This window comes from Shewanella xiamenensis (assembly GCF_014647135.1).
GTDB lineage: Bacteria > Pseudomonadota > Gammaproteobacteria > Enterobacterales > Shewanellaceae > Shewanella > Shewanella xiamenensis.
In genome coordinates, this window is the sequence record NZ_BMOP01000008.1 from 115,343 (window position 1) to 173,013 (window position 57,671).

52 protein-coding genes (2 of these 52 running past the window's edge) are annotated in these 57,671 nt (G+C 48.2%); 29 read left to right on the plus strand and 23 right to left on the minus strand.

The features are described 5' to 3' along the window. Nucleotides 1-917, plus strand: the 3' portion of a protein-coding gene (locus IEY09_RS09600) for a glutamate-5-semialdehyde dehydrogenase (RefSeq protein ID WP_188870853.1). Its footprint begins 331 nt before the window's first position; the window shows 917 of its 1,248 coding nt (coding positions 332-1,248); the start codon falls outside the window, past its left edge; its stop codon occupies nt 915-917. 102 nt (nt 918-1,019) lie between these two features. Here IEY09_RS09600 and IEY09_RS09605 read toward each other — a convergent pair whose 3' ends face one another. Further along, a complete protein-coding gene (locus IEY09_RS09605) occupies nt 1,020-1,445 on the minus strand; it encodes an SH3 domain-containing protein (protein ID WP_188870854.1) in 426 nt (141 codons plus the stop codon). Nucleotides 1,446-1,795: 350 nt separating this feature from the next. Beyond that, nucleotides 1,796-3,340 carry a DUF3612 domain-containing protein gene (locus tag IEY09_RS09610; RefSeq protein WP_047535537.1) on the minus strand — a complete coding sequence of 515 codons (1,545 nt, stop codon included), beginning with the start codon at nt 3,338-3,340 and terminating at the stop codon, nt 1,796-1,798. A gap of 183 nt (nt 3,341-3,523) precedes the next feature. On the opposite strand from IEY09_RS09610, the gene IEY09_RS09615 reads away from it, so the two are divergent. Together IEY09_RS09615 and IEY09_RS09620 are read left to right on the plus strand one after the other, a co-directional pair. Then, nucleotides 3,524-4,087 carry an aldolase/citrate lyase/malate synthase family protein gene (locus tag IEY09_RS09615; RefSeq protein WP_037423939.1) on the plus strand — a complete coding sequence of 188 codons (564 nt, stop codon included), beginning with the start codon at nt 3,524-3,526 and terminating at the stop codon, nt 4,085-4,087. A 244-nt stretch (nt 4,088-4,331) separates the two neighbouring features. Beyond that, complete coding sequence (locus tag IEY09_RS09620; protein WP_188870855.1) at nt 4,332-5,282, plus strand: YeiH family protein; 951 nt, start codon at nt 4,332-4,334, stop codon at nt 5,280-5,282. Nucleotides 5,283-5,331: 49 nt separating this feature from the next. Here IEY09_RS09620 and IEY09_RS09625 read toward each other — a convergent pair whose 3' ends face one another. Next, nucleotides 5,332-5,478, minus strand: a complete 147-nt coding sequence (locus IEY09_RS09625) for a hypothetical protein (protein ID WP_086024028.1) — start codon at nt 5,476-5,478, stop codon at nt 5,332-5,334. 112 nt (nt 5,479-5,590) lie between these two features. Beyond that, nucleotides 5,591-6,136: a helix-turn-helix transcriptional regulator gene (locus IEY09_RS09630; RefSeq protein WP_037428372.1), complete on the minus strand. Its 546-nt coding sequence runs from the start codon at nt 6,134-6,136 to the stop codon at nt 5,591-5,593. 144 nt (nt 6,137-6,280) lie between these two features. Between IEY09_RS09630 and IEY09_RS09635 the strand changes: the two genes are divergently transcribed. Genes IEY09_RS09635 through IEY09_RS09650 form a run of 4 tightly spaced genes read left to right on the plus strand, consistent with a single transcriptional unit; the run spans nt 6,281 to nt 11,865 of the window. Continuing rightward, complete coding sequence (locus IEY09_RS09635; protein ID WP_188870856.1) at nt 6,281-7,483, plus strand: metal transporter; 1,203 nt, start codon at nt 6,281-6,283, stop codon at nt 7,481-7,483. Continuing rightward, a complete protein-coding gene (locus tag IEY09_RS09640; RefSeq protein WP_188870857.1) occupies nt 7,480-8,508 on the plus strand; it encodes an efflux RND transporter periplasmic adaptor subunit in 1,029 nt (342 codons plus the stop codon). The genes IEY09_RS09635 and IEY09_RS09640 overlap by 4 nt, the downstream gene beginning before the upstream one ends. A 1-nt stretch (nt 8,509) precedes the next feature. Continuing rightward, nucleotides 8,510-11,563, plus strand: a complete 3,054-nt coding sequence (locus IEY09_RS09645; protein ID WP_172588281.1) for an efflux RND transporter permease subunit — start codon at nt 8,510-8,512, stop codon at nt 11,561-11,563. After that, nucleotides 11,560-11,865: a DUF3240 family protein gene (locus IEY09_RS09650; RefSeq protein WP_099457210.1), complete on the plus strand. Its 306-nt coding sequence runs from the start codon at nt 11,560-11,562 to the stop codon at nt 11,863-11,865. Before IEY09_RS09645 ends, IEY09_RS09650 begins: the two co-directional genes overlap by 4 nt. Nucleotides 11,866-11,907: 42 nt before the next feature. Here the strand turns inward: IEY09_RS09650 and IEY09_RS09655 are convergent, their stop codons facing one another. From IEY09_RS09655 to IEY09_RS09690, 8 genes are all read right to left on the minus strand, one after another. Then, nucleotides 11,908-12,543: a paraquat-inducible protein A gene (locus IEY09_RS09655; RefSeq protein ID WP_188870858.1), complete on the minus strand. Its 636-nt coding sequence runs from the start codon at nt 12,541-12,543 to the stop codon at nt 11,908-11,910. Between the two features lie 104 nt (nt 12,544-12,647). Next, entirely contained in the window at nt 12,648-13,838 is a 1,191-nt protein-coding gene (locus IEY09_RS09660; RefSeq protein WP_037428357.1) for a cyclic di-GMP phosphodiesterase, read from the minus strand. A gap of 217 nt (nt 13,839-14,055) precedes the next feature. Continuing rightward, nucleotides 14,056-14,298 carry a hypothetical protein gene (locus IEY09_RS09665; RefSeq protein ID WP_055647188.1) on the minus strand — a complete coding sequence of 81 codons (243 nt, stop codon included), beginning with the start codon at nt 14,296-14,298 and terminating at the stop codon, nt 14,056-14,058. A 7-nt stretch (nt 14,299-14,305) separates the two neighbouring features. Next, nucleotides 14,306-15,043: a DNA-binding protein gene (locus IEY09_RS09670; protein WP_037428353.1), complete on the minus strand. Its 738-nt coding sequence runs from the start codon at nt 15,041-15,043 to the stop codon at nt 14,306-14,308. 15 nt (nt 15,044-15,058) lie between these two features. Continuing rightward, nucleotides 15,059-15,601, minus strand: coding sequence for a hypothetical protein (locus IEY09_RS09675; protein ID WP_037428350.1), 543 nt, complete (start codon nt 15,599-15,601; stop codon nt 15,059-15,061). Beyond that, the gene (locus IEY09_RS09680) at nt 15,598-16,281 is read right to left on the minus strand and encodes an energy-coupling factor transporter transmembrane component T (protein WP_069453932.1); all 684 of its coding nucleotides are present in this window, start codon (nt 16,279-16,281) and stop codon (nt 15,598-15,600) included. The genes IEY09_RS09675 and IEY09_RS09680 overlap by 4 nt, the downstream gene beginning before the upstream one ends. Next, nucleotides 16,271-17,635: an ATP-binding cassette domain-containing protein gene (locus IEY09_RS09685; RefSeq protein WP_188870859.1), complete on the minus strand. Its 1,365-nt coding sequence runs from the start codon at nt 17,633-17,635 to the stop codon at nt 16,271-16,273. Before IEY09_RS09685 ends, IEY09_RS09680 begins: the two co-directional genes overlap by 11 nt. A gap of 1 nt (nt 17,636) precedes the next feature. Next, nucleotides 17,637-19,856, minus strand: a complete 2,220-nt coding sequence (locus tag IEY09_RS09690; RefSeq protein ID WP_188870860.1) for a TonB-dependent receptor plug domain-containing protein — start codon at nt 19,854-19,856, stop codon at nt 17,637-17,639. A gap of 419 nt (nt 19,857-20,275) precedes the next feature. Here IEY09_RS09690 and IEY09_RS09695 point away from each other — a divergent pair, with 419 nt between their 5' ends. Then, entirely contained in the window at nt 20,276-21,634 is a 1,359-nt protein-coding gene (locus IEY09_RS09695) for an isochorismate synthase (protein WP_188870861.1), read from the plus strand. 24 nt (nt 21,635-21,658) lie between these two features. Here the strand turns inward: IEY09_RS09695 and IEY09_RS09700 are convergent, their stop codons facing one another. Further along, nucleotides 21,659-22,384: a transporter substrate-binding domain-containing protein gene (locus IEY09_RS09700; RefSeq protein WP_055648180.1), complete on the minus strand. Its 726-nt coding sequence runs from the start codon at nt 22,382-22,384 to the stop codon at nt 21,659-21,661. Between the two features lie 228 nt (nt 22,385-22,612). Here IEY09_RS09700 and IEY09_RS09705 point away from each other — a divergent pair, with 228 nt between their 5' ends. Then, nucleotides 22,613-23,272: a 7-cyano-7-deazaguanine/7-aminomethyl-7-deazaguanine transporter gene (locus tag IEY09_RS09705; RefSeq protein ID WP_037423985.1), complete on the plus strand. Its 660-nt coding sequence runs from the start codon at nt 22,613-22,615 to the stop codon at nt 23,270-23,272. Nucleotides 23,273-23,370: 98 nt separating this feature from the next. Then, entirely contained in the window at nt 23,371-23,838 is a 468-nt protein-coding gene (locus IEY09_RS09710) for a GNAT family N-acetyltransferase (protein WP_037423988.1), read from the plus strand. A 256-nt stretch (nt 23,839-24,094) separates the two neighbouring features. Here IEY09_RS09710 and IEY09_RS09715 read toward each other — a convergent pair whose 3' ends face one another. Both IEY09_RS09715 and IEY09_RS09720 read right to left on the minus strand, forming a co-directional pair. Next, nucleotides 24,095-26,224: a sensor histidine kinase gene (locus IEY09_RS09715; protein WP_144346367.1), complete on the minus strand. Its 2,130-nt coding sequence runs from the start codon at nt 26,222-26,224 to the stop codon at nt 24,095-24,097. Further along, nucleotides 26,225-27,607, minus strand: a complete 1,383-nt coding sequence (locus IEY09_RS09720) for a sigma-54-dependent transcriptional regulator (protein WP_037423995.1) — start codon at nt 27,605-27,607, stop codon at nt 26,225-26,227. A gap of 284 nt (nt 27,608-27,891) precedes the next feature. Here IEY09_RS09720 and IEY09_RS09725 point away from each other — a divergent pair, with 284 nt between their 5' ends. The 8 genes from IEY09_RS09725 (at nt 27,892) to mutM (ending at nt 34,914) form a co-directional block, all read left to right on the plus strand. Next, the gene (locus IEY09_RS09725; protein WP_037423998.1) at nt 27,892-28,716 is read left to right on the plus strand and encodes an ABC transporter substrate-binding protein; all 825 of its coding nucleotides are present in this window, start codon (nt 27,892-27,894) and stop codon (nt 28,714-28,716) included. After that, nucleotides 28,713-29,420 (plus strand): ABC transporter permease, encoded by a 708-nt coding sequence (locus IEY09_RS09730; protein ID WP_037428336.1) that lies wholly within the window; start codon nt 28,713-28,715, stop codon nt 29,418-29,420. The genes IEY09_RS09725 and IEY09_RS09730 overlap by 4 nt, the downstream gene beginning before the upstream one ends. A gap of 3 nt (nt 29,421-29,423) precedes the next feature. Further along, entirely contained in the window at nt 29,424-30,131 is a 708-nt protein-coding gene (locus IEY09_RS09735; protein ID WP_037428334.1) for an energy-coupling factor ABC transporter ATP-binding protein, read from the plus strand. After that, nucleotides 30,115-30,708: a molybdenum cofactor guanylyltransferase MobA gene (gene mobA / locus IEY09_RS09740; RefSeq protein WP_188870862.1), complete on the plus strand. Its 594-nt coding sequence runs from the start codon at nt 30,115-30,117 to the stop codon at nt 30,706-30,708. The genes IEY09_RS09735 and mobA overlap by 17 nt, the downstream gene beginning before the upstream one ends. 29 nt (nt 30,709-30,737) lie before the next feature. Continuing rightward, nucleotides 30,738-32,537 carry a bifunctional molybdopterin-guanine dinucleotide biosynthesis adaptor protein MobB/molybdopterin molybdotransferase MoeA gene (locus IEY09_RS09745; RefSeq protein WP_188870863.1) on the plus strand — a complete coding sequence of 600 codons (1,800 nt, stop codon included), beginning with the start codon at nt 30,738-30,740 and terminating at the stop codon, nt 32,535-32,537. A 16-nt stretch (nt 32,538-32,553) separates the two neighbouring features. Next, nucleotides 32,554-33,537 carry a GTP 3',8-cyclase MoaA gene (moaA, locus tag IEY09_RS09750; protein ID WP_099457200.1) on the plus strand — a complete coding sequence of 328 codons (984 nt, stop codon included), beginning with the start codon at nt 32,554-32,556 and terminating at the stop codon, nt 33,535-33,537. 81 nt (nt 33,538-33,618) lie between these two features. Continuing rightward, nucleotides 33,619-34,074 (plus strand): hypothetical protein, encoded by a 456-nt coding sequence (locus tag IEY09_RS09755; protein ID WP_188870864.1) that lies wholly within the window; start codon nt 33,619-33,621, stop codon nt 34,072-34,074. A 24-nt stretch (nt 34,075-34,098) separates the two neighbouring features. Further along, nucleotides 34,099-34,914, plus strand: coding sequence for a bifunctional DNA-formamidopyrimidine glycosylase/DNA-(apurinic or apyrimidinic site) lyase (gene mutM / locus IEY09_RS09760; RefSeq protein ID WP_188870865.1), 816 nt, complete (start codon nt 34,099-34,101; stop codon nt 34,912-34,914). 64 nt (nt 34,915-34,978) lie between these two features. On the opposite strand, the gene IEY09_RS09765 is transcribed toward mutM, so the two are convergent. Both IEY09_RS09765 and coaD read right to left on the minus strand, forming a co-directional pair. Next, the gene (locus tag IEY09_RS09765; RefSeq protein WP_188870866.1) at nt 34,979-36,451 is read right to left on the minus strand and encodes a capsule assembly Wzi family protein; all 1,473 of its coding nucleotides are present in this window, start codon (nt 36,449-36,451) and stop codon (nt 34,979-34,981) included. 66 nt (nt 36,452-36,517) lie between these two features. Further along, nucleotides 36,518-37,009, minus strand: coding sequence for a pantetheine-phosphate adenylyltransferase (coaD, locus tag IEY09_RS09770; RefSeq protein WP_037428322.1), 492 nt, complete (start codon nt 37,007-37,009; stop codon nt 36,518-36,520). Nucleotides 37,010-37,285: 276 nt separating this feature from the next. Between coaD and IEY09_RS09775 the strand changes: the two genes are divergently transcribed. Both IEY09_RS09775 and IEY09_RS09780 read left to right on the plus strand, forming a co-directional pair. Beyond that, complete coding sequence (locus tag IEY09_RS09775; RefSeq protein WP_188870868.1) at nt 37,286-38,356, plus strand: glycosyltransferase; 1,071 nt, start codon at nt 37,286-37,288, stop codon at nt 38,354-38,356. Between the two features lie 317 nt (nt 38,357-38,673). Further along, nucleotides 38,674-39,846, plus strand: a complete 1,173-nt coding sequence (locus IEY09_RS09780; RefSeq protein WP_188870870.1) for a glycosyltransferase family 4 protein — start codon at nt 38,674-38,676, stop codon at nt 39,844-39,846. Nucleotides 39,847-39,881: 35 nt separating this feature from the next. On the opposite strand, the gene IEY09_RS09785 is transcribed toward IEY09_RS09780, so the two are convergent. From IEY09_RS09785 to IEY09_RS09795, 3 genes are read right to left on the minus strand one after another with little or no spacing between them, the layout of a single operon-like run. Continuing rightward, nucleotides 39,882-40,958 carry a CDP-glycerol glycerophosphotransferase family protein gene (locus IEY09_RS09785; protein ID WP_188870872.1) on the minus strand — a complete coding sequence of 359 codons (1,077 nt, stop codon included), beginning with the start codon at nt 40,956-40,958 and terminating at the stop codon, nt 39,882-39,884. A gap of 19 nt (nt 40,959-40,977) precedes the next feature. Further along, nucleotides 40,978-42,063, minus strand: coding sequence for a glycosyltransferase (locus tag IEY09_RS09790; protein ID WP_144346350.1), 1,086 nt, complete (start codon nt 42,061-42,063; stop codon nt 40,978-40,980). Between the two features lie 52 nt (nt 42,064-42,115). After that, nucleotides 42,116-43,159 (minus strand): glycosyltransferase family 9 protein, encoded by a 1,044-nt coding sequence (locus IEY09_RS09795; RefSeq protein WP_144375929.1) that lies wholly within the window; start codon nt 43,157-43,159, stop codon nt 42,116-42,118. An 88-nt stretch (nt 43,160-43,247) separates the two neighbouring features. Between IEY09_RS09795 and IEY09_RS09800 the strand changes: the two genes are divergently transcribed. Continuing rightward, nucleotides 43,248-44,000 carry a 3-deoxy-D-manno-octulosonic acid kinase gene (locus IEY09_RS09800; protein WP_188870874.1) on the plus strand — a complete coding sequence of 251 codons (753 nt, stop codon included), beginning with the start codon at nt 43,248-43,250 and terminating at the stop codon, nt 43,998-44,000. Nucleotides 44,001-44,013: 13 nt separating this feature from the next. Here the strand turns inward: IEY09_RS09800 and waaA are convergent, their stop codons facing one another. After that, nucleotides 44,014-45,288 carry a lipid IV(A) 3-deoxy-D-manno-octulosonic acid transferase gene (gene waaA, locus IEY09_RS09805; protein WP_188870875.1) on the minus strand — a complete coding sequence of 425 codons (1,275 nt, stop codon included), beginning with the start codon at nt 45,286-45,288 and terminating at the stop codon, nt 44,014-44,016. Nucleotides 45,289-45,533: 245 nt separating this feature from the next. Here waaA and IEY09_RS09810 point away from each other — a divergent pair, with 245 nt between their 5' ends. The 5 genes from IEY09_RS09810 to glpG all read left to right on the plus strand — a co-directional run bounded on the left by IEY09_RS09810 (nt 45,534) and on the right by glpG (nt 49,914). Next, on the plus strand, nt 45,534-46,181 hold the full coding sequence (locus tag IEY09_RS09810; RefSeq protein ID WP_037424052.1) for a TetR/AcrR family transcriptional regulator: 648 nt from the start codon (nt 45,534-45,536) through the stop codon (nt 46,179-46,181). Between the two features lie 259 nt (nt 46,182-46,440). Further along, a complete protein-coding gene (locus IEY09_RS09815; RefSeq protein WP_188870877.1) occupies nt 46,441-47,634 on the plus strand; it encodes a glycine C-acetyltransferase in 1,194 nt (397 codons plus the stop codon). Between the two features lie 11 nt (nt 47,635-47,645). After that, nucleotides 47,646-48,671: an L-threonine 3-dehydrogenase gene (gene tdh, locus IEY09_RS09820; protein ID WP_086902510.1), complete on the plus strand. Its 1,026-nt coding sequence runs from the start codon at nt 47,646-47,648 to the stop codon at nt 48,669-48,671. Between the two features lie 98 nt (nt 48,672-48,769). Continuing rightward, nucleotides 48,770-49,075 carry a thiosulfate sulfurtransferase GlpE gene (glpE, locus tag IEY09_RS09825; RefSeq protein ID WP_188870879.1) on the plus strand — a complete coding sequence of 102 codons (306 nt, stop codon included), beginning with the start codon at nt 48,770-48,772 and terminating at the stop codon, nt 49,073-49,075. Beyond that, a complete protein-coding gene (gene glpG, locus IEY09_RS09830; protein WP_188870881.1) occupies nt 49,072-49,914 on the plus strand; it encodes a rhomboid family intramembrane serine protease GlpG in 843 nt (280 codons plus the stop codon). The genes glpE and glpG overlap by 4 nt, the downstream gene beginning before the upstream one ends. Before the next feature lie 77 nt (nt 49,915-49,991). Here the strand turns inward: glpG and elbB are convergent, their stop codons facing one another. Beyond that, entirely contained in the window at nt 49,992-50,648 is a 657-nt protein-coding gene (gene elbB / locus IEY09_RS09835; RefSeq protein ID WP_188870883.1) for an isoprenoid biosynthesis glyoxalase ElbB, read from the minus strand. A 385-nt stretch (nt 50,649-51,033) separates the two neighbouring features. On the opposite strand from elbB, the gene polA reads away from it, so the two are divergent. Next, the gene (gene polA, locus IEY09_RS09840; protein WP_188870885.1) at nt 51,034-53,802 is read left to right on the plus strand and encodes a DNA polymerase I; all 2,769 of its coding nucleotides are present in this window, start codon (nt 51,034-51,036) and stop codon (nt 53,800-53,802) included. A gap of 1,054 nt (nt 53,803-54,856) precedes the next feature. Here the strand turns inward: polA and yihA are convergent. After that, nucleotides 54,857-55,516, minus strand: coding sequence for a ribosome biogenesis GTP-binding protein YihA/YsxC (yihA, locus tag IEY09_RS09845; protein WP_188870887.1), 660 nt, complete (start codon nt 55,514-55,516; stop codon nt 54,857-54,859). 169 nt (nt 55,517-55,685) lie between these two features. On the opposite strand from yihA, the gene IEY09_RS09850 reads away from it, so the two are divergent. Together IEY09_RS09850 and IEY09_RS09855 are read left to right on the plus strand one after the other, a co-directional pair. Further along, nucleotides 55,686-56,309 carry a c-type cytochrome gene (locus IEY09_RS09850; RefSeq protein WP_037424071.1) on the plus strand — a complete coding sequence of 208 codons (624 nt, stop codon included), beginning with the start codon at nt 55,686-55,688 and terminating at the stop codon, nt 56,307-56,309. 826 nt (nt 56,310-57,135) lie between these two features. Further along, nucleotides 57,136-57,671, plus strand: partial view of a class I SAM-dependent methyltransferase gene (locus IEY09_RS09855; RefSeq protein ID WP_188870903.1) — the 5' portion only. The gene runs 103 nt beyond the window's last position; only the first 536 of its 639 coding nucleotides appear in the window; the start codon lies at nt 57,136-57,138; its stop codon lies beyond the right edge, outside the window.

Here is a 57,671-nt window from a genome sequence, read left to right on the forward strand (position 1 = left end):
GTGTGCCACTCGGCGTGGTGTGTATGATTTATGAGGCGCGCCCAAATGTCACCGCCGATGCTGGCGCATTGTGCTTTAAATCCGGCAATGCGGTGATCCTGCGTGGCGGTAAGGAAGCACTCCACACCAGCCAAGTGATCGCCAGCATTTTACAGGCGGTACTGACCGCCTATGGTTTGCCTAAAGCACTTATCAGCGTAATCCCCGATCCTGACCGCGCCCTAATGCTCGAACTGATGCAGCAGCGGGAATTTATCGATGTGATCATCCCTCGCGGTGGCGAAGGACTGATTAATTACGTCACTGAAAACAGTAGCATTCCGGTTATTCAGCACTTTAAAGGCGTGTGCCATTTATATGTGGATAAAGACGCCAATCAAGATATCGCCTTGGATTTGCTGCTCAATGGCAAAACCCAACGCACAGGAGTGTGCAACGCCCTCGAGGGCTTGTTAGTGCATAAGGATATCGCGCCGCGATTCTTGCCCCGCGTCGCCAAAGCACTGGCCGAGCATCAAGTAAAAATCAATGCATGCCCTCCGGCCGCCGCGTATTTCGACGCTTGCACTTATATGGCAGAAGAGGATTTTGGCCAAGAATATTTGGACTTAGAAATCGCCATTCGCCAAGTCGATAGTTTTGAGGTCGCCACCCAACATATTGCTAAGTTTGGCAGCCACCATACCGAGGTGATTTGCACCGACAATGAACTCACCGCCGCCCGCTTTCAACGCGCAGTGGATGCCTCGGTCGTTATGGTGAATGCCTCATCACGTTTTTCCGATGGCAGTGAACTCGGCCTCGGCGCCGAAATCGGCATCGCCACCACTAAGCTACATGCCTACGGCCCCATGGGACTCGAAGCCCTAACCACTGAAAAATACCTGGTTTCAGGCACTGGACAGATTAGAGCTTAGCGATTATTTAGACGATGTGATTAACTAAATAATAAAGCCCCAAGGTATTCTCCCTTGGGGCTTTGTTTAAGTGCTCATCATTGAAATAGAGCTTCATACTTCTTATACGGCTTTCAAATGTTTCGAAAATACCCAAGCGAGTTTGTCTTGATATAGAAAGGCCTTCCAATCACCGCTTGCAGCCAGCACACTAATGCGCTCACCTTTTGAGAGTACACCCAGTAACTCCCCATTTTTCTTAGGTTTGTTGCGGATATTGAGCTTATCAATAGTCACTTCATATAGCTGTCCATTCTCCAGAACAGGATAGCTCGCAATGTCCGCGTTTGGCGATTGCAAATGGCTTTTCTCTTGTGACACCACGGTGCGAGTGCTAGCACTTGTATTTGCCGATCCGATACGACAAGTTTTGTTCCAAGAAATGCAAGAGTTGCCACACGGTTGACCCTTTTTGCAATTTTTGGCGTTGGCAATGGATATTGGATGCCCCAGAACAAAAACTAACAGTAATATCCATAACCTATTCACATTTAACTCCTTTAATTTCTTGCCTCAAAATAATTACCGCTAGATTGCTTTAAGCATAGATTTACCGCCCGATACCGCAGGATACGAATCCCCTCGGAGTTGCCGCAGGGCGAATAGGCAAATTGCGTGAGTTCGGTCATGGATGACCGACTAGCTTTCGCAGGTGCAGGGACGCATCCTTCGGAAGCGATAGCAAATTTGCCAATGAGCACAAGGAACTTTCAACTCCGTTGGGGGCGGCAAGGGAGATCCAAGAGGGAATTGCTGTTGATCCCCTCTTGGTCGGGTGTGGGTTGAAAACCCACGACCTTGATTCACCTCGGCCGTAAGGCCGCAAAACTCAACGTAAATCAAATAGTGATTTGCTCAGCCCCATCACACTGATATTTCCCCGCTTGATAACAGCTGGGTTGCCGTGGGCAGACGGCGCCGCGGGAGCAGATAAGCCGGGCATCATTTTTAATACCGCGTTCAATCCAGTTTATATTCAATATCTTAGCCACGCTGACGAGATCGCTTTTAATATGCTTGGGAATCGCGACTGAGCCGCCGCCAGAAACACAGGCGGCTTTTAAATCATGGGCGATAGAGAGTGCATCTTTGCCTTGGGCTTCAATGGCCGGATTCAAATCGATACCGGCACAGAGCACATGGGGGTTGCCCGCCGAGTCTTCGACCTTAATCGACTCGCAGCAGTAAATCCGTGGTTCATTGCCCACATTTAAAATCGAAATTTGCGCCGATGTTCCAACTGAAGGCTCGCTGATCATTCTAAACACCGCCCAGTGCTGGCAAGGGTCTTCCACCAGCCGCATATTGCCCCAAGGCAGGGGAATGCCATTACCACGGTAAACGGCTTTGAGTTTGCCCGGCGCATAGGCATCAAAATAATGCCAATGGGGATAAGGCGATACCACAGTCATGCGCCGCATGGCGACCGAGGCCGACACTTGCAGCTGTTTATGCACCTCAATTTCGTAACCGTGACGGTCGAGTAATTGTCGATACGGCACCTTAGGGCATAACAAGGCTCCGGCAAAGAAGCTGGATTCGAAGTCGCGCCACGCATGCAAAATATCCTGCGCGTTCAGGGTATTAGACTGCATGGTCACTTCTTCATCCATCTCCAATTTACGGCCAGAAATCATTACACTCTTAAGCCCATCTTTGTTGTGCAATACGCAATGACCGATATGGGCGGCGAGATCGTACTTCAGCCGACTGGGGCGATTTTTAAGGACTTTATTGATGTAAATTGTGCTGGGCGGCTCGAAGAAAGAGGTCACTAACTGATGGGAGCTTACGCCACGCTCGTCGATCACTTCCTGGGGAGTACTATCTATCCATTTGATTTTTAAGCCTACGCCCTTGGCAATATCCAGCATCTCCTCGAGGGATAAGGGCATACGTTTTAACCCAACCTCTTCGGCGGCACGTTCAAGATCGGGGAAATGGTTTTGATGGTGCTCCTGATGGGCGCGGATTAATAAATGGGCGAATTGCCGACCTGAGATCCCAGTCTGGGATAGCATTTCAGGAATCGCTATTTGCAAAATATCATTTGAAAACAAAAAGCTGGGTTCGAGCGCCATGCCGCTAATCCCACCACGGCGGCCTTTGTCCGGCGTGATGGCACTTTCCTCGGGCACATCGTCTAAAAACCAGTCAACGTCCTTTTGAAAAACCGTGGCAATCACGGCCAACATTTCGGCACTCGGTACGCGTTTTCCGCGTTCGATCATCGACAAATATGACACAGAGGGCGCACTACCCGCATCGACGCGGATGCAACGTGCCGATAAATCTTCCATGGTTAAATTGTTACGTTTCCGTAGGTTACGTATTTTTGTCCCAAGGAAGTGTGATTTTCTCATCAAGCTCTGGTCATTGCGCATTTTGTAAAATTCACATTGTAAAATTTTTATTGTGAAATTGTAGTCAAAAAAAGACTAGACTACAAATTAAGCAATCGAGGAAGGGTTATCCACCTAGCACTGCTTAACGATTAACGCTGTTGGACAAGCTAAAGTGAAATCAAGGCCCTAATTTTTAAATTGGAAAGTGTAGAGGAACTAGCGATGAATATGTCAATTATCAAGAGCAACCAGATCCAATCGAATCTTAACAGCTTCATCGCAGAAGAAGTGCTTGCCGTCGCCCAAGTGAACGTGGCCGAACATGAAAAACTTGCCCAAGCGAAGCAATTCCTCGACCGTCATTTCCCGCTGGATGCGGGTTCGCACCAAGATGTGATCAGCTATGTGGTTTATTACCAACACCTGCTGGCATTTTTTGCCGACGGCAGCCACAGCGGATTACGCCAAACCAAGCAGTTTGTTGCCTTCAACGGCACTAAAGATGCACCAAGCGCCATAGTGTTACAGGACCAAGGCTGCCATGTAGAGTTATGTTTCGACCGCACTGGCATGATAGGCGCGCGGGATTTAGCGAATTTGGAAGATGTGCAAATCGAAACCCCAATGGCACAAGCAACTGAGCCAAAGGACACTCGCAACGCCACATCTCGCCACTGGTTAAGCCTGTTACATGCGGGAATGCCAAGCGCCAACGATATTCAAGACAAGTTGTTTACCGCTAAAGACGGTGGTGATTACAGCCTGCAAAGCATCGTTAATCTTTAATTTAATCCTACAGTTGGAGGAGATGAAACCATAGGTGAATCTCCTCAGCTTTCCTTTATGATCATTCCATCGGCCCAATAGTCAGTAAAACTGACTCTCAAAATAAATTAAATTGATTTTATTGAAGATTAATTCCATCGCTATAATACCCGCTTTTATCAGCGTCTCAGTTCTAACCTCGTTGCCATATAAAACCGCGCTCCAGTAGTTAGAACCAAACACTCAGTCGCAAACCTAAGGCGTTATGAATTTTTCATCGATAGTCTCGCAACTTAAGCAACCTCATCGCCTTATGTTTATCTGCGCTGCGCTACTGTGTCTTGCGCCTTTTATCTCATCCCCCATGGCACTTGTGCTCGGTTTTACCTTGGCCAGCCTAGGTTGGGTGCCAAACGACTGGAATATCGCCGCCCTCACCAAAAAATTACTGTCCTATTCGATTATCGGCTTAGGCTTTGGCATTAACTTCAACGCCGCGATTGAGGCCAGCAGCCACAATCTCGGGCTGATTGTTGGCTCGATTATTTTTACGCTGATCTTGGGCTTTATGGTAACTCGCGCTTTAAAGTTTGACCCGATCACAGGGCACTTAATCGCCTCAGGCACCGCTATTTGTGGCGGTAGCGCGATTGCTGCCGTATCGCCCGCCATTAATGCCAAACCAGACCAAACCGCTACCGCATTAGCCTGTGTATTTGTACTCAACTCGGTGGCTTTGTTTTTATTCCCCGCCCTCGGGCATTTGCTCAATATGAGCCAATACGATTTTGGCGTGTGGAGTGCCATCGCGATTCATGACACTTCTTCAGTCGTCGGCGCGGCCTCTGCCTACGGTGATGAAGCACTTAAAACCGCCACAACCATTAAACTGGCGCGCGCACTGTGGATTATCCCTATCGCCCTTGTCAGTGCGCTGATCTTTGGCGGCGATAAACGTAAGCTTAACCTACCGTATTTTATCGGATTTTACTGTTTAGCCATCGCAATCGCCCATTGGTTACCGCAGTTTCAGCCGCTCTACGACAGGCTGTTTATGGTGTCGAAACGTACCTTGGTTCTGTGTCTGTTCTTGATTGGTGCGGGGATTACGGTGCAAAAAATGCGGGCAAGCGGCCCTAAGCCTTTGCTGCTGGGCGTGATCCTGTGGACGGCAATTGGGGTAACGTCTTTAGGTTATATTCTGTATTTTCAATAGATTGGATTTGAGTCTAACGACTCTGATTGACGCGCTAACGCGGGAAGCTCTATTCAGCGTTGGGTTTAATCCGCCAAGCCAACCCCAGTACGCCTAAAAAGGCGGAAAACTCAATCAGCGAGCGGAGTAACCCTGTGGTTTGCGTGGATGCAACCAAGGCAATCAGGGAAAACACGATAATCAGCCAGTTTTTCAATTGCATCTTCCTGCAAACTTAGGGGATGCTCATTATTGTTTAGAACTAAAAAGCCAGCCAATATCGATTTTCAATAACAAATAGCTATAAAAACTAAGCCTGAGAGTTTAGCTTAAGCGGCTTTATGGGCGCTATCGGACTCGTTTGCCGCCAGTTCTTGGTTATGTTCTTGAATAAAATCCTCCATAAACCAAGCACAAAAGGTGTGGCGACCATCTACGTCGGCCTTGCCATAAATGGTCGACGCCTGTTGGCGAACGGTTTTCTCTTTTGTCTGCCTCACTTCGGCAATTTCTTTAAAACTCAGCCCCTTAAGCAATAAAAACGCGACTTGCTGCTCGCTCTTGGTAAAACCCCAAGTATCAAACTGGTTTGATACGGCTTGGCTGTATTCCTGTCTGGCGGAGCGCATTTGGGTCGACATATTGTCGATTTTCTTATCGGCGTACTCGAGGCGTTTTGCTAAGGCTTTAACCTCGCGCGAGCGGCGCATTAAATCGTAACTTAGATAGATGGCACCGACGGCGGTGAGCACTAAGAGTATGGCTTCCTGCACTAAGTGCCATTGCGGAATGCCTAATTGAATGTCGGAACTAATGTCAAAAAGCTTAAAGCACATGATGAGTGCCAGCAGACCAATAATGACAATATCCTTCATCTAAAACTCCTAAATAAAAGTAAAATCAATCAATTACTTTATGGGACATATGTACCATAGGCGGATTTATGATACAGGTCCCCGACGACTTTCACCCGTCAATCCCTACACTGACAGCATTGTTTAATACCACAGAATCATCTCATGTCTGTCAGTTCGTCTTGTATCAAGTTATGTCTGTTGACCAGCTTAGTCGGCTGTAGTTTCCTGTGTCTTGCGGCGGAAGCCGAACTTTCCCAAGCCCTTTCGAGCAGCCAAGCTAGGTTGACTCATCTCACTTCGTCGAATACCCAAGCGGCAAATTTATCCAGCTCGACCTGGCTCACTGGCCTGCCGAGCATTAGCTTAAGTCACCTCGGGAGTTTGGATAATAGTAACAGCTACGAGCAGGAACTCTCAGTCAATTTGCCATTTAAATCGCCCGCGCTACACAGCAGCGATAAGCAAATAAAACAACTCGCCGAGCAAATTCATCAACAACAAACAGCGCTGCAAGGCTTGTATCTCTCGGGATTATTGAGGCAGAGCTTGTGGGAATACCGCCAGAGCGAAGTCAAACTGTCGCAGCTTGAGCGCAAACAGCAGTTGCTCGATAAACTCCATCGCCAGCAAAAACAACTGACCGATGCGGGGGAACTGCCACTGGCCAACACTCTGCTACTGGAGCGGGAAAGTGTCGATATCGCCTTAAGCCGCGCCGACATTCTGCAGCAACAAGCCCAATCTTTAGCCCTGTATCAACAGCTGACGGGTCAAGACCGAATGCCGAGCGCGATAGAAGAAACTGACCGCCCGCTTGGCAAGGGCGCCGATACCTTAGCCCAACATCCCCTATGGCAATTGCTAAAGCTGCAACAACAGCAACACCTGCTGCTGATCCAAACTCAGCAAGCGGGTGAGCGCGATCCTTGGACCGTCTCACTCACTGCAAAAAATACCGCGGATGCTGGCGTGGATGATCAGCAGTTAGGCATAGCCGTGTCAGTGCCCTTAACCTTGGGCTCGGCGCTGTCCCAGAGCGATTTATCCCAATGGCAACAAGCGAATACCGAGCAAAGTCTCAATCTTGACCGCAGCGCCCTTGAGCTTAAAAACCAGTGGGATCAATTAGTCCGCCAGCAAACTAACCTCGTCGAGCAACAGCGCCTACTCACCCAAGCGCTCGCCCTCAGTCGCACCATTACCGAGGAACTCGCCAAGGTAAAAGATCAAGATCAGGTGAGTTATGAAGTCTGGCTGCGCCGCTATATGGAGGCGCTCGACACCGAATCCCGCTTGGCGCTCAACCGCGTCAGCTTGCAACAACTGCATTCTCAACAACTCCAAGCCTTAGGAATTTCATTATGATGGCCAAGTACGGCGCATGCCTTCTCTGTTTATCCGCGAGTGTTGTAGGTTCGGCGCAGGCCGAAAGCTTAGCCATTAGCGCCTTAGGCAATCTCGACCTCAGTTACACCCAACCCCAAAGAGTCGCCAGTTATGAGGGCAGCCCACTGCCGGCGCAGGTTGAAATCCTCCCCGGCAATGATTACTGGATCAGCACGCCCGAGAATATCCAGCAGGTGCACTTTCTCGTCGGCCAAGGCCAGCGCGTCAGTAAAGGCCAAGCGATAGTTAAACTCACAGGGCCAGAAGTGTTCCACTACCTCGCCCAAGTCGAGGCCGCGGCTACCCTGTATCAACTCGCCAAGAGTCGTTATGAGCGCAACAAACCTTTGCTCGCCAATGGCAGCATAAGCGCCGAAAAATGGCGTGAGATCAGTCAGGACTATTTCACGACTCACCTCGAATACGAGCATATGCAGCACTTTATGGAGCGCGTCCACAGCACGGATGCGGCAACTGACTCCTTAGTGGTCGCCGCGCCCGTTGACGGTATCGTTAAACTCAATGCCATCAGCGGCCCTTATATGGCGGGGGATCAGCTATTTTCACTGGTGCCCAATAACAGCATCCGCGTCAAAGTCAATGTACCGACGGGCCAGTCCCACTCCCTGTCGGCCATCAATATTAATCAATGCCATATCGCGGTTGAGTCACTGTCGGCGATTGCCGAAGGCGCCTTTGTCACGGCTTGGTCATCGGCGGTGCCACAGGAATGTAACCTATTGTTAGGTCAGCAAATGACTGTGGTTCCCGAGTATCAAAAAGCCGTGTATTTGCTCCCCAAAAATAGTGTGTTTAGTTGGGAGCAAGACAGCCAAGTGTTCACTCTGTCCGATAACCAGCTCAATGCGCTAACGGTCGATATCTTAGGCTCAACCCCGGAGCAATATATTGTCGCCAGCGATCAAGACTTGAGTCAGCTGCAAGTTCTATCCCAGTCGGTTGCCGCGGTGAAAGGCATCATGCTCGGTTTAGGAGGCGAATAAGATGCTCACCTCTGTGATCCGTTTTTCGCTCACTCAGCGACTTTTTGTGCTGATTGTGGCGCTGATCCTCATGTTGGCTGGCGCACGAGCTTGGTTTGCCATTCCCTTGGATGCCTTTCCGGATATTTCCCCAACCCAAGTGAAGATCATCCTCAAGGCTCCCGGCATGACGCCGGAGGAAATCGAGGCCCAGATTACCGTCCCGATTGAAACCGAGCTGCTCGGCATTCCGCAGCAATCGATTCTACGCTCGACCACTAAGTATGCCATTAGCGATATCACCCTCGATTTTGAAGAAGGCACGGATATCTATTGGGCGCGCCAACAGGTGAGCGAGCGCCTCTCCGCGGTCTGGGACAGTTTTCCCGAAGGTGTGAGTGGCGGTGTGGCGCCCATGAGCACGCCGCTCAGTGAAATCTTTATGTTTTCACTCGAAAACCCCAATCTTTCCCTACTGGAGCGACGTCAATTACTCGAGTGGGAAATTCGGCCGCTGCTGCGCACAGTGCCGGGTGTTGCCGATGTGAATATCCTCGGCGGTTATGCCAAGAGTTTTAGCATCAGCCCCAATCCTGCGGCGATGGCGGCTGCGGGTGTGAGCTTTGCCGCGCTACAACAGGCAATTGTGGAGAATAATCACAACGAAGGTGCCGGTAAGCTCACCATAGGTACAGACACCATCATAGTGCGCTCCGAGGGACGCATCGATGATATCGACGAGCTTAAACTGCTAGTGATCAAAGCCGATAATGCCAAAGTCTATCGCTTGCAGGATCTCGCCGATATCCAGATAGGCCACCTTGCACGCTACGGCGCCGTCACTAAGGATGGCAACGAAACCGCCGAAGCTTTAATCATTGCCCTCAAGGACGCCAATACGGCACAAGTGGTTAACAACATTAAGGAAAAACTGGCGCAAATCAGCCTGACTCTCCCCGAAGGCAGCCAGATAAACACCTTTTACGACCGCGCTAACCTGATCAATACCGCTATTGAGACTATCTCCAATGCGCTATTCGAGGCCGTAGTGCTGGTCATCGTATTGCTGGCGCTGTTTTTAGGTAATGTGCGCGCCGCGTTAGTGGTGTCCCTGTCGCTACCGCTAGCCGCACTGTTCACCTTTTTGATGATGGATTACTTCAATCTCTCCGCTAACTTGATGAGTCTTGGAGGCCTCGTTATCGCTATCGGCATGTTGGTGGACTCCTCCGTGGTCGTGGTTGAAAACATGGTGAATTTAATCGCCACTAAACAGCGTTTGCCGCGTTTACACTTGATCTTTCGCGCCACCAAAGACGTCGCCATTCCCGTAGTATCGGGCACTGTTATCGTCATCATAGTGTTCTCGCCACTGCTCACCCTCAGTGGTTTAGAAGGCAAACTCTTTACCCCAGTCGCCATCACCATAGTGTTTGCCATGCTGTCGGCGCTGGTGTTATCGCTGACCGTGATCCCCGTGATTGCCTCGTATCTCGTTAACGAAAAGGCCGCGAAAGAACCTAAGGCCATCGAAAAGCTCAAGCATCTTTACCTTGGAAGCCTAAAAGCCTGCTTTGGTTGGCAAAAACCTTTTATGCTCACCGCCTTTAGCTTGCTGATCGTCAGTCTGGGCCTATTTAGTCTGGTGGGGAAAACCTTTATGCCGACCTTAGATGAGGGCGACATCATTCTCCAGTTAGAGAAATCCCCTTCGATTTCCCTCGACGCCTCCATCGCTATCGATAAACAGATCCAGCAAACACTGCTAAGCCAAATCCCCGAAATCAAACAGATGGTGGCACGCACTGGTGCCGATGAGATTGGTTTAGATCCCATGGGATTGAACGAAACCGATGTGTTTTTAGAACTGGCCCCACGCAGCGAATGGCGTTTTGCCACTAAAGAGCAGCTTATCGATGCCATCCGCACTGTGCTGCTTAAATATCCCGGCGTGAACTTTAACTTTACGCAACCGATACAGATGCGTGTCTCCGAAATGCTCACAGGCAGTATCGGGGATGTCGCGATTAAAGTATTCGGTAATGATATCGAGACCTTAGGCAAACTCACCGGAGAGATAGAGCAACTGGTCACCGCCACTCAGGGCAGCGTCGACGTTAAGATGGCAATGATTGAAGGCAGCCCCTTTATCAATCTCACCTTAGATAACGAGCTCGCCCGTGGGTTTGGGATGAGCACTATGGAGTTTGCCCGTTACCTCAAGAGCCAACTCGAAGGCGTAGTCGTCACCGAGGTGCTGCAAGGGAAGAAGCGCACGCCTGTGCTTATCGCCAATAATCAGGCGCAGATCAGCAATATCAACGAACTGCAAAATCAGCTATTGGTAATGCCAGATCATTCCCTGAAACGCCTAAGTGACGTGGCGGTATTGAGTTATAAACAGGGCCCAATCCTGATCGAGCGGGAACAGGGAAATCGCTTTTCGGTAATCACCACCAACGTTCAAGGGCGGGATATTGTGGGCTTTGTGGAAGAGCTTAACAGCAAAATCGCCAAGGAAATCAAACTACCCAGCGGCTATAGCGTCAGCTTCGGTGGCGAGTTTGAAAACCAGCAGCGCGCCACCAGCAATTTGTTGCTGGTGATCCCCATAGCTATCGCACTGATCACTTTGATTTTATTCACCACCTTCGGCTCGCTAGCAAAATCGGGATTAATCCTCGCTAACGTCCCGTTCGCTATGATGGGCGGTATCGTCAGCTTGTATCTCTCGGGGGAGTACCTCTCGGTGCCCGCTTCAGTAGGTTTTATCGCCCTGCTCGGTGTCGCGGTGCTTAACGGCGTAGTGATGGTCAGTTATTACGAACAAACCAAATACTTATTTGGCAGCCTCAGGGAGCGAGTCGAACAGGGTGCCGCGCGGCGACTCAGACCCATTCTGATGACGGCCACCACCGCCATGTTTGGTTTGATCCCCTTAGTGTTCGCCTCGGGCCCTGGTGCTGAAATCCAAAAACCCTTGGCCATTGTGGTGATCGGTGGCTTGCTCACATCGACCATTACGACCCTGTATTTACTGCCCATGTTGTATTTTTGGCTGGAGAAACGCCGATGAGCACCGAACAACTGCTAGTCCTGATCGCCCAAAACGATATCAAGGACGATATAGTCGACACTCTGATTGAGTTGGAGTTTTTATCCGGCTTTAGCTTGGGCAATATTTGCGGATTTAGCCGAGAGCACAGCCATTTCAATATCAAGGAACAGGTGGAAGGTTATCGGGAGTTTTGTAAGTTTGAGATTATGCACCCTGCAAGCCAGCAAAGCGCCCTGCTTGAAGCACTAGCAAAGGTCTGTAAACACAACCGTTGCCGTTATTGGATTATGCCCATCTATCAAAACGGCACGCTTTCCTAACGATAAAGGGCATACGGAACCTGCTGTATGCCCTTTGATTGACTACAGAATCGGTGTTGGACGACGCACTAAGTAACCACTGACGATGGAGAGGACGCAATAGGCGGTAAAGAAGTAAAATCCGCTCTCAAACTCCGCCTTGGTCTTAAGCATTTCACCCATACCACCCGAGGCATTACCCGCCAAAAAGGTAATGATCAGAGCCACCACAAACACATCGGCCATCGACCATTTCGCCAGCGCAGACACTAGATGATGAATACGCCACTGCAGCGCAATCGAACTCACGGTTTGTTGTACCAACATTAAGCTGAGTTTTACCGCAGGGATAATGATACTAAACAGCATCACCAGTCCTGCAACTAAGCCATTGCCAGTATTATATAATTCGGTGACTGTGCTCCAAATACTACGGGTTTGCTGCAATACTTGGACCTCACCTTTAAGGTTATTTAGCCCCAACAGGCCACTAACCATATTCAACATGCCGCGGGCACTGTCGCGCCCCGAGTCTTCATCGAAACTTTGGGCAACCTGCTCAATCCCCTGTTCGGCTAATTTGGCCTTATTTATGCTGCCGTTAAGGCTCAAAATGGGCTGAGTTACGCCGGGAATTAACAACGCCAAAGACAGCAGAATAACGAGAATGGGAAGGAGAGATTGACGAACACTGTTCATAACTGAGCCCAAAGCAAACTTTCACCCAGTGTAAGGCTTTTGGCGCAGCGGGGGCAATGAATGGCACTTAAGATCTTGGTAGATATCAAGTGCAACTTGGGCAATCAATAAAAGGGTGATGGATCTATATCTAAGGAGCTTGGCGATACGCCTCGCTCAATGTGAAGGTCTGATTTAAGAAGGTCTACCATGGCGACTTCAGTGTAACGCTTTGCTTTTAGAGAATAAAAACACTTCACAATTGGATGTAATGCATCTCTATCCTTGGAGGTCCAAACAATACCAACTCGACCATCGGACAATTCGACTAAAGAGCCTACAGGATATACACCGATACAACGAATAAACTCATAAACCAGCTCTTGATCTAAGTGAAATGGCGTCAAGCTCAGTAAGATCTTAAAGGCGGCCGCAGGACTCATGGCCTCTTTGTAGCAACGCGTCGCGGTTAAGGCATCAAATATATCGACAATACAACTCATCCGACCGTGGCGAGGTATCTCATCTCCCTTTAATCCCCTTGGATAGCCCCGCCCATCTAATTTTTCATGGTGCATTAGGCAGATATCTTTGCTTATCTGCGACAAACCTTTGGTTTCATTCATTATTTCAAGTGCATATACTTGATGCAACTTCATATGCTCGAATTCTTCAGGCGTGAGCTTGCCCGGTTTATGCAGGACTTTATTGTCAACCTTAATCTTGCCAATATCATGCAAAATGCCGCCCACCGCCATTTCTCTTAACATAGCGCGGTCGAGTTTAAGGTATTTACCGAAAGTAACGAGCAGGAAGGCGACATTCACTGAGTGCTCTAACAGATAAGCATCTTTAGTGCGCAGTGCTGACATACACTTTAGGGCGTCTTCATCCAACAACACTGACTCGATCATGCTGTCAGCAAGTGCTTCAAAAGGAGCGACTTCAATCGCTTTACCCTCGAATGTTTCTGAGAGTACTTTGCGAATGAGATCCTTCGCTTCGGTCAAAATGACCTTCGCCTGCGCTTGTTGCTTCTCACGGGTCAGTAGGGATTTTTTAACTTCTGATAGGCTATCGTTGCTGGCTTTACGTTTAAAACCACAATGTTCAGCCGAACGCTCCGTATCGACCCAAACATATTTGATGCCACTCTTTGATAATTTTAGAATCGAGTCCTTGTGCTTGATTTGTCCAGCATTTGCAATTGCCAACCGGCCCTGATCATTTCTGTCAATTGCTGTGACAAACATTCCCAGCGTCAATTTCGACACTGGCAATTTGATTAGGTCAACCGATTCTGCCGACTCACTCATACTAGCAACCCCAAGGCATAGAGAATATTACTGCTATCGACTACGTAACATGCCGCACTATTGGGCGCACGATGCCGTTATTTACTTCCTGGAAGTATAGGACAGTATAACGCGCATTCTATGCTGAGGAAGATAAAAGCACCATATGCTTTGATGATTAGCATCAAAGAACAAGACAAAAACCCAGTAGAATCCTATGCCATTGCTCAAGAGCGAGCTAATCGTCTAATAATATAGCATTTTTTAATATTACACATTCGAAGCTTGCCACCATCCAACGGCGATATTGGCAGTTATAGCAGGAATGAAGATCATCATCTATCTGCTCATCTTCATCATCTGGAGCAAAATGAGTGCACAACCGCGCCGCCCGCCTTGCTTCTGAATATTGCTGTAAACCCGCCCGAAAAATCCAACGTTCAGTCTCATATTCAAACAGCTTGAGTAACTTTTGATCCATTCCCACCTCAATAGTCCTGCAAGGCTTGCTTGCCAGCATTACGCCACAGCTCACCGTCCTTCGCGACTAATAAAACAAATTGATGTTCAAGATAGACAGCTTTTACTTTGCCTTTGAGTTGGACTTTTTCGTCTGCGGCCAAGCGGTATTTATCGGTACTCATCACCGCATCCAAGCCGGTTTGTTCGAGGATATCCGCCACAGGTAGCTCAAGGGAAACCTCTTCAAGTTGACCGAGTTTGATTTGGCCCTTCACTCGCCCATCATTGCCCATTAACCGCAATCCAAGCCCAGCCAAAGCACCAATCACACCTTGACCAGTACCACCGTGTTCAGTCAGATGAATCTGTAACTGCTCAGCAAGCTGATAGGCGGCCGCTTTGGTAATGACTTCACACTTGGCTCTGAGCCCAAAGTCTATCAGCGCGTTCACATCATAGTCCGAATCGACATCCAAAATTGCAATCCCAGGATCTGCCTTAGGTGCAGATTCAGCCACCAGATGCGCGACCGCCAGACGATAGATCTCGGCCTGTGATAACGGCGACTGCAACGCAAAACACATGGCGCTATTGTGAGAGGTGTAAGGAATATCAGGATGCACAAATAATTGGTGCCGCGTCACAAAGGAAGCCTTGCCACCCGAGTTTTGCGCGAGCAAATGTGCAATTTCCTCAGCTATCTCGCCTGTGCCTTTAGTGCCAATGTCGTCGGTATCATCGATACAAATAAGCCAATTTTTCATCGGTATTCCTAGCAGTTAAAACTTGTCACGGTGGAGGAGGTCATGGGCCTTAAGCCTATGCAGCACGGGAGGCACCAGCAGGGCACCTAAGGTGGCAAAAAATCCACCCTTAAGCACGCTAGCACCCCATTGGATCAGTACAACATCGAGCGCCATGCCCGCCAGCGCATTGGTCAGAGCCACTTTGACCGCCCAGGCCATACAGCCAACAATGCCTAAAATCACGCAGCGCCAGTGCAGGCTTAAGGTGAGAGGTAGCAACAAGGCCACCAGATCCATCGCAATAGCAGGTAAGATAAACTTCAATAAAATCATTGGGCCGCCCTTACCAACACCGAGCGCCATCGCGACTAGCCCTGCAACACCACCACAGGCAATCATGCTACCAAAACGCCCAAGTACGCCGTAGCAAATCAAATAGAAGAAACTCATCAAAAACATGCTATGGCCAGAAATCCCGAGCTTAAGCCTTAACATACTCGTCAATGCCACCAGCAAAGTGGCGCAAAAACCAATAAACAGCGAGTCCTGCAAACTCAGAGGAAGTTTTTTCTTCATTTTTTGTCTCTCGGTGAGTGCCAATGGGTGACACGCGTACTCTTGCCAAAGTGACGACTCTGGGCCGCAACCGCCATCTGGCGAGATAATTTAAGTAATTGGATTAATACAGGAAACAGCACGCAATACACTAGCTCAGGCCAATTTTTAGGATTTCGCAGCGCCTTAGGGGTAATACGCGCGCCTCGCAGACATTGGATCTGATAAATCTCGCGCACTTCATCCGCCATATAGGGCAGCAAACTCAAAGATGCGGCCACCACAAAGGCCCATTTGCTCGGCAAAAATGCACTTAATACTTCGCCAATGCGCTCGGGCGCCGCTGTGATACACAACCACCAGCCGGGGATAGTCGCTAAAATAATGCGTCCCACCACCACGGCGCCTTGGGCGAGGTGATCAACGCCATAGAGCAATAAATAAAGACTTAAAGTAATCGTCAGTTGAATCACACCGAGTTTAACCACGCCCATAATACTGCCCCGGCGCGCTAAGCCATGGAGCACTAGCAAGCCATTCACGGCCGCCAGCGGCAGCAATAAATCGGCGGGCAATACAAAAGCGCAGGCGGAAAGTACGCAGACGAAAAACAGCGACAGCGCGCATAGCGTAGTTTCTTGCTTCTCGCGACTCCAACGCCGGCGGGCACGTAGTCGCCATCGACGACAACTAACCCACATAGCGCTCCTCCATCAGAGTGTCTTCCGTCAACAACCCATTGTGTAAACTGAGTTGCCGAGACACGGCACTATGCACGACTACTCTGTGACTACTCATTAGAATGGCGCAACCCTGCGCACTGAGGCGCTTGAGCAGATACCATACTTTGCGATAGTACTCTTTATCCATGCCCGCGAGTGGATCATCAAGTAGCAACACCTTAGGCTGCAAGCAGGCTAATGATGCCAAGGCAATAAGATGCTGTTGACCGTAGGACAACTTATGAGGCGACTGTTCGGCCAGCGCACTCAATTCGAGATCGAGCAGCATTTGCTCGGCACGCTCTTTAGGCAGTTCGAAACGATTCAAACTAAACTGCATCTCGGCCAGCACGCTGGTTTCAAACAGTTGTCGACTCGGCCTTTGCAGCAATAACCCTAACTCGGCGCCATATACACCGAGTTTAGGCTTACGGCCCAACACCTTGAGCGGCAAGCGCAACTTTAGGTGCAGCATGCCCGCGATGGATTTTAATAGGCTAGTTTTACCCGCACCATTATCCCCGACTAAGGTCACTATCTCGCCGGCGTGCAATTCAAACCCTTGTGGACAGCTAAACAAGGGCTGACAACCATCGAAGCAGAAATCAAACGCCTCGGCGCTCACCTGTACTTTGCCTAAGTGATGTGTACTTCCCCAAGCTCTCACTGGCGCTTCCTGCACGGTGGCATCGCTGACGGTATATATCCCCTCGGATAAACGGCCTGCCTCTAATTGCCAATAGTGCTGGATAATCTCGGCAAAGGCCGCCGCATTATGCTCCACTAACACCAATGCCATGCCTTCGGCAATTAGATTGCGTAATACCGCTAACAGCTCACTCACACCATGGTCATCGAGCTGCGCCCATGGCTCATCGAGCAAGAGTAAATGCGGCTCACACACCAACTGTGCGGCAATCATCAAACGGTATTTTTGACCGAGAGAAAGGGTGCTGACTGGGGTGTCGAGCCGTAAAAACAGCCCGACGCGTCGCAGCGCTAACTGCACTTTAGGTAACATATTCTCGGCTGGGATGCCGAGATTCTCTAAGGCGAAGGCGACTTCGGCCCCAACAGTCTGCCGCAGTAACTGAGTTTGCGGATCTTGCATCACTAAGCCAGTAACCAACTCGGGGTGACGCCAAATATCGCCCTCATGCGGGCGATTCTGCACGCCCGCCAGTAGATTTAATAGACTCGATTTACCCGAGCCCGTGGGCCCACTCACACAATGGCATTGGCCTGCGCCAATCGAGAGCTTAAGCTCCTGTAAAACCGGGGCTAGCTGGCTGCCATAGTTAAAGCTGACACCGTCGAGCTCGAGTAATTTCATCTTAAATCTGCCAGTTCACACCCACGAAGAACTGACGGCCAGCCTGAGGCAAGGCTTCACTCTGGTAGTAGTTCTCATCCAATAGGTTAGTGGCACGCAGATACACGTCTAACTTATCGGTGATCAGCGGCTGCACTAAGTTGATATCCACTAAGGTGTAGTTATCCAGCGACTGCTGTTGATACTGGTTCTGACCGTTCACTTTCACCTGAGTCGCATAAACCTGATCGAGGATACGTTCCACATTGAGGTGGACTTGTGTCTCGAATGGGAATTCGTAGCTCATTTGCCAGCGCAGCTGGTGACGAGGACGGTATTGCAGTGCATCTAAGGTATCGTCGCCTTCCATTTCTTTCGAGTCTAGGAAGCTGTAAGAGAAGCTCAGATCTAAATGCTCAATCGCATGATTGTTAATCTGGAAATCAACCCCTTTGAACTCATAGCGTCCCATATTTTGGTAGAAACCCGCAGTATCTTTGGCGATATAGTTCTTCGCATCGGTGTAAAAACCATAGAGCGAGAAGTCGGTACTGGCGGGTAAGTTTTGCTCTAAACCCAACTCAACATGCTTAGACTCTTCTGCTTCTAAATCACGGTTACCCGATGATTGCGAGTACAAGTTCACCATGGAAGGGAAACGGACTTTACGTGCCACACTTAGGCTTAAACGTGAATCGGGTACCACTTGCCAGTAGCTTGACGCCATTGCCGAGTAGTTATCATCCGTGCCATCAGAGGCATCGAGTGAATGGAAAGCTCCACCTAAGGTAACGCCGTAGTTGTGCTCAGATTGATACTGATATTCGGCCGCCGCAGTATATAACCATGCAGAATCATTTAGGTTTTCAGCGCCGCCAGAACCGCCACCGCTACCATTGCCACCGCCGGAACCTGTTCCGCCGCCACTACCAGTGCCACCGCCAGAACCTGTTCCGCCACCACTACCAGTGCCACCGCCAGAGCCTGTTCCGCCGCCGCTGCCAGTACCACCGCCGGAACCTGTTCCGCCGCCGCTGCCAGTGCCACCGCCAGAACCTGTTCCGCCACCGCTACCAGAGCCGCTGCCGGAACCTGAACCAGTGCCCGAGTTATTCCCCGTACCACTACCAGTATTGCTGGAGTATGTGTCCACTACAGACTTCCAGCTCTGCTCTTCAGCAATCACAGAGGTGGTTAACAGCCCGGCCTTATGAAAATCAGTGATCAGCTGTAAATTGACCCCTTGAACCACGGAGCGACCGTCTTGAGTTTGCGTTAATGCCAAATAAGTTTCATCGGCATAAGCGGCTTCTAAGGTATCGCTTTGATTGTGATAGCCAAAACCACGCAGGGTAAAAGTATCGTCGAACTGATGGGCTAAGCCGAGCTGGAAGGTATGTGAATCGTAATCGTCGGTGCGCTCATACTTAAGTTTGCCACTGCCAGTTCCATCACGGGCAGGTTTGCCCCATTCGCCATTACGCAGTGCCGCGTTGGCAATCAGTTGGGTCTTATCCGATAACCAGTAACTACCTTGGGCATAAACGTTGGTGACTTCTTTATCTGAGTTGGCACGCAGTTCACCGTCTTGATATTTGGTCGGCTCGAAATCGTTCGACATCGGGAAACCATCGGTCTGTTGACGGCTAACACTCACTAATCCCTGCCAGTCATCACCCGAACCTGCGGCGCTGATGTCGCCATTAAAGGTATTGTCTTTACCCGCTTCTACACGTCCAGACAAGGCGGGCGCTGTGCTGCCTTGCTTAGTAATAATATTGATCACCCCGCCGGCACCGCTTGGGCCGTACAGCACTGAAGTCGGGCCAACCGACACTTCAACCGAGGCAATTTGGCTAGTTGGGATCACGCTCGGATCGAACTGCCCATCATCGGCACTGCTCATAGGTACGCCGTTGACCAGTAAAGTGACATGGCGAGTCTTAAAACCACGTATATCAACCCTAGGGGTGCCATCACCACCCACACGGATATAAACCCCGGGCACATTCTTCAGCACTTGGTCTAATGTCTGCGCACCCAAAGCACGGATTTCGGCCTCATTGATGCTCCAATGAGTGGTCGCCAATTGCTCCGCATCGGCGCCTTCGCCATGGACTACAATCACTTCATTCACATTTAGCAGGGGATCGCGGGCGATTTCATCGGCGTGAGCAGTTAAACTGAGCCCAATCGCTAACGCTAAGGACGACACTCTAAAAATCGTTTGTCTGGTAATCATATTATTGTTGTCATACAGGAAATTTAAGATGTGCCCCCTATTGTGGTCTTAGATAATTCCGTCTCAACCAAAAAAAAATTAAAAACCAACCCAGATCGACTAATTACGGCAAATGGAACACACCTTTAGTCACAAAGAGACAAAATGTCCAACACTGGCAACGGTATCGACAAAAAGACCCATCTTGGTCACATTTTTTTGCGTCTTAAAATGAGACTATGGTAAAAGTCACACACTCATGGCTTGCTTCTTGACACTGACGGCCTCGGCCTTTAATTTGAGCGAAAGATTCTTATTTACACGCTCTAATCAACTTGGTGTAAATGACTTTAAAAAGAATGCATTAACCTAGTTCATATTCACCGCTGAGAACCGGAACTTCAGCCACTACCTTCATTCCGTTATCTTTGGAGTTTTACTTGCCTGCTCATGCCCTGTCTGAAGACCTTAAGTCTCTCATCGACAAACTCATTCAAATGAAACAGGTTCCAGCGTCGGAGCCGATAGTGCAGCTATCTTTAACGACTGTCTCTATTCCTTTGATTTCATGGTTGGCATCACAAACTCAGTATCCACGCATCTACTGGCATGGGCGTGACAAAATTGAAGAAGTTGCAGCCATAGGTGCTTGTAAAGACATAAAATTTGAAACTGGCGTCCAGGATAACGAGCTGGCCAGTGTTTACGAACGGCAACGTGTTTTATCTAGCAATCCAGACATTCGATACTATGGCGGTGTAGCCTTTGACCGCAGCATTGAATCTTGGCCTGAGTTTGGTAATAGCCGATTTGTACTACCCAGAATCGAGTTTAGACGCAGTGCAGATCAGTTTAGTTTGCGGGTAAATCTTAATTTTGCCGATAACAATCCTATCGATGAGATCGACCTTGCTATTGCCGCTATTGAAGCGGTTATGCCAGCACGCCCCTTGGCGCCACCCAATAAACTCACCCTAGAGAGCCGCCAAGATATTCCGGACTTTCCTCGTTGGAAAACCTTAGTCGAACAAGTCGTTGAGCCTGAATTTAATCAAGATACACCCAAGGTCGTTCTCTCACGTTTGACAGAGCTTAAGGTTAACGAGCAAGTTGATCCTTGGATGGTATTAGCCTGCTGGCAAGGCCGTAACCCCAACAGCTTTCAATTTGGATTCCAATTTAGCCCTGAGCGTACTTATATCTCCTGCTCCCCAGAGCGCTTATTTCGTCGTCGTCGGCAACAATTGTTTACCGAGGCATTAGCGGGCACGACAGTTCGCGGATTAAATAAAGAAGAAGATGTAGCGCTAGCCAATGCGCTGCTGGAAGACAATAAAAATAGTGTTGAAAATCAGCTTGTTCGCCGTCACATAGTCAATATGCTCACGCCTTTGAGTCAGTATGTCGGTGCAGAAGAAGCGGCCACAATCTTTAAGTTAAATCATATTCAGCATCTGCACCGCGCTATTCGTGCCGAGTTAAAGCCCGGCGTGAACGATTTTCAGCTGTTACAAGCACTGCATCCTACACCCGCGGTGGGAGGCCTCCCTAGAGAATCTGCAATGAAGTTCATTCGCCAGCGGGAAGGCTATATGCGAGGCTGGTACGCTGGTGCTTGCGGATATTTTAATCAAGATGAGAGTGAGTTTTCAGTCGCCATCCGCAGTGCATTGATTGAGCCAGGTAAAATTAATCTGTTTGCGGGTGCGGGCATTATTGCAGGTTCAGATCCCGAGGCTGAGTGGCAAGAGCTAGAGAATAAACTTGCAACGATAATGTCGATTCTGATTGAGCTATGAACATTTAACACTGATGCCAAAACATTAAAACCCCTTTGCTTTGGTCTCGGTGTAAAGCCTATCCTGCTCACCGGAGTCAATGATTTTTTTATGTTCAATATCAAAATGTTGCTTTAGCATTTGTCCTTTTTCGGTATTGGCAAAGGCAAAAAAAGTTTCTGCATTTAACACGCCTTGGATAATCACAAACGTTTGTGGTGCCCTCAGTTTAGGAATGAGCGCCTCCATATTCTTTTTGTAATCCAGTACGGCATCGATTCGTCCCGCATTTACACTATTGAGCATACTCAACATGTCGCTACTTTCTTCGTAAAACATCGGTATGGAGGTCAGCATATTGTAACGATAAGCCAGCATGGCTTGGACTCGCTTATGGGATAAACTCTCCATCCCTGCCCAAGTTGCTGCAATTTGAGGCGTTACTGCGGCATCAATTGAATCAAGCTCAACGGCATTTTCACTCAGTAGGCTATTTTTCACATCGCCTTTGTACACGCTGAGAACCATATCAACCCGTCCGCTTTCAATCAGATATAAGGTACGAGCAAAAGGCATAAACTGCACATCGACCTGCCATTCCGGTGATGGAAAGACACGCCTGAGGAGATCAAAGTAGTAACCCGTCTCATCAGGATTAGCAAAACCTTCCCAAGAGGCTGTGACAAGATGCACCACGACCGGCTTATTGGGAGTCGCGAAAGCACAGAAACTCAATAAGCTAACACACAAGGCGGCAAAAAATAATCTCATCGGTTTCTCCTAACATTTCTTAAAAGTGTAGGACAATTTCGATCCCTATGCCTTAGGTTTGCGCTGTATTCGCGGCTAAATTGCTTGAAATATAAACCGTAAGCTTGCATCTTCAAACATGGTCACTATAATGGCGGCCCGATTTCAGCACGCTGGAACGGGATAAAATAACAGCAGACGATTTAGCGGGTTCCCTCACCCCGCCCTACACAACTAAAAAGGCCACATATGTTAATGTTAACCCCTGCGCAGCTTCGCCGCGCACTCCTGCTATTAGTGGGATTTCACATACTGATTATTTGCCTAAGCAACTACTTGGTACAACTGCCGTTTCAATTGTTTGGTTATCACACCACTTGGGGCGCGTTTAGTTTTCCTTTTGTTTACCTTGCAACCGATCTAACGGTGCGCATTTTTGGACAAACACCCGCTCGAAGCATCATCCTCAAGGCCATGGTGCCCGCACTGATGATTTCCTATGTTATGGGAGTCGTATTCCATCAGGGTAGCTTCCAAGGGATGGACTCCTTAAGCCAATGGAACACCTTTGTGTTTCGTATTGCGTTTGCCAGCTTTGCGGCTTATTTGATTGGTCAGCTGATGGATATCACTGTATTCGCCCGTCTGCGCCAAAGCCGTTCATGGTGGGTCGCGCCTGCGGCATCGACGATTGTTGGTAATTTAGTCGATACCTTAGTGTTCTTCAGCATCGCTTTTTATGCTTCAACAGACAGCTTTATGGCCGCCAACTGGCCTGAAATTGCCACTGTCGATTACAGCTTTAAATTGCTTGTTAGCCTAGGGCTATTCTTGCCCGCCTACGGTGTGCTACTGAAAGTGTTACAAGACAAGATATTGCAAACCAGCCCACAAAAATCATTTTCCTGATTAACTCAACTGGCCAGACCTGTTATAATTTGAACAGTTTTTATTCGGCCCCAATGCGTTTGATACGCTATTGGGGCTGATTTTTGTGAGAGAAAATTATGTATTCAATTGAAATCAAAGCAATCACAACTCTGACTCCCGAGTTAGCCATACAACTCATCGAACTAAGTAAGCAAATACCTGAGCTCGACCGTCCATTGACGCCAGACACCTTAACGGCACGGCTTTCAGGCAAGACTTGCTTGATTCTCCTAGCCTATGTGGAAGGCGAACTGGCGGGGTTCAAGCTGGGATACGAACAGGAAAAAGGGATTTTTTACAGTTGGTTAGGTGGCGTTGCGACAGACTTTAGACGTTTAGGATTAGCACAAAGCCTACTGGAATACCAAGAGAAATGGGCCAGCCTCCAAGGCTATAACCATATTCAGGTTAAAACCATGAATCGTTTCCCTGCAATGCTCAATCTGTTGATTAGAAACCAATATTTAATTACCGAGCTAAATGCCGATCCTCAGAGTTTGATCAACCATAAATTACATTTAAGCAAGTCTATTGTGGCTGCATAAATATACCATAGATAAAAATATGCATTTTTTGCAATAAATAGCTTGCAAACACAATTGAGAATGATTATCGTTAACTTGCGTTCCAAAACTCATCTTTAACACCGATGACTGGTAATCTGACGTTGTTAAAGTGCTCCTGAGTTTGCAAGCACGACATTGCTCACACACTCTTTTGTGGCCGGATTCATCATCCGGCTTTTTTTTGCTTGTTATTCAATAAAGCTCTTTGAACCTTATACTTAACTCGCGCAGAATTTTAGATTTCACCATTATGTCCAGAAAAATGTAAGCCATCGTAAAGGTTGTTTTGTTGATCTTCCTTAGCCTCGTGATACAAGCCAATGGTGAAGATTGAGCCTTTACCTAATACAGAGCTCACCTCTATGGTGCCACCGATGCGCTTAATAATACCGTAGCTGAGCGACAGCCCAAGACCAGTGCCATCTTTACGCGTGGTATAGAAAGGATCAAAAATCCGCCCCAATTGCTCAGGCTCAATCCCAGACCCTTCGTCTTCAACCTCGATTTTGACGCCAATCGGCATATCTTGCTGCACCCAATCATAAGTGCGAACCCAAATGCGTCCCTTACCATCCATCGCATGGGCTGCGTTCACCACAAGGTTAATCAGTACTTGCAGTAACTGCGGGCGATTGACCTGAACAGGGCAACTGGCGTTCAGTTCCGTTATCAGCACAACTTCTTGCTTTTGAATTGAATGCCGCACTAATACCAGCATTTCCTCAATGATCGGCGTGATAGGGTGCATCTCTAAGGGAGCGTTAAACTCTCCCGGGCGACTATATTGCAGCAGGCTACGGATAATAGTGCTTATACGACCAACCTGCTGAATAACTAGATCAATTTCTTCTTTTACGACGTCGGCATTATCACCCAGCTCATAGCGCAGTAACTCCATATTGCCGAGGATAACAGCGGTCGGATTATTGATTTCGTGTGCAATACCAGCGGTTAACTCTCCTAGAGCGGTCAACTTTTCATTAGTCACTAACTGCTGGCGTGTCTCATTGAGTAAAGCGACGTTACGCTGTAGCTCTAAGGTCTTATCTTGCAGGCTACGAGTGCGCTCTTCGACCTTCATTTCGAGCTGTTCGGCAGCGGCCTGAATTTGCGCGTTGCGCCGCTGCAATAGGTCGAGCATACGGTCGAACTGCTCGGCAAGATTCGACAACTCGTTATCCCTATCTAACCCCAAGGCACCAATACGCACATTGCGCCCAGACTGCACGGCTTGCACCACATGGTGAATCCGCTCAATCGGCTGCAATAAACTGTAGGCACCGCGGTAAACCAGCAAACCTGAAATAAGCAGCACTAACATCAGAATGGTACCTAACTCAATGATATTAAGCAGGTAGTTATGAATAAAAGGTGACTCCGAAAAACCGGTGTAAATCATCCCAATTCGTTGTCCACGGACATCTTCTAACGGCGCATAGGCAGAAATAAACCAATCATTGTACACAAACGCCCTATCGACCCATAACTCTCCGTGATTTAACACTTTTTCTCGCACTTCCTCCGAGACCAAACTCCCCAGCGCACGCCCTTGGGATTCATTCGGCTGTGGAAAAAAATGCAAAGGAACGTTAGTCGATACCCGAATATTATCGAGAAAAATCGTCACAGTACCAATTGAACGTTCGGGCAAGGTGCCCTTGTCGTAGACAAGATCGCGGATATGATCAACGATGCGGGTGTCGCGGTTAAATAACACCCCGCCGTCGAGATACCATGCCACTTTGCCTTCAGTATCGGGGATCGGCAACAAGCTACGGCTGAGCAAACCACGGTCCTCAACTTGCTTATTGGGACTTTGTGCCCGCAAGGTCGCTAACAGTGGAATACTCGCTCTTTGCGCTAAATCAGGGTCAATCCGCGCCAAACGTTCACGAGATAACACCATCAGTCCCGAATAAGGCAACATTCCACCCATTTTCGGTAAAATCTGTCGTAAGTCAGGATCAGCCGCCGCTTCAGCGACACTGACCAGCCGCAAAAAGTCTAAATCGAGTTGCTGCTTTTGCTCATCAAGAAAACTATCTATGCTCGTCCTATGATCTAATGCACCACTGAGGATCGGCCTAAAATCATTCTGGAATGTCCATGAGGTCATCACTCTTTCTAGCTGTTTTTCTTGGCGAACTTGCACCTGTTGCAGGGTATTTTCAGCCACAGCCAAATCGGCTTTGACCTTCATAAACAGTTGCTTACCTGTATAGCTGATATTCCAGTAGATCGTGATAAACACTAAACTCACCAAAGTGAGCAAAATCGGCAGCAATGTGAGGATCAAAATGCGATAACGCACTTTAGCCTGCATTTGCTGCCAACTAACTCCAAAAAAGTGAGTAAAAAAAGACACTTAAAACTCCTGCTCGTCGCTAACGTCAAACCACTCTTTATATTTGCGATCTAAGGTCTTGCGGGAAACCCCTAAGTCCCGAGCAGCCGCAGATTTATTGCCAGAATGCAGATCGACCACACTCGTCACATGGTGTTTTTCCACATCTTTTAATGGCCAATCTAAAGGATAACCCTGCAAAGCCGAAGACTCGGTTTTAACCTGCTGCTTCCAGTACTCCGCTGGCGGTTTGCCGAGCAGAATACAGCGCTCAATCATATTACGCAGTTCGCGGATATTACCCGGCCATTCATGTTGTTGCAGCTTTACCATGTCTTCATGACTCCACACCACTTCACGCACGCCTAATTCAGCAGCCAATTGGCGGGTAAAATGGTGGGTCAATTCGACCACATCTTCCGGACGCTCACGCAGCGGAGGAATAAAAATATCCAGCACATTCAGTCGATAATAAAGATCGCGACGGAAGTTCCCCGCTTCGACTTCATCCATCAGAGTACGGTTAGTTGCCGCAATCACCCGGACATCAATATTGACTTCCTTCTCACTGCCCACGGGGCGAATCGCCTTCTGCTCCAGCACCCTTAACAACGCTGTTTGCATTTTGAGCGGCATCTCGCCAATTTCATCGAGGAAAATCGTACCGCCGGAGGCAAAACTAAATAGGCCTTCACGGTTACCTTTAGCACCAGTAAACGCGCCAGCCGTATGACCAAAGAGTTCACTCTCAAGCAGTTCTGGGGCTATCGAGCCACAGTTAACAGGCACGAAGGGCCCTTGGCGGCCGCTGAGTAAATGTAATTGCCGCGCGACTAACTCTTTACCTGTGCCCGATTCGCCTTGAATTAACACCACGGCATTGGTCGGTGCCACGCGCTCAATCACTTGCTTTACCGACTTCATGGCGTCGCTACTCCCTATGATGGTAGAGGAATAGCCGATAGAGACTTCGCGGCGTAGCATTAAGTTTTCACGGCGCAGTAAACGGCGCTCAATACAACGGTCAACCGCCGACATCATCTGCTCAAGATGGAATGGCTTCATAATGAAATCTGAGGCACCTGCTCGCAGCGCTTTAATCGCCACCTCTAAATCCGCATAGCCGGTCATAAAGATTACATCGGAACGTCGACCTTGCTCGTCTAAGGCTTCGTGCCACTCGATACCCGAGCGACCGGGTAAGCGGATATCGACAATCAGCAAGTCGAAATGGCAGCGGCTACGTAACTGCTCAGCATCTTCAATACTGCCCGCCGTTTCGACTAAGGCGAATTTCTTCGAGAGTGCCTTATTCAAAAAGCTACGCATCCCCGGCTCGTCATCGACGATCAGGACTGAAACAGCGGAAGGAAGGGGCTTGAGGTTATTATCTATCTGGCTCATAGTGCTCACGTCTGGACATTTTGACTCAATTGCGACCAATTCTAGCATTGAAACTAGACGAATAGGTCACTATGAACCATCAGAAGCATGCGCTGGGACAATTTGTCTGTAAACTATTTGCTGAGCCTGGGATCGAGCTCACAATTTAGATCATGCTGTGAAGGTAAATGCACCATTATTGGTTTGGCATCCTATTTGCTTTCCATCGAACGCATTACAATTTACGGAATCTCCCACTCAGTAGGCAATTGAGTCGGACCCCTATTTTTCGCCAAGGAGTATCCATGCTAAACGTGAAATCCCACATGAAATCTTTACTAGGCTTAGTTGTTGCAGCCAGTATGCTCACAGTGTTACCCGCTCAATCGGCTGAAGTGATTAAGTTAGCCACCACGACCAGTACTGAAAACTCTGGTCTGTTACAAGAATTACTGCCTAAGTTTGAAAGTGCAACAGGCTATAAAGTACAAGTTATCGCCACTGGTACAGGTAAAGCACTGAAACTAGGTGAGCAAGGCGATGTAGATTTAGTGATGACCCACGCACCAAGCGCTGAAGCAAAATTTGTTGCCGATGGTTTTGGTGTTGAGCCACGTGGCATTATGGAAAACGATTTCGTCGTATTAGGCCCTAAAAACGACCCTGCCAAACTGCGTGAAAGCAAAACCGCTGAAGAAGCCTTCGCTAAAATCGCCAAATCTGGCTTACCTTTCTTATCTCGTGGTGACAACTCTGGCACTCACATCAAAGAGCTAGAAGTATGGAAAGCCGCGGGCGTGACTCCTGACTTCAAAGGTTACACTTCAGTCGGTCAAGGCATGGGTAAAACCCTGCTGATGGCAAACGAATTACAAGGTTACACTCTATCTGACCGTGGTACTTTCGTAGCGTACAAAACGAAGTTGGACTTAGGTGTGGATTTTGATGGTGGAAAAACCCTAGCGAACCCATACCAAGTGATTCTGATCAACCCAGCGAAATACCCAGATCTGAACCACAAAGGCGCAAAAGCCTTCAGTGACTGGCTGATCAGCAAAGAAGGTCAAAGCATGATCAACAACTTCAAAGTTGAAGGCGAGCAACTGTTCAAGGCAACCTATAGCGAATGAACGAAGGCTGGCTAGCACTGTTACAGCAGGCGTTAAGCCTGCTGTTTTCATTGGACCCCGACGTTTGGTCCATCATTTCTGTCTCGTTTTCGGTTTCGTTCGCGGCACTTCTCATTACCTTAGTCCCGTCGATGGTGCTCGGTTTTGTGTTGGCGTTTGCCTATTTCCCTGGAAAGTGGTTTGTCACCAACTTAGTGCAGACACTGCAATCGATTCCCACCGTAGTGATCGGCCTTCTGGTGTACCTCATCTTGACCCGCAACGGCCCGCTTGGGGATTTAAAGTGGTTGTTTACTCAAGAGGGGATGATCCTCGGCCAAATGCTGATTTGCGCCCCCGTGATGATCGCCATGAGCCAAGCGGCCTTCACTAGTGTCGATCGCCGCGCATGGGAAACCTCACGCACCTTAGGCGCCTCTTGGATAAGCGCCGTCTGGACAGTATGTCGCGAGCTACGTATGCCATTATTACTGGCGATTGTCGCAGCCTTTAGCCGTATTCTCACCGAAGTCGGCTGTTCGATGATGGTGGGCGGAAACATTTTAAACGTAACACGTAATATCCCGACGGCTATCGCACTGGAAACCAGTAAAGGTGATTTCGCCCAAGCTATCGCCCTCGGATTAGTGCTGCTAATCTTGGCCTTGATCCTAAACTTTGCCTTAGGTAGTTTACGCGGCAAAGAAACGCCAAGGAGCCATTAACTTATGACCCAAGCCAAACTGATTGCCCGTGACTTGGAAATGTCCTTTGGCCCGCGCTTATTATTCAAAGCCCATAGCCTCGAGTTATGCCAAGGGAACGTTATTTATTTGCAGGGTGACAACGGCTCGGGCAAGTCGACCCTAATGAAGATCCTCGCGGGTCTACAGACGCCATCTCAGGGTAACATTGAGTTGAGCGGCTTTAAAAAAGATGGATGGTGGAAACGTAACCCTTTGCTTGGAAAGGCCATTTATCTCCACCAGCACCCCTATCTATTCGATGGCACAGTCAATTACAATCTGACTTACGGTTTACCTTTTGCTGCCTCAAAAACCGAAGCCAAACGTAGAATTGGTCAAGCAATTGAGATGGCTCAACTAGGCTCGCTATTGCAAGCCAGAGCCAGCAATTTATCCGGCGGCGAAAGACAACGCCTCGCTATCGCCCGCGCTTGGATATTGCAGCCAAAGTTACTGATGCTCGATGAGCCGACCTCCAATATGGATAAGGACTCCCAAGCCTTAGTGCTGCAAATGATCCAACAGCTCAAACAGCAAGGGACGGGAATGCTGCTAAGCAGCCACCAAAACTGTGCGCTCACCGCCATTTGCGAGCAGCAGTGGCACATTGCTGACCAACAGGTGATAACCTCCCATCAGCAAACGCACACAAACTCCACACAGGGATCTTTATATGTCGTTGCAAATTGATGCGGTTATTCTTGCCGGTGGTATGGCACGCCGTATGGGCGGGGACGATAAAGGCCTCGTCGAGCTAAACGGCAAGGCCATGATAGAACACACTATCGAACGGATAAAACCTCAGGTTAAGGAGATCCTGATCAACGCAAATCGTAACCAAACACGCTATGCTGAGTTCGGTTTTACGGTGTTGAGTGATGAGCATACTGGGTTTCTCGGCCCCTTGGCGGGCATGATCACCGCTATGGGTCACACCCAAGCAGACTATCTGCTCGTGGTGCCCTGCGATTGTCCGCTACTCCCGCGGGATTTAGTCGCCCGCTTATTAACCGCCATTGAGGCAAACGGTGCTGAACTTGCCGTGGCCAGCGATGGGGAACGTGAGCAGCCGGTGGTGATGTTACTAAAGCCGAGCCTGCGCGAGTCGATGACCGCCTTTCTCGAAGCGGGTGAGCGTAAAATTGATTTTTGGTATGCCAAACATCGCTTTGCGGTGGCGGCCTTTGCCGATCAACCCAATGCCTTCGTCAATGTGAACACGCCAGAACAAAAACAACGACTGGCAGCAGAGATAAACCAAAGCTAAGGCTTCAATTTCCCAGATTAGAGGTGCAAATGAGTACTCCCTTCGTCAATCCGCTATCTATTCCCGTTCTCGGATTTTGTGCCTATAGCGGCACGGGGAAAACCACCCTACTCAAGCAATTGATCCCCGAATTAAATCAGCGCGGCCTGCGTCTGGCGGTGATCAAACATGCTCACCACAATTTCGATGTCGATATTCCCGGTAAAGACAGCTACGAGATGCGCAAAGCTGGCGCACGGCAAATGTTAGTCGCCTCCCATGTGCGTTGGGCGCTGATGACCGAAGATGCCCGCGATGGTGACCCTGAGCTAGTCCACCTACTCAAACAAATTGAAGCCGATAAAGTCGATATCGTCTTAGTCGAAGGCTTTAAAAAACTCACGCTACCGAAAATTGAGCTGCACCGCGCCGCCCACGGCAAGCCGTTTATCTATACCCAAGACGACAATATTCTCGCCATCGCTTGCTGTGATGACACCGAGCTACCGAGCGAGCTCAGAAGACTCGACCTTAACAATGTCGCGCAAATTGCTGACTTTGTGATGGAATACGCCAATAGCTGGCAAGCCCCTAACCCAGCATTACCTATTGCAACTGTCGATGCCTGCACCTTGGGCAGCGATAAAAACCTGAGCGTGAGCCAAGGGTTAGCGCAGATTTTATCCCATGTCACGCCTGTCACTGAGGTGGAAGACATAGGCTTAGACGATTTAGATAATCGCGTGCTGGCCCGCGACAGCATTTCGCCCGTGAATGTACCGCAGCAAACCAACTCGGCGATGGATGGTTATGCCTTCGCCTATCAAGATCCGCTGCCTGCAAGCTTCACCTTAGTCGGTGAGGTCCTCGCCGGACATCAATATTCGGGCACACTCAAAGCGGGTGAAACCGTGCGCATTATGACCGGGGCCCCCGTACCAGCAGGTGCCGACACAGTACAACCTAGAGAACTGGCTAACGAGGCCAATGCCAAGGTCAGTTTTGAAGGCCGCATTCAACAGGGCCAGCACGTTCGCCTTGCGGGTGAAGACATAGGCAAAGGCCAAGTCGCCCTCACCCAAGCCACACGCCTAAGCGCCGCCGAGCAAGGATTATTAGCCTCCCTCGGCCTTGACCGTGTGACAGTTTATCGCCGTCCAACAGTAGCCGTGTTCTCAACCGGTGATGAAGTCAGCCAACCCGGCGAAGCACTGAATCCAAACTGTATTTATGACTCAAACCGTTACACAATCAAAGCGATGGCAAAACGTTTAGGTTGTGACGTCATTGACTTAGGTATTATCGAAGACTCCGAAAGCGCTCTCGAAGCCACCTTAACCAAGGCTGCGGCGCAGGCCGATGTGGTGATTAGCTCTGGCGGGGTTTCCGTTGGCGATGCCGACTACATCAAGGCCGTGCTGGCACGCCTTGGCAATATCGACTTCTGGCGGATCAATATGCGTCCCGGTCGCCCACTCGCCTTTGGTAAGGTCGGCGATAGCTTGTTCTTCGGCTTGCCCGGCAATCCGGTGGCGGTGATGGTGTCGTTCCTACAATTTGTGCAACCTGCGCTGCGTAAACTCGCTGGTGAAACTCACTGGCAGGCGCCATTATTCCCAGCGATTACCGATGAAACCCTGCGAAGCCGCACGGGCCGCACTGAGTTTATCCGCGGCATTTATCGCCTCGGTAATGATGGCAGGCTGCACGTGACCAGCACAGGTAACCAAGGTTCGGGCATGCTCAGCTCTATGGTCAAAGGCAATTGCCTTATCATCATTGGAGATGATGCTGAGGTGGTGAATGCGGGTGAAACCGTGTTTATTCAACCTTTTGCCGATCTTCTATAAGAGCCACTGAGTCCCTATGAGCCAACTTGTAGATGCCTTTGGCCGTCAGGTCGAATATTTACGACTCTCAGTGACAGATCGCTGCGACTTCCGTTGTGTCTACTGCATGACCGAAGATCCCTGCTTCTTGCCCAAGGACCATGTACTGCACCTCGAAGAGTTGGCTTGGATTGCCCAAGCCTTTACTGAACTGGGGGTGACCAAAATTCGCCTCACCGGCGGCGAGCCGCTAGTGCGTAGCGATTGCGATCAACTGGTGCACTTACTTGGCAAGCTCCCAGGGCTCAAAGATTTATCGATGACCACCAACGGTTCTAGGCTCAGTAAGTTTGCCAAACCTATGTTTGATGCGGGTCTTAAGCGTTTAAATATCAGCTTAGATACCCTTAACCCCGAACTATTTACCCAACTGACACGCAACGGCAAATTAGCACGCGTTATCGAAGGCATTGATGCGGCCATTGCCGCAGGTTTTACGCGCATAAAAATCAATGCCGTGATCCTCAAACAGCAAAACGATCATGAAGTCATCGATCTGGTTAACTTTTGCCGCGACCGCAAGCTCGATATCGCCTTTATTGAAGAAATGCCGCTGGGTGAAATGGATGAACGCAAACGCATGCGCCATTGCAGCAGTGATGAAGTTAAGGCCATGATTAGCGAGCATTATCCACTACAACTCTCCAATAAACGCACAGGCGGACCCGCGCGTTACTACAAGATGGTCGATAGTCCAATTCACATCGGCTTTATCTCACCCCATAGCCACAACTTTTGCCACGAATGTAATCGGGTGCGCGTGACCGTAGAGGGGCAGCTATTGCTCTGTCTGGGTAATGAGCACTCCGTTGATTTAAAAAGCATTATAAGAGAGTTCCCCGGCGATATTGAACGACTAAAAACCGCCATTCTCCAAGGCATTAAGCGCAAACCTCAGCAGCATGTATTCGATAATAACGAAGTACAAATTCTGCGTTTTATGAACGCCACCGGCGGTTAACCTCCTCACCTCAGGGCTAGCATCTCAATTTTGCCGTGATACACTCATGGCATTAGTCCTATTTTTTGTGTCACTCTTCCTATGGCGCTTACTCGTAAACAGTGGAATAACATCATTATTCTTGCCTGCGTGTTTATCATTGCCGTGCTCACGTTTATGGATAAGAAAACCCAAAATGTGCCCAGTGATGCGCAACGGCTATTTGATGATAATGCCCCGCTGGCTCAGTTGCAGTTGGATGGTATTTGGCTGCACAAACAAACTTCAAGCTGGGAGTGCGATCCACAAGTACTCAACTGTGAGCAATGGGCAAAGGCTTGGCAAGGTTTAAGGGTCTCGCCCCTGAGCGAGGCACCACAACCCACGGGCAAGCCGCAGGAACTGGTGATCCAAATTGCCGAGATCCGCCAATCGCAACGTTGGATTTATTTCCCCGAGGACGGTGTGCTCAAGTCGCCCGCTGGCAACTGGTACTTAGTGCCACCGAGCTTAAGGACGGGTTTACAGCCAATCCTCGATGCGAAACCTGCACGTTAATCTATTGAATAAAAGAAACCAATCATGCCGGAATTACCAGAAGTCGAAGTCACCCGTCAGGGGATAACCCCTTACTTAGTCGATCAAACCGTGGTTGACCTCGTTGTGCGGAACGCCTCACTGCGTTGGCCCGTTCCCGAACTTGCCAAACAGATCATCGGCCAAACCATACGCCAAGTGCGCCGTCGTGCTAAGTATCTGCTCATCGATACCGATGCCGGCACCAGCATAGTGCACTTGGGAATGTCGGGCAGCCTAAGGATCCTGCCCCACGACACGCCAGTGGAGAAGCATGACCATATCGATCTCGTTCTCGCCAATGGCCGCATTCTGCGCTTTAACGACCCAAGACGCTTCGGCGCTTGGTTATGGTGCCAATTGCCAGAGGAAGCCCATCCGCTGCTGGAAAAACTCGGGCCAGAACCTCTGACCGATGCCTTTAATGTCAATCAGTTAGCTGCCGCACTGGCGGGCAAGAAAAAGGCCATCAAACTCTGCCTGATGGATAATCATATTGTGGTGGGTGTGGGAAATATTTACGCCAACGAAGCACTGTTTGCCGCAGGGATACACCCCGAGGCGGAGGCAGGCAAGATAGATATTGAACGCTTAATGGTACTGGTTGCTGAAGTGAAACAAATCCTCGCACACGCCATCAAGCAGGGCGGCACCACGCTTAAGGACTTCACCAATGCCGAGGGTAAACCCGGCTATTTCGCCCAAAAGCTGCATGTTTACGGCCGCGGCGGCGAAACCTGTACGCAATGCGGCAATCTACTCAGCGAAATCCGCCTTGGTCAGCGCACCACAGTGTTTTGCGGCATCTGCCAGACGCGTTAATCTCGCCGATAAAAATGCCTGCTATTGCAGGCATTTTTATATTTATTTCAATCGATTACCATAATTAAAAACGATATTCAAAACTGCTAAAGAAAGTCGCATTAGTATCGTTTTCTTGTACATCAAATTCCGATCTCGAGACTGTGCCCCCCAAACTCCACATGCCCTTCCACACCGGCATACGATAGGAAAGTTCCAGCATCAGTAAGTCTTCCTTCGGTGGCTGTGGCGCCCATGTGGTAGCCACATGGGTGCCGTCTTTATTCAACTTGGCATAACGCAGTAGCGAGGTAAAACCGCGGCTGTTATGGAACTGACCAACCAAACCAAACACAAAGACTTGAGCATCGCTATCATAGGTCGAGCCTAAGGCTCTGCCGTAGTAACGCGTCCCACTCAGGTAGACAGGATCTTCATAGAAGCAGTTAGGCTTGCCATCACACTCGACAAAGGTGTCCGAGTATTCCATAAATAGCTTGAACTGCTTACCCGACGTGCCGAAATGGGTATCTATCCCCCAAAGTGAGCCGCAATCGCTGCCGTTTTCACAGCTATGCTCAAGGTACAAACCCACAGGGATATCCTGCCAAGTATCGGCATAACGTAAATCGATGCTCTGGGTTCTATGACCAGCGTCACGGCGTTGATCGGCAAGGCAAGAATCTGAACCGTCGATACAAACAGCATTGCTTGCCACCGAGTCCCACCAGGAATCGAAGTCGCAATTCTGCCCTTCGCCACAAAACAGTGTCGACCAAGACAGGCCTATTTCTAACTGCTGAAGGGGTTTGGCGGTAAAGCGCATATCCCATTCCGCCGTTTTAGGCACGGCACGCTCTTTTTCAGCCATGCTAAAACCGGTCTTGAAGGTCCAAGGACCAATCCAAGATAACCATGGCGTTTCGAAGGCGGCAGCATTATTACGGCTGAGCGACAGTGACTGCATAGGGCGTGCATTGTTAGAGCGATGCAATGCCGAGTCAAATCCCGGCCCCCACCATTGCTCAACCGTGCCTAGAGTCGCAATCCAGTTACCCATGATCACCGCGAAGTAAGACTCATCGAGACGGAAGTTTTTGTTATCTTGCGGGTCGTACGTCTCGGCAACTGTGGTTTTATAGGCCACACGTGAGCCTAAGTATTCGTAGGAGGCTTTAGCCTCACCCTTTTCACGATAGTCGGATCCATAATGCTGGAAGCGAGCAGGGTCGGTCGCGCCCGAGAGTTTAACCCTAGCATTACCACGATTATCGACGGCATTTTGATAGTAAAAGTTAACTCGGGCAAAGGCTTGCACTAATCGGGGAGACAATAGCTCGGGTTCGACTTTTGCTAAGTCGCCACCAATCCCCGACCACATCAAGGGAAAGGTATTCACTGGCACACGGATCACGCCCGCATCGGCCAGTGCTTGAATATCGGCCCTTAAATAAATGTCCGAGGCATCCACCCAAGGGGCGGCAGCAACGGAAGCAGAAAACAATAAACCAGATGCAACGCTAGCAGCGAGGATAGTGGGGGTCAAAAAAGCCTTCATAACATCCTTTTCATTATCATCGCGAGGCCTGATGCCTCAAAGGTTTTATGGAAATACTCAGCCTAATCAGGCTTTTGCAAGGTTAAGCTTGTCGGTCAACGCGCTTGCCACCTCAGGGTGTACAAATTGGCTCACATCGCCGCCATGCAGCGCGACTTCCTTCACTAAGGTGGAAGAAATAAAGGAGTTTTCTTCGGCCGGTGTTAAAAATACGCTCTCAAGATCTGGGCTTAATCTGCGATTCATGTTGGCCAATTGGAATTCATACTCAAAGTCGGAAACCGCACGCAAACCACGCACCAGCACGCTCGCACGCTGTTCCTTGGCAAAATCCACCAGCAGGCCCGAAAACCCAACCACCTCCACATTATCCAAATGGGCCGTAACGCGGTTTACTAACTCAACGCGCTCCTCAAGGGTAAACCTTGGCTGCTTAGATGGATTGGCCGCAATGCCAATAATCACATGCTTAAACAACTTAGCCGCACGCTCAATCAAATCGGCATGACCATTGGTAATGGGATCGAAGGTCCCAGGATAAATCGCTCTTGTATGCACTTTGCTGACTCAACTCAGATAGATACCCTAAAATCATTGCCGCCAGTCTACTCGTTTTAGCCACTTGAGTGAATCATCCCGATAAAAACCGCTGAAAATCCCGTTAAAAATTGAAATACTGGCAAGAATTCCTCGGATTAAGCCCATGTAAAGGCATGAACTGATATAATGCCGACTCGCTATATATTGGCTTAAGTAGGCAGCGGCTTTTCGTCCAACCTCGATGGATTGAAACCACACCACAACCGATTAAGTCCACGTAATCAGAGCACTTATATGAAAAAAATCGCCATTTTTTGCCATAACTTTTTCTCGAACGGCACAGTCAAAATCGCCTTATCCCAGGCCGAAGTGCTGCAGGAAGCAGGGCAAGATGTTCACCTCTTTGTGTTCCATAAAGAGGGGGATTTTATGCCGCCAGAAAATGTGACGATTCATTACCTGTATGACGCCGGCCAAAAGCCAAGCCTACAGGAACAAAGACAACGCCTGAAGGCTAAGGTGGCCGAAGCGGAACAATCGGGTAAGTTCTCGCTATTTTTAAGTAACTCCACCGACTGCGATGTCGTTGTTTCCGGCTGCGATTTCGATCCCTGCTATTACTTTTGCCACTGCGCCCTTAAGCAAGAACTCTTGATGGAATTAAAGCGTGGTCCAGTGCATTTCTGGCGTCGCTGGAAAAAGGCCAAGGCACTGATTGGTAAAAAAATCATCACGGTTTCCAATGGTATCGCCGCTGAGCTCAGAGCCACTTCTTGGCTGAAGCCACAAAGCGTTCAGACCATCTATAATCCCTTTAGATTGGAAGAAATCCGTAAGAAGACTCAGGAAGAAATTGCCGAGATCCCAAGCGAACCTTATATGATCCATGTCGGCCGTGTGACACGGCAAAAGCGCCACGACATTTTGTTTAAGGCACTTAGGGATATGCCAACGGCCCCTAAGCTTGTCCTGCTGTGTAACCGCCCCAAAAAGGCACGCAAACTCGCCAAGAAATACGGTGTCGAACAGAGAATCATCACGCCAGGGTTTCAACACAATCCCTACGCCTGGATTGCCAAAGCCGAGTTGATGTTACTCAGCTCAGATTTTGAAGGCTTACCGACCGTAGTGATTGAGTCTTTAGCCTGTGGCACACCTGTCGTCAGTACTGATTGTCCACACGGGCCCAATGAAATTCTCACAGGGCATTTAGCACAATATCTCGTCCCGGTTCGCCAACCCGCGCTGTTGGCACAAAAGGCACTAGAGTGCTTAGCCTCACCACCTGCTTTAGACAATCTAGACATATTAAAGGCAGTAGATAGCCAATATATTGCCGCTCAATATATTAACTTAGCGCAATAAATTACCATTTTTAATTAGAACGCCATTTCTTATATTGGCGTTTTAATTAAAATTGCAACAAACTGATACAAAATGGGTGCGCATTCAATATTTATACAACAATTGTATCAATTATGTTTTTAATTCAATTAATCACCCTAATGCTTTTATTAAACTTATACAAATTAAACACATTTAAAAAACCTAGCTATATAAAACTCCGTTCTGTATTAATAAAATAATTATTTAATTGATCGGAAGAATTAAAAACCTCAAAATACTCGTCTTCGAATAAATTTGTCTCACAAATGGACGTTGTGAGTATTTTTGGGGTAATTATGGGTAAGCTAAAGGTCGCTTTATTAGTCGATGAATATTTTGGTGGTACAGGTACAGTGTACGGTGGATACGGCTTTCTTGCCCGTCATCTGATCGCCAAACACTTACCCAATGAAAATATTGAAGTAGAAGTACTGATAAAGAAAGATTGTAGTAAACAGCGCTTAATTCCCCGTCGTTATATGATTGATGGTATCAAAGTGTATCGTCTTGCTGCTAAGTTTATGGATTTTCTTAATATTAGATTCTTAAAAAAGAAAAACTATGATCTTTTCTTAACCATCGAAATGACGACACATTCCTATCGTATTCTTAAAACAATCCCCAATATCGATAAAAAATTGTTGTTCTGGGTTCAAGATCCACGCCCCGATTACGAGTGGGATGAAATTAATACCGTAAAACTCTTTCCTGAGAAAAGTTATTGGGATAGCAACATTTATCAGTTTGTCCACGACCTATGGGCCGCAGGTAAAGTCTCGTTTATTTCTCAAGCACGTTTTCTCGATAGAAAAGCGCGGGATCTTTACAACCTCGACGATAAAACCGAGATCAAATACTTACCTAATCCTATCGAAATCGATCACAGCTTCGATGTCGAAACCCACCCGAAGAAAAATCACATTATCTTCCTCGGCCGTATCGAGTCGGTTAAGCGTGGCTGGTTGTTCTGTGAGATTGCCAAACTGATGCCAGAATATGAGTTTTTCATGCTTGGTCAATCCTTTAGACAATCGAAGAAAAACCAATCCATCATGAATAACTACCTCGACATCCCTAACTTACACTTTGTGGGGCATGTTGAGGGAGAGAAAAAGGCACAGTTGATTAAGGACGCTAAGATTTTAGTGAATACCTCAATCCACGAGGCACTACCGATTTCGTTTTTGGAAGCCTTATCCTACGGAACGCTGCTCGTGAGCTGTCGTGATCCCGATGAACTCACCAGCCAATTTGGGGTATTTACTGGCACGGTATTAGGGGATGGTTTCGATAAAGTCCCACTCTTTGTCGACGGTATCCGCCATTTGATGGAAAACGAGCCGCTACGCCGAGAGCTGGCGCTAAAAGCGGTTAACTACATCAAAGCTAACCACAGCATTGAAGATTTTCAGAAAAACATGCAAGAAATTATCTTTAAGCTGGTCGAAGAGACTAAAGCGCAAAGCTAAAAACAAGGCCGACACTATGTCGGCCTTACTTTTTCTTAAAACAATTTCCAATAGCCTAACTTGCGGCGCATTTTAAAGTGTCGCAGTAGGTTCAATGGCTTAGGTTTAAGCCAAGCGGTTCCCTTATCAATCAGAGCATCGGTCGCCGCGAGTACACGCTGGCTAGACTGACCATCTCCCGTGGGGTGAATTTGATTACAATAATCATGGATATGCGCCATCAAATCATCGGGGCGGCTAAGCGCTCTAGTGAGTGCAGGTTCAATCTCTTCGACTCGGTTAATATCGATTAAATGCGCCTTCGGTGACTGATTTTTAAAGGTCACTACAGGCTTACGCTGCATTAAAAACATCAATAAAATCGAGGAGGTATCGCAGAGCATCACATCTCCCGCCTGCAGAAGCGGGATCACGTTGTCGGTTTCCACAAACTGGAGATTCTCATTTTCGAGAGTCTTGTATTGCTCAACAATACTTGGCTTCATCTTAGGGTGGAATTGTACCAACCAGCGCCACTGGCTCTTTTGCGACAGGGCTTTAATCTGCTCGAACACCTCAGGCGCACAAGTCAGGCTGGGGGAGAATGTCGAGCAAAACAGCACTACGGGCCGAGGATCGTCGGGCTTAATGTAAGGATTATCTTTATTTTCAATAAATAAAGGATCGAGCGCTGGCCAGCCCGTTTCGGCTACGGTAAAGGTGCCGATTTTTTTCTCTAGCTCAAGGAAAGGCAGCGTCGTCGCTGGCCCTTGGGTGCAATACAGGTCAAAGCAATCGCGGATTTCGAAGTGATCTTCTCGCCCCTTATGATTCATTTTGCCCGCATTAAAACCGTGGAACACCCCTACTTTTACTCCAGGGATAAAGCTTGGCACTACGTTACCCGGCACAAACACCGCATCGGGTTTCCATGCCTTAACGGCATCGATATCGAGTAAGCGTTTTTCATCCGCTTTAAGGAATTTGGGGTCGACCTCACGGCCTTCGAGGAACCAACACGCCTCATCGCCACGCGCCAGAATCACTTGCTGCAGCGGCCTTAGCATCGCATAGGAATAGTTCTGTGCGATGTAGAACAAATAACGTCTTTTGTTTGATTTGCGCGCTTCCACCGCTTTCTCCTCGGGTAAATTATTTCGCTAACGCGAGATATTGTTCGGCAATCGCAGTCGCATCCACCTTAGCTAAAATCTCAACATGTTCGAGGGATGGCGGCTGCGCGACCACGGCGTCAATCATCTTGGCCAAGGCCGCAGGATTACGACGGGGCACAAGATAGGGAGCCAGATTTCCGGTCAAAATCTCATTCGGTCCGTGTGGGCAATCGGTACTCACCACTGGTGTGCCACAGGCTAAGGATTCGATTAATACCGTCGGCAATCCTTCGAAATCGGAACTCAGCACCAGTGCTTTCGCACGTTTGATCCAAGGAAAAGGATTACTCTGGAATCCAGGAATGATTAAGCGCTTCTCGATGCCGAATTTCTTCGCTGCTTTAATTGCCTTCTTATGGTTATGGCATAACAACACTACGGGTAGCTGATTTTGGGTCTGTTTTAGGGCCTCAAACAACACATCGTGGCGCTTCTGCTTAGCAAAACGTCCTACGTGGATCAGATAGTCCCCCTGAGGAATTTGCGGATTATCTTGCTGTGACTGAGCAACAATCTCATTAAATTCAAATGGATTGTAGATGGTTCGCATTGATGCTGGGTGCAAACGCCCCTTGGCTTGAATCTCTTTAGCGATGCCATTGGATACAGTGATCAAATGCTGGCCATTGAGTGCTTTTTTAGCCCGCAGTTTCTTGAAGTAGGCGAAGGGGCCTAACTTAAACTGACGACTCAATTCTTCTTCAACTGATGAGTGCACAATCACATAAAGTGGTGTCACCCCAGTTTTGGTCATCATCAAATTGGTTTTATCAAGATTGGATAAAAACAGATCGAACTTACCGACTCGGGACTCAATCTCGGCAATCTTTGCCCGTAACTTATCGACCGATGCCCCTAGGCGCCCGAAGTGGTCATAATCTTTATCTTTGTCGGCAAAACATTGATGGACAGGTAAATTGTCTGGGGTTTCGTAATAACGATTATCTTCCATGACCAAAAAATGCGGCTCATGCCCTAGGCTAATAAACTGCTTTGCCAAGGTAATCATGACCTTCTCGGCTCCACCACCCGCTAAACTGTCGATGGCTATGGCTATCCGCATGATTTTTCTCCTAAACGATAATCTAAAACTCAGGGTGACAAGCTAACAGTGGTTAACTGTGTGTCTGCTGAATAACCTGATCAAATTTCTCTATCACAGCGTCAACACTAATTAGCGCCATAAGGTGCTCACCCTTAGCTCGGGTGCCCCATTTCACCTCACCGCTTTGCTGTGAGGCGATGGCCTCTTGATAGGCGCTCACCACATATTGCTGCGATAAATAAGGCCCGGTGCGCCCTGGGTTGGAATGGGCATATAAACCTATGACTGGCGTCCCTTGAGTGACCGCCATATGTGCAGGGCCAGTATCGGGCGCGAGCACAAGGCTGGCGCGTTTCAGTAGAGCCAGCAATTGGGTCAAACTGGTTTTGCCGACCAAGTTATCGAGTTTGGCAGAGCACGCATTGGCAATATCGTCGGCCAATGTCTTTTCAAGTGCTGTTGGGCCACCGCAGAGAATGACTCGATACCCCTTATTCACCGCATGTTGCGCCACCGCGGCATAACGCTCGGGCAGCCAATTACGCTCAGCTTTACTGGCGGCCGCGCAAATGACTAATACCCTCTCGCCATCGGCAATATGGCGCTGGGCAAATTCAGTGTCCGCTTGAGGAACAGGAATATTCCAACTCGGGGTAATATCGCTAACACCAATCGCCTTGGCGAACCCCATAAAGCCATCGAGCACATGGGGCTGAGCTAAAGGTTCTACTCTATGATTGGTGACTAGCCATTGACCTTCTTTGGCGCGGGCACGGTCGAATCCGACCCGAACCTTTGCCGAAATAGCGAGGGATGCCAAGGTTGCACGCAGCGCCACTTGCATATGCAGCAGCACATCAAATCGGCGGCCTTTCAATGCCTTATGTAGATAAAAATAGCTACGCCAGCCTTGGGATTTATCGAAAATTACAAACTCAATACCGGGCAAGTGCTTCAGCAACTGATATTCAAGTTTACCTATCACCCAAGTGATTTTGAGCTGAGGATATTGGCGCTGAATGGCCTGCACCATCGCCACGGCATGACAGACGTCACCGATAGCCGATAGCCTCAACAGGCAGAGAGAATTCATGGTGTTAATATCTAAACTCAAGCGAATAGCCCTTAAGGTTATTTGGCGCAAGCTGAGGATCTTAATGTAGAATGGCCGCAGGTGCCACGCTTAAGTCAACAAATCTCCCATGAACGCACAAATCAAAATCATAAATACTGCCAATGGCTATATGGCACTTTGCCAAGATACGCCAGAGGACATCACGCCGGCTTGGTTCTCGGTCGATTTTTGGCGCGAAAAAGCTGCAGTTGTGGGTTCATCCAAGGGCCGCTATACCACTTGGTTTGTAGCATTTGAACACAGTCATTGGGTACTGCGGCATTACTGGCGCGGCGGCCTGATGGAGAAATTCAGTAAGGATGCCTACTTCTATACCGGGCTTGAAAACACTCGCGCCATGGGTGAATTAAGGCTGCTTGACCTGCTTTACCGTGAGCAATTTGCGGTGCCTAAACCTATTGCCGCCAATGTTGTGCGTGATGGCTTGTTTTACCGTGCCGACATTATTATTGAGCGGGTCGATGGCGCCGAAGACTTGGTCGCTAAGTTAACCAAAGGCACGATGAGCCAAGCCCAATGGCAAGCTCTTGGCGCCACCATTGCCCAGTTTCATCGCCGCGGCGTTTACCATGCCGACTTAAACGCAAAGAACATTTTGTGGCAACCACAGCAAACGAATGGCGTACAAGAATGTTTCTATCTGATTGATTTTGACAGGGGTGAAATCAAAACGCCCAATGTCCAATGGCAGAAGGCGAACCTTGATAGGCTGCTACGCTCCTTCAATAAAGAACAAGGTAAGCAGCCAACACTTGCCTTTACACCCGCTAACTGGGCTGCATTGATCGAGGGCTATCACTCTGTGCTCCCCAATGCCTAATACCTCAGTGGCGCTAGGCTGTTTGGCGCGAGAGTAACGATTCGGCGAGAGCAAACTGACGCGGCAAAGCACCACGATTGGCTTCTACCACGGCAAGGCCTGCTTCAGCGGCTTGTTGGCGTAAAATCGGCTGATCAAAATACTGAATTAAATTATCCCCTAACTCTTGCCCTGAACTCACAATCCGCAGGCCACCCGCATCTGCCAACATTTGGGTAATTTGGGCAAAATCCCAATGATTCGGCCCCACCATTACTGGCACGCCCATGGCCGCGGGTTCGAGGGGATTATGGCCGCCATTTTCAATCAAAGTACCGCCAACAAAGGCTTGATCGGCCGCGCCATAAAAGGTTAATAGTTCACCCATGGTATCGCCCACCAGCACCTGCGTCGTGGCAGTTATAGCTCGAGCATCACTGCGGCGCACATATTCAAAACCTTGGCTAGCGACAACATCCGCCACCGCCGCAAACTGCTCTGGGTGACGCGGCGCAATGATCAGCAGCGCCTCCGGCCACTTGGCGAGCAACCGTTTATGGGCTCTTAACATGGCATCAAACTCACCGGGGTGAACACTGCCTGCTACCCACACGGGCGCCGTCTCACGCCCCCAAGTTTGCCTAAGCGCTCGAGCTAGGGTTAAGCGCTCGGGCGTAATACTCAAATCAAACTTCAAACTGCCGCAAACAGTCACTCTGTCAGCAGGCACCCCAAGGTCGATAAAACGCTGCGCCTCGACTTGAGTCTGCACCGCAATCACATCTAAGCGTTGCAACATGGGACGACTTAATTGCGAACGCTTGGCATACTGCGCAGCCGATTTAGCCGACAACCTAGCATTAGCGAGCATCAAGCGCACGCCGCGCTTAGCCGCGAGTGCCAGCAGATTCGGCCACAACTCAGTTTCCATTATGATGCACCATTTAGGGGACAACTGGCGCAGAAAACGGCTCACACACCAAGGCAAATCGAAGGGCAAATAGCAGTGCTGCACTTTATCACCAAAGGCTTTGCGTACCTCGGCAGAGCCAGTGGGACTGGTGGTAGTAACCGTAATGCTTAGCTCAGGGTGCGTTTGCATAATCAAACGGATCAAGGGAATAGCCGCGAGCGTTTCTCCCATCGACACCGAATGGATCAGTAAATCCGTCGGTTTAAGTTGGGCTAATCCGAAGCGTTCGTCCCAACGGCCACGATAGTCTGGACTTTTAATGGCTCTAAAAGCCAAATAGGCAATGAGTAGAGGGGATAAAAGATAAAGCAACACACTGTAAAAAAATCGATTCATAAAATCGTGCTGATGAGATTTTGCCTGTTGGATAACGGCAATGTTAGCATAATATACCCAAGCGACCTCAAGATACGAGTTCAAGCCTCTCGAAGTTGTTTGCGTATACCAATCCTATTGAATTTTTGTGCGTTGGGGCTTAATCAATAGGGTTTTAAATTAGGGATAATTTACCAGCAGTGTAGCGGTCGTTGGTTAGCCTTCTTTAGTCAATTTGCAGCGTTCACTAGCCACTTGGAAAACATATGAAAACCCGCGACAAAATTATTTACGCCAGCCTTGAGCTGTTCAATGAGCATGGCGAACGAAATATCACCACCAATCATATTGCCGCTCACCTAAATATGAGTCCCGGGAATCTTTATTACCACTTCCGTAATAAGGAAGATATTATTCAGTCGATCTTCAGTCTCTACGAGGCGCACCTTGAATCGGGGTTTCAGCCCTATGAGGGCGAGCAAGTCAACGTAGAACAGCTGATCGGCTATTTTGATGCGATGTTTTACACCCTGTGGCAATTCCGTTTTATGTACGCCAATTTGGCCGATATCCTCGCCCGCGATGAAGAATTAAAAAGCCGATATTTGCACGCCCAGCAGCAAGTATTAACCCGTTCAAGTCACGTGCTAGGTAAACTCAAGCAGGATGGTTTTTTAAATATTGATAACGATAAAATCACCCCACTTGCAGACACCATCAAGATGATTGTGAGTTTTTGGATTGGTTATCAGCTTACCCAGTCGAGCACGTCCACCATCACTAAAGGCATTTTGTACGAAGGAGTATTGCGGGTATTGATGATTTTTAAGGCCTACGCCACACCAACCTCCCAAGCGACCTTCTGTCGTTTAGAGCAGCACTACCACGAGTTAGCGACCCAAGATTCGCTTTAATCGTCCGACGCCGTCGCATTTAGCGCTAAACTCAACAGGTTGAACGTGCTAAATGCGGGCTCAATTCATGCCGTTGGCGGTGATGCGACATACATGCCGACCATGTTGCACATTAGTTTTTATAATGTAACACCCCCTTTAGCCCTAAACTAATTTATCTAGCTAACCTGCATGAAAAAAAGGCTGTAGGCCGATAGGGTTTAGCGTTAGAATGCCGCAACTCCCAGAATCAGAATAAAGTTAACTAAGGAGATATCAGGTGGCCTCAACCTCATTCTACGCACAAATCAATCAACAGCTTGCGGATATCAAAGCCGAAGGCTTATACAAAAGTGAACGCATTATTGCCTCACCGCAACAAACTGCCATTCAAGTAAATAACCAAGAAGTTGTTAACTTTTGTGCCAACAACTATCTAGGCCTAGCCAATCATCCTGAACTGATCAAAGCCGCACAGCAAGGCTTAGACAGCCACGGCTTTGGTATGGCGTCGGTCCGTTTTATTTGCGGTACCCAAGACATCCACAAGCAACTCGAAGCCAGCCTGAGTGAGTTCCTCGGCATGGAAGACACGATTCTGTACTCTTCTTGCTTCGACGCCAACGCAGGCCTGTTCGAAACCCTGTTAGATGCCGAAGATGCGATTATTTCCGACGCCTTAAACCATGCCTCTATCATCGATGGCGTGCGTTTATGTAAGGCCAAACGTTTCCGCTACGCCAACAACGATATGGCGGATTTAGAGACGCAACTGATCGCCGCAAAAGCAGCTGGCGCGCGCAATATTTTGATCGCCACCGACGGCGTATTCTCAATGGACGGCGTCATCGCCAACCTGCAAGGCGTGTGTGATCTAGCCGATAAATACGGTGCATTAGTGATGGTTGACGACTCACACGCCGTGGGCTTTGTTGGCCAAAACGGCCGTGGTTCACACGAACACTGCGGTGTGATGGGTCGCGTCGATATTATCACTGGCACCTTAGGCAAAGCCTTAGGCGGTGCATCGGGCGGTTTCACTTCAGGTAAAAAAGAAGTCATCGACTGGTTACGTCAACGCTCTCGCCCTTACCTATTCTCTAACTCATTGGCGCCTTCGATTGTAACTGCCTCTATCCATGTATTAGAGATGCTGAAATCAGGCCAAGCACTGCGTGAAGCGGTATGGGAAAACAGCCGTTACTTCCGCGAGAAAATGTCAGCGGCAGGCTTTACCTTAGGTGGTGCCGACCACGCAATTATCCCAGTGATGATTGGCGATGCCAAATTGGCGAGCGATTTCGCTAACCGCTTATTAGCAGAACATATTTACGTTATCGGCTTCTCCTTCCCTGTGGTACCAAAGGGACAAGCCCGTATCCGTACTCAAATGTCGGCGGCCCACACCCGTGAGCAACTCGACAAAGCGATTGAAGCCTTTACCCGTATCGCTAAAGAAATGGCGATTATTTAGGACCCTACAAAATGAAAGCACTAAGCAAGTTAAAAGCCGAAAAAGGCATTTGGTTAGTCGATGCGCCTAAACCTGAAATGGGCCATAACGATCTACTGATCAAGATTAAAAAGACCGCCATTTGTGGCACCGACATGCACATCTACAACTGGGACGAATGGTCACAAAAAACCATTCCTGTACCTATGGTGGTAGGTCACGAGTATGTGGGTGAAGTGGTTGATATAGGTCAAGAAGTTCGTGGCTTTAACATTGGTGACCGCGTTTCTGGCGAAGGCCATATCACCTGCGGCCACTGCCGTAACTGCCGCGCAGGTCGTACCCATTTATGCCGTAACACCTCAGGTGTGGGTGTAAACCGCGAAGGTTCATTTGCCGAATATTTGGTTATCCCGGCCTTTAACGCCTTCAAAATCCCCGATGATATCAGCGACGATTTAGCCTCTATCTTTGATCCATTCGGTAACGCAGTACACACAGCGCTGTCATTCGACTTAGTGGGCGAAGACGTGTTAATCACTGGCGCTGGTCCTATCGGAATTATGGCTGCGGCCGTATGTCGCCACGTTGGCGCTCGTCATGTGGTCATTACCGACGTTAACGAATACCGCTTAGAGTTGGCCCGTAAAATGGGTGCTACCCGCGCAGTTAACGTGGCTCAGGAAAGCCTGAAAGACGTGATGAAAGAACTCGGTATGACTGAAGGGTTCGACGTGGGTCTAGAAATGTCTGGCGTACCTTCTGCCTTCCACGCCATGTTAGATACCATGAACCACGGCGGCAAAATCGCGATGCTCGGCATTCCGGGTGGTGAAATGGCGATTGATTGGAGCAAAGTGATCTTCAAGGGTCTGGTCATCAAAGGCATTTACGGCCGTGAAATGTTCGAAACTTGGTACAAGATGGCAAGCTTGATCCAATCTGGCTTAGATATTTCGCCTATCATCACGCACCACTACAAGATTGATGATTTCCAAAAAGGCTTCGACGCTATGGGCTCGGGCCAATCCGGTAAAGTCATCCTCAGCTGGGATTAATTCTCTTAGCTATGCCAGTCACGGGGCTGTACACATGCAGCCCCATGTTGCACACTTATCCCATCGCTTATCCTTTTTCAGTTATTTCAGGTTTTATTATGTCTTCCTTTAAACACCTTAGCGTGAATCAATTAGTGCAAATGACCGAGTCAAAGTCAGTGCAAATCGTCGATATTCGCGATGGTCATAGCTTTAACAACGGCCACATTGATGGCGCATTTAATTTGAATAACGAGAATCTAGCGCACTTTATTAGCCAAGCGGATATGGACAGTCCTTTAGTGGTGGTTTGCTACCATGGCATCAGCAGCCAAAATGCCGCTCAATATCTGTGTGAGCAAGGGTTTGATGACGTTTATAGCCTAGATGGTGGCTTTAGCGCTTGGCATGAGGCCAATGCATGATTGAGATTGGCAGACTCCCCAACAGCAGAGCCGCGCAGGCCTTTGTCGATTACCTCAAAGGTGAACAGATAGACTGCCAAATTCAGCCATTACCGCAGGGAGTCGCTATTCTGGTTATCCGCGATCAGGATGCCGAGCAAGCCCGTAAAGAATTTGCCCACTTTATCGCTCATCCTTACGATAACAAATACTTACAAGCCTCGTGGGAGCATGGTGATACCAATACTAAGCTCGATTATGGCGCCCCTTCTTTACAGCTATTCAGCCAATTTATCACAGGCGCAGGCCCAGTTACTCTTATCATCTTCGGCCTCTGTGTACTGATTTATACTGCGATGAATTTAGGCTTCGCCAGCCTCGTTTACCAAGCACTCTCCTATTTTGGCGCAGTGCCTGACACGGGTGTTAGCCAATTCTGGCGCGTGTTTACCCCAAGCCTAATGCACTTTTCGGCCATGCATATCATCTTCAACTTACTCTGGTGGTGGTATTTGGGTGGCAAAATCGAGACTCGTATAGGCACAGCCCCGCTGTTAATCCTGCTACTGGTCGCAGGTACTTTACCCAATGTCGTCCAATACTATGTTAGTGGTCCCAACTTTGGCGGGCTGTCAGGCGTAGTGTATGCCGTCGCCGGTTACACTTGGGTCATGGGGCGACGTAAACCAGAGGCGGGTATAGGTTTACCGCCCTCCTACATGGGGTTTATGTTGATTTGGCTGGTGTTAGGCTTTACGGATTTCTTAGGTGTTTCAGTTGCGAATGGCGCCCATATTGGTGGGCTATTGATAGGTCTCGCCCAAGGCTGGCTTGATAGTCGCAGTAAAGCTACTCGCTAACTCACCGCGATTTCTTCCATATTCAGATACAAATGCAGGGTAAGCCTTAGAGTTTACCCTGCTGTGTTTAGGCGTAATTACTTGGCTAGTTCTAGCACTTTGGCGACCAGCTTCTCGATGCCAAAGTGTGCCTCAGCAATATTCCCCGCCAACATATAAGCGGGCGTACTAACAATCTTATTATCCTCATCCACCACGATATCATGCACAGTCGCCGCCTGATGATTGCCGCCCATCAGATTAAAGGCTGCCACCGTATCCACATCATTACCGATAGTGCCCTTAGCGCCGTGCCCATATAAACGCGGGATCATCATAGGTGCGATGCAAATAAAGCCGACAGGCTTTTTCGCAAGAATAAATTCATTAATAAAATCAGTAACGAGTGGATTCACTTCACACTCACTGCCATTAGTGGCGAAATTACACAGATTTTTCGCCGCCCCAAAACCACCAGGGATAACTAGCGCATCAAAGTCGCTGATATCGAGTTCGGTCGTAGCCTTTACTTCGCCGCGGGCGATACGCGCCGATTCAACCAGCACATTTCGTGTCGCCGACTTGTCTACTTCACCAGTGAAGTGATTAACAACATGCATCTGATTGATATCAGGAGCAAAACACTGATATTGAGCCCCGGCTTTCGATAGAGATAATAACGTTAAAACCGATTCATGGATCTCTGTTCCATCGAAAACACCGCACCCACTGAGTAATACTGCGATTTTTTTCATTATAAATATCCTTCTTATGTCATTTGGTTTTAACAAACTGTAAACAAAATGGTTGATCTGCTTAAAAATCGTGCTAACTTAGTTCGTCGAATCTAAGGGTCGGTGAAAATTAAGCCAGCCTCTAGGTATTTTACGGAGTCAATAAAAAATCCACAAATCAGGAAGATTTTTCAAGAAACAGTATTGAACTCACACAAATATTATAAAAACATAAAAATCAACAACTTAAAAATATCGCACCAAGCCGTAATTATCGCCATTATTCACAGTTGACTTTTTCACTCACAGAGTTATCCACAGGCTGAGGGTCAATTTGCCATGGCTGAAATACCACTTCTGTGGCATGCTTAGCGCCATCTAAGTCATCGATAAACGAAAATTACTTATGCCGACCATAGCCAATAACCCACTTGTCCTTGTGGATGGATCTTCTTATTTATATCGCGCCTATTATGCGCCTCCTCACCTGACAAACTCAAAGGGCGAAGCTACTGGTGCAGTTTATGGCGTAGTGAATATGCTCCGCAGCTTATTAAGCCGTTATCAACCCAGTCATATCGCTGTGGTGTTCGATGCTAAAGGTAAAACCTTCCGCAATGACTTATATGAAGAATACAAGGCGCATCGACCACCGATGCCGGATGACCTGCGCTCACAAATTGAACCCCTGCACCGTATTATCCGTGCCTTAGGCTTGCCCTTAATCTCTATCCCAGGTGTTGAGGCAGATGATGTTATCGGCACTATCGCTCGCCAAGCGAGCCGCGAAAACCGCGCCGTACTCATCAGTACAGGCGATAAAGATATGGCGCAGCTGGTTGATGACAATATCACGCTGATCAACACCATGACAGATACCATTATGGGCCCTGAAGAAGTTGCGGCTAAATATGGTGTAGGTCCAGACAGAATTATCGATTTCTTAGCGCTGATGGGCGATAAGGCGGATAACATTCCCGGTTTACCTGGTGTTGGCGAAAAAACCGCATTAGCCATGCTCACGGGGGCGGGTAGTGTCGCCAATTTGCTTGCAGAGCCCGAAAAAGTCACCGAATTAGGCTTTAGGGGCGCAAAAACCATGGCGGCGAAAATCATCGACAATGCCGACATGCTAAAACTGTCCTATGAGCTTGCCACCATTAAAACCGATGTTGAACTCGAACAAGATTGGCATGAGCTCACCGCCAAACCTGCTGATCGAGACGAACTGATCAAATGCTACGGCGAGATGGAGTTTAAACGCTGGCTTGCCGAAGTCTTAGATAATAAGGCGCCAGCGACGGTCACAGCAAAAGCCGAAACGACCGAAACCCAAGAAGAATCAGCGCCCAGCGTCACGATTGAAACCCAATACGATACGATTCTGACCGAAGCTCAGCTTGATGAGTGGATTGCCAAAGTCAAACAGGCGCCATTAATGGCCGTGGATACCGAGACCACCAGCCTCGACTATATGGTTGCGGAATTGGTTGGCCTGTCCTTTGCTGTTGAAGCGGGTAAAGCCGCCTATCTGCCCTTAGCCCACGATTATGTTGGCGCGCCTCAACAATTAGACAAGCAAACCGCTCTCGAAAAACTGCGCCCGATACTCGAAGACGCCAAGCTCAAAAAAGTCGGTCAAAACCTGAAATATGACATCAACGTATTGGCAAATGCAGGCATACAACTCCAAGGTGTGGTATTCGACACTATGCTCGAATCCTATGTGTTTAACTCGGTCGCCTCACGCCATGATATGGATGGGTTGGCGCTTAAATACCTAGGCCATAAAAATATTGCCTTTGAAGATATCGCAGGCAAAGGCGCTAAACAGCTGACCTTCAACCAAATTCCGTTGGAAACAGCAGCGCCCTATGCAGCTGAAGATGCCGATATTACCCTACGCCTACATCAACATTTGTGGCCAAGACTCGAAAAAGAAACCGAATTAGCCTCGGTCTTTACCGATATTGAACTGCCGCTGATCCAAATTCTGTCCGATATTGAACGCCAAGGTGTGTTTATCGATAGTATGTTGCTTGGTCAACAGAGTGATGAACTTGCCCGTAAAATCGATGAGTTAGAAACTAAAGCTTATGATATTGCTGGTGAAAAATTCAATTTAAGTTCACCAAAGCAACTGCAAGTGCTGTTTTTTGAAAAGCTGGGTTATCCGGTTATCAAAAAGACACCTAAGGGTGCACCATCCACCGCCGAAGAAGTGCTGGTCGAATTGGCATTGGATTTCCCTCTACCTAAGGTGATCCTTGAGCATCGTAGTCTGACCAAGTTAAAAAGCACTTATACCGATAAGTTACCTTTAATGGTGAACGCTAAAACGGGCCGAGTACACACAAGCTACCATCAGGCCAACGCCGCAACGGGGCGTTTATCCTCGAGCGAACCAAACCTACAGAATATTCCTATCCGCACCGAGGAAGGTCGTCGTATTCGCCAAGCTTTTATTGCGCCTCAAGGACGTAAGATTTTAGCCGCCGACTATTCGCAGATTGAATTGCGGATCATGGCGCATTTATCCCAAGACGCAGGCTTGCTCAAAGCCTTCGCCGAAGGCAAAGACATTCACAGAGCCACCGCCGCCGAAGTATTTGGCACCGACTTTGACAGCGTAACCTCGGAGCAGCGTCGCCGCGCCAAAGCCGTTAACTTTGGCCTAATCTATGGTATGTCTGCCTTTGGATTGGCGCGTCAGCTCGACATCCCCCGCAACGAGGCACAAACCTATATAGACACTTACTTCGCCCGCTATCCAGGTGTATTAAGGTATATGGAAGAAACACGAGCCAGTGCAGCAGAGCTAGGCTATGTCTCTACGCTATTTGGTCGCCGTTTGTATTTACCCGAAATTCGCGACCGTAATGCAATGCGCCGCCAAGCAGCAGAAAGAGCAGCGATTAACGCCCCAATGCAAGGCACCGCTGCGGATATCATTAAAAAAGCCATGATCAGCATTGCCGATTGGATAAAAACTGATACCCAAGGTGAAATCGCCATGATCATGCAAGTGCACGACGAATTAGTGTTCGAAGTCGATGCCGATAAAGCTGAAAAACTCAAGCTCAAGGTGTGTGAACTCATGGCGAAAGCGGCCAATCTGGATGTAGAACTCCTAGCCGAAGCCGGCATTGGTGATAACTGGGATCAAGCCCACTAGCATTTAAACTGTAGACTTTAGCTTCGAACCTCATTGCTAACACTTACTAAGGCTCATTCATTACAGGATGGGCCTTTGTATTTGGTGCGACTTTTATGTACCTCTAAAATAGACGTCGCAGAGAACAAGATGAGGAGAAGTTGTTTACTCAAGCGAATACCCTGATGGCTAAACCCTCTCAAGAGCGGGAAATAGCATTCGACCCTATACAATACTCTCTGTTACTAAATGTAATCTCCCCTCAATTCTCGCTGCTTTAACGCCGGCATAAGCACAACCTGCTATCCGCGAGACACTCCACACAAGCCTAAACAATCGTTCGCTGATGGATACAACCAACAACAATCATCAAAATAGAGTAAAAACATTAAATCTGAAGAATTGATCAATTCTGTACTAAAAATACAGTCTATTTAGCTAAAACAGTGGTTTAGATACTCTTTTTGAAAAGTTTAGATCAAACGCCGCTGATTTTTTCACCTAAAACTTGAGATCTACCGCACACAATTATCACTTTTTCAAAAAAACTGTTTTCCATTTAAAGATAAATAGCGTATTATTCTCTGCGTAGGGTACAGAGGTTAAGATGTTCTATCTTTCAGACCTTTATTTCACTTATAGTGACGAGCCAAATTCTGGCGCCCCAGCAACTTGTTTGCTGGGGCTTTTTTTTGCTTTTTTTCAGCCAATGACCCGTCATCCCAAATAGTGTTTAGTGTTCTCAAACGCATTTTGAATGCTAGTCATAAATTAAGCCATTAACTAAAGGCGAGTAAATTTTAGAGTATTTACTTTAATAAAAGATAAATTCGATGTATGCTGTCGTCATTGAGAACCATTGAAGGTAATTTGATGGTGCTTGAGTCTTGTTGAATTTAGCTTCTCCCCAAAAGAGCTAAAACTTTGGCCGGTGACTATTGTTATCGGCTATTTTTTTGCCTGAAACTTGAGGGTTGATAGTTGAAAATCAATTGTTTTATAAGGGGATAGAGCGAGATATCGCAGGGGAAGATGGCCGAATGCACTTGTGGCATCCGACCATAAAGCAAAAGACTTACTCGGCGCCGTCTTGGTTTTCTAACTCATCGGCCAACCATTGCGGATGACACCATTCATTTAAGATACTGAGCACTTTAGGTTTGCCCGTGCCCTTGAGCGCAGAAAAAGGCTCAACCTGTACCCAATCTCCAAACTCAACCAGCGCTTTACGCACTTCGTTCACGGTTTTCATCTTCGCGCTTTGCGCCAGCTTATCAGACTTAGTCAGTAATGCGAGTACCGGAATTTCACTCGCCACCGCCCATTCAATCATCTGCATATCCAGATCTTTTAGGGGATGACGGATATCCATTAAAACCACAACACCACTTAAACAAGCACGCTTCTGTAAATACTCGCCTAGAGATTGTTGCCATTTAATCTTCATGGCTAATGGCACTTGGGCAAAACCATAACCCGGTAAATCGACTAATCTACGCAGTGCATCAAGCTCAAATACGTTAATCAGTTGAGTGCGTCCAGGCGTTTTACTGGTGCGAGCTAAGTTCTTCTGCTCAGTTAATGCATTGAGTGCGCTCGATTTTCCGGCATTTGAGCGACCAGCAAAAGCAATCTCAACACCGACATCGCCAGGCAGATATTGATCCAAATGTGCAATGTCTGGTGCACTGATTAAAAACTTCGCCCTGCGAAAATCTATATGAGATTCAGTCACTATTTACTCCAATATATTTACTGCGCAATACCATAATTTATGAAGAATTGCTTACTTTTCCACGTTTTCGTGTAAAATATTACCCCGATCACATTAAACATATTTTACCACGCTTGCGGGTCACCCTAGTAAGCTCAGGATAATAATCTTAACCAGAAGTTGGAACGCCATGAAAAAGTTAGCTCTTGCGCTGTCTGTTGTAGTTGCCGCCATATCTTCACCTGCGATTGCTGAAGGTAATGCTGAAGCGGGAAAAACTAAAATTATCGTCTGTTCTGCCTGTCACGGTATGGACGGTAACAGCATGATCGATATGTACCCTAAGCTTGCGGGCCAACACGCCACATACCTCCAAAAGCAACTACATGATTTCCGTAGTGCGGCACAATCTGGCGGTAAAGATGGTCGTATGGATCCTATCATGAGTGGTATGGCAATGCCTCTTAGTGATCAAGATATTCTCGACATTACTGCATATTTCTCTACTCAAGCAATCCAAGTTGCTGAGGTGAAAGATGTTCCTGAGCTAGGTGCAAAACTTTACAAAGGTGGCGATGTGTCACGCGGCATCACTGCTTGTATGGCATGTCACGGTCCAGATGGTAAAGGTGCCGAATCAGCTGGTTTCCCAGCATTAGCCGGTCAACACGCTAACTATATCAAGATCCAACTGACTAAGTTCCGTGATGCAGGTCGTCACAATGACCTAAACGGTATGATGCAAGATGTCGCTAAGAAGTTAAATGACAGCGATATCGATGCACTATCTAAATATCTTGCTAGCCTGAAATAAGGTTTAGCGATGTAAAGAAGGGTGTGTTGTCACCCTTTTTTTACACCGCCTAGTTTACGTTAACGTAAACTGATAAAGATTCATGCTTGACATGGATCACAGATTTGGGTTTAATAAGCCCCGTACCGAGATAAACCCATCTGTTTGTACAAATAAATTAATAATAACTTACAGATTTCGGTATAATTAACATTCAAGATATAAGAATAAAGACTCTCAATAACAACAATATAACTAAGACCACTCTCTAATAATAACAAGAGCAGTGATTTCGCTTTGAAATCCAGGTCAGTACATTTTTGTAAGGGACGGCCGATAACGCCAATTTGCGAAAGCAAAACGCCTTACATTCAGGGTAACTTGCCCCATCAGGACACAGTTTTACATGATGTAAACTGTAGCAAAGGAAGCTAATCGCTTTGGATGCACTGGCTGGAAGCTTGTTATCACTGGAAGGTACTTCAAGTAACAAGGATGGTTGATTTAACGTCATTGATGACGCTGCTATAAAAGATGTGTCTTGAGACCATCTACGGAAACTGTGGTCAGGATGGCGACAGGAAAGAATTAAGAGTCTGGAAGACCGCTAACAAAAACACGCAGGGAAAGCAGTAAAAAAAAGAAGGATACCGACCGGGAAAGTCGCATAGCAAGTACGGATACTTGGAATCAGAATAGGGTGCTAAAATGCACTGTTTGTAAGGCGGCAGTTTAACTGCCGCCTTTTTTCTTTGTGATTTTCAGTCAAAACGCACTTTGTCTAGAAAGTGCACTCTGCAAATATAATTGTTACAATCAAAGCCTTAATCTTTTATCAGTTGACTCAATGCGCAGATGTCCCCTTTGTCATAGCACACAAACACTGTTGCTCCTACAGGACAAAAAACGGTGTTTTTATATTTGCCAGACATGCGGACTCACTTTTGCTGATGCAAATAGCCATCTGCCTCCTGCGGCAGAAAAGCAGCGCTATGGCCGTTCGCGGATTGCCGCCAAACAACGCCAACTCTCGCAATTTATTTTGCCGCTACTGACACAAATACAACTGCAGCAAAAAGGTAGCCTTACGGGCTTAAATTTTGGACGCGTATTAGATCAAACCAGTCTGGCGACCATTGAATCGGCGGGGCACACCTTCAAGCAATATGACCCTTTCTTTGCTCCTGACCATGAACCTCTAAAGCAAGAGTATGATTTTATTTGCTGCTACCGAGTATTTGAGCATTTTCAGTATCCCTTCAAAGAATGGAGATTACTGACCCGCTTGCTTAAACCAGGAGGCTGGTTAGCAATTAGTACTCCTTTATTAATTGATTTAGAAGGCTTTACTAAGTGGCACTATAAGAACAACCTCACCCATGT

Excerpts from the sequence above, each read along its gene's own strand:
- IEY09_RS09610 (WP_047535537.1), bottom strand. The coding sequence starts at position 3,340 with ATGCGCAATGACCAGAGCTTGATGAGAAAATCACACTTCCTTGGGACA.
- IEY09_RS09615 (WP_037423939.1), top strand. The coding sequence starts at position 3,524 with ATGAATATGTCAATTATCAAGAGCAACCAGATCCAATCGAATCTTAAC.
- IEY09_RS09620 (WP_188870855.1), top strand. The coding sequence starts at position 4,332 with ATGAATTTTTCATCGATAGTCTCGCAACTTAAGCAACCTCATCGCCTT.
- IEY09_RS09630 (WP_037428372.1), bottom strand. The coding sequence starts at position 6,136 with ATGAAGGATATTGTCATTATTGGTCTGCTGGCACTCATCATGTGCTTT.
- IEY09_RS09635 (WP_188870856.1), top strand. The coding sequence starts at position 6,281 with ATGTCTGTCAGTTCGTCTTGTATCAAGTTATGTCTGTTGACCAGCTTA.
- IEY09_RS09640 (WP_188870857.1), top strand. The coding sequence starts at position 7,480 with ATGATGGCCAAGTACGGCGCATGCCTTCTCTGTTTATCCGCGAGTGTT.
- IEY09_RS09645 (WP_172588281.1), top strand. The coding sequence starts at position 8,510 with ATGCTCACCTCTGTGATCCGTTTTTCGCTCACTCAGCGACTTTTTGTG.
- IEY09_RS09650 (WP_099457210.1), top strand. The coding sequence starts at position 11,560 with ATGAGCACCGAACAACTGCTAGTCCTGATCGCCCAAAACGATATCAAG.
- IEY09_RS09655 (WP_188870858.1), bottom strand. The coding sequence starts at position 12,543 with ATGAACAGTGTTCGTCAATCTCTCCTTCCCATTCTCGTTATTCTGCTG.
- IEY09_RS09660 (WP_037428357.1), bottom strand. The coding sequence starts at position 13,838 with ATGAGTGAGTCGGCAGAATCGGTTGACCTAATCAAATTGCCAGTGTCG.
- IEY09_RS09665 (WP_055647188.1), bottom strand. The coding sequence starts at position 14,298 with ATGGATCAAAAGTTACTCAAGCTGTTTGAATATGAGACTGAACGTTGG.
- IEY09_RS09670 (WP_037428353.1), bottom strand. The coding sequence starts at position 15,043 with ATGAAAAATTGGCTTATTTGTATCGATGATACCGACGACATTGGCACT.
- IEY09_RS09675 (WP_037428350.1), bottom strand. The coding sequence starts at position 15,601 with ATGAAGAAAAAACTTCCTCTGAGTTTGCAGGACTCGCTGTTTATTGGT.
- IEY09_RS09680 (WP_069453932.1), bottom strand. The coding sequence starts at position 16,281 with ATGTGGGTTAGTTGTCGTCGATGGCGACTACGTGCCCGCCGGCGTTGG.
- IEY09_RS09685 (WP_188870859.1), bottom strand. The coding sequence starts at position 17,635 with ATGAAATTACTCGAGCTCGACGGTGTCAGCTTTAACTATGGCAGCCAG.
- IEY09_RS09690 (WP_188870860.1), bottom strand. The coding sequence starts at position 19,856 with ATGATTACCAGACAAACGATTTTTAGAGTGTCGTCCTTAGCGTTAGCG.
- IEY09_RS09700 (WP_055648180.1), bottom strand. The coding sequence starts at position 22,384 with ATGAGATTATTTTTTGCCGCCTTGTGTGTTAGCTTATTGAGTTTCTGT.
- IEY09_RS09705 (WP_037423985.1), top strand. The coding sequence starts at position 22,613 with ATGTTAATGTTAACCCCTGCGCAGCTTCGCCGCGCACTCCTGCTATTA.
- IEY09_RS09710 (WP_037423988.1), top strand. The coding sequence starts at position 23,371 with ATGTATTCAATTGAAATCAAAGCAATCACAACTCTGACTCCCGAGTTA.
- IEY09_RS09720 (WP_037423995.1), bottom strand. The coding sequence starts at position 27,607 with ATGAGCCAGATAGATAATAACCTCAAGCCCCTTCCTTCCGCTGTTTCA.
- IEY09_RS09725 (WP_037423998.1), top strand. The coding sequence starts at position 27,892 with ATGCTAAACGTGAAATCCCACATGAAATCTTTACTAGGCTTAGTTGTT.
- IEY09_RS09730 (WP_037428336.1), top strand. The coding sequence starts at position 28,713 with ATGAACGAAGGCTGGCTAGCACTGTTACAGCAGGCGTTAAGCCTGCTG.
- IEY09_RS09735 (WP_037428334.1), top strand. The coding sequence starts at position 29,424 with ATGACCCAAGCCAAACTGATTGCCCGTGACTTGGAAATGTCCTTTGGC.
- mobA (WP_188870862.1), top strand. The coding sequence starts at position 30,115 with ATGTCGTTGCAAATTGATGCGGTTATTCTTGCCGGTGGTATGGCACGC.
- IEY09_RS09745 (WP_188870863.1), top strand. The coding sequence starts at position 30,738 with ATGAGTACTCCCTTCGTCAATCCGCTATCTATTCCCGTTCTCGGATTT.
- moaA (WP_099457200.1), top strand. The coding sequence starts at position 32,554 with ATGAGCCAACTTGTAGATGCCTTTGGCCGTCAGGTCGAATATTTACGA.
- IEY09_RS09755 (WP_188870864.1), top strand. The coding sequence starts at position 33,619 with ATGGCGCTTACTCGTAAACAGTGGAATAACATCATTATTCTTGCCTGC.
- mutM (WP_188870865.1), top strand. The coding sequence starts at position 34,099 with ATGCCGGAATTACCAGAAGTCGAAGTCACCCGTCAGGGGATAACCCCT.
- IEY09_RS09765 (WP_188870866.1), bottom strand. The coding sequence starts at position 36,451 with ATGAAGGCTTTTTTGACCCCCACTATCCTCGCTGCTAGCGTTGCATCT.
- IEY09_RS09775 (WP_188870868.1), top strand. The coding sequence starts at position 37,286 with ATGAAAAAAATCGCCATTTTTTGCCATAACTTTTTCTCGAACGGCACA.
- IEY09_RS09780 (WP_188870870.1), top strand. The coding sequence starts at position 38,674 with ATGGGTAAGCTAAAGGTCGCTTTATTAGTCGATGAATATTTTGGTGGT.
- IEY09_RS09790 (WP_144346350.1), bottom strand. The coding sequence starts at position 42,063 with ATGCGGATAGCCATAGCCATCGACAGTTTAGCGGGTGGTGGAGCCGAG.
- IEY09_RS09800 (WP_188870874.1), top strand. The coding sequence starts at position 43,248 with ATGAACGCACAAATCAAAATCATAAATACTGCCAATGGCTATATGGCA.
- waaA (WP_188870875.1), bottom strand. The coding sequence starts at position 45,288 with ATGAATCGATTTTTTTACAGTGTGTTGCTTTATCTTTTATCCCCTCTA.
- IEY09_RS09810 (WP_037424052.1), top strand. The coding sequence starts at position 45,534 with ATGAAAACCCGCGACAAAATTATTTACGCCAGCCTTGAGCTGTTCAAT.
- tdh (WP_086902510.1), top strand. The coding sequence starts at position 47,646 with ATGAAAGCACTAAGCAAGTTAAAAGCCGAAAAAGGCATTTGGTTAGTC.
- glpE (WP_188870879.1), top strand. The coding sequence starts at position 48,770 with ATGTCTTCCTTTAAACACCTTAGCGTGAATCAATTAGTGCAAATGACC.
- glpG (WP_188870881.1), top strand. The coding sequence starts at position 49,072 with ATGATTGAGATTGGCAGACTCCCCAACAGCAGAGCCGCGCAGGCCTTT.
- elbB (WP_188870883.1), bottom strand. The coding sequence starts at position 50,648 with ATGAAAAAAATCGCAGTATTACTCAGTGGGTGCGGTGTTTTCGATGGA.
- polA (WP_188870885.1), top strand. The coding sequence starts at position 51,034 with ATGCCGACCATAGCCAATAACCCACTTGTCCTTGTGGATGGATCTTCT.
- IEY09_RS09850 (WP_037424071.1), top strand. The coding sequence starts at position 55,686 with ATGAAAAAGTTAGCTCTTGCGCTGTCTGTTGTAGTTGCCGCCATATCT.